Raw genomic sequence first — 57,671 nt, forward strand, 5'->3', positions numbered from 1 at the left:
GTTTTGCCATTGAACACCTCTTCTAACGTGGTAATCTTACCACCTAAAATGGTGTCCGGTTTTATTAGACCACTACATTGAGCTTGTTCATGCCGCTTTCTTAATGCATATAGAGAATGATGGCTTACCTTCAGATCCCATATCACACAAATCTCAAACCCAAGCGGCAGAAAAAATTGGTAGAAAAACTTTGTCTGAATTAGAAGGGTTGAGTGTAGATGGAGGGAAGTTAACAAAGTTAGTTTTGAGTCTTGGACGGATATTTCAGGTTATGGCAGCAGACGGCTCAGGCCACGCTCCAGAAGTGAATCAGTTCTATATTAAGCAAGACAGCTTTGAAACTGAAAAACAAACTTTGGTAAATAATATATTGAACCAATCCGTAATGCATCTGGCTCTAGTTAGGTCGCCAGGAACAAAATTAATGTCTGAAACCGACACTGCAGAATATGACTATAGATTGCATCCGATTTTTGCTCCCCTTTTCGTATTTAGTTACAGGAAAAAGCGTAAGTTCTCATTAGCTGGCCGGCAGCTCATAGACCTAATTGAAAAACCCAAAGAAACTATCGGTGCAGTACTGGCACAAAGCGACAGGACCGATGATGAAGTTCTCCCCGACCAACTTCAACTTTTCGGATCTTTCTATGAGGGAAACTAAAGAACTCGTTGTCTATACGGAGACCTATGAAAATGCTTCTCAATTTCGACCTAAAGAAAATAGTATTTTCATATTTGGTTCTTCAAGCGAAGATCGAGCAGGTCACATAGATTCGTGGCGAGCAACAGCAGAGAGCGTCACTTTTAAAGAGATCCATTCAGAAAGTAATATTAATTTCTTTCTAAAGGGTGAATTAAACCCATACTCATTGCGTTCTGATGGTGATCTTAGTCGATTCTTTTCAACGCCAGACTCATATGATGTTGTATATCTCGATATTACTGGATTAACTCACTCTGTCTGGGCTGGACTGCTTAAAAAAGCCATTTTGTCGAAGCTACATGTGATAGTAATTTATGTTGAGCCGGATAGCTATTTACGGAGTTCTGCCCCCGTTGAAGGCCAAATATATGACCTAAGCTCTCGTATTCAGGGGATTTCTCCGTTACCAGGATTCGCAGTTCTATCGTCTCGAGGAAACGCTGACTTTACATTTGTACCGTTACTGGGATTTGAAGGGACTCGTTTGAGATTTATGATTGAGCAAGTACAACCTGGTCATGAAAGAATAACTCCAGTTATAGGTTCTCCAGGATTCAAACCATGGTATGTTTTTGAAACCTACCTTGGCAATAAATCCGCTTTGACTGAAACAGATGCATGGCAATCGGCTAGGTACGCTCCAGCTAACTGTCCGTTTAGCTGCTTTTATCTTTTGGAAGAAATATCAGAAAGCTCAGAAGCAAACGCTTTGAAAATCGCCCTGATCGGCACTAAACCACATGCACTAGGGGCAGTACTGTTTTCTATGTCATCGCAAAAACCTACGGAACTAGTGCACGATCATCCAATTCGGAAAACCGGCCGAACAGATGGTATGGCAAGGCTTCTAGCTTACAACGTATCATTTCTGTTTGATGAAAACTCTGGCATCTATAAACGTGCTCAGTTGACAACAAGCCGACGGCGTTAAATTAAATGATAGATGTACATTACACGCCAGCTAGCTTAGCTGAGGCAATGTTAGAAGCTCTACCAATCGATTTTCAACCTGCAACGATAGCTGACTTTTCTGCAGGAGAAGGGGCTCTACTTATTCAGGCGCAGAGAAAATGGAGAAATGCTGTCATATATGCAAATGACATTTGTCAGAATGGTGCCTGCAAACTGTTAAAATCAAATCCTAACTGGGTTGTATCATGCACAGACTTTCTTTCTAAAACGTCACATACAGATACTGAGTTTTCTGTTCATAAAAACGGTATTGATCTAATTCTGCTCAATCCACCATTTAGCGAGAGACGTAGAGGACGATTCGAAAGTGATTGGTTTTCAAAAGAAAAGTGGTCAGCTGGTCTGGCGACAACATTTGTTTTCTTATCACTCAAATATCTATCAAAAAATGGTTGTATGATCGCCATCGTTCCTGACGGCAGTTTGACAAGCATGAGGGACAAAAAAGGGTGGGAATTAATTTCAAGTAAGCATGTAGTCGAGGTGTTAAAGGAAAACCCAGTGAACTCATTCAAAGGGGCCGCAGCTAAAACTTCAATTATTATGATAAAAAAGAGGACTTCTAATGATTCAGTAAATGAAGTCACTAAATTCAATACTTCTAAATCTGAACGTAAAATTACGGTTCTACGCGGCAATGTTCAAATGCATAAGGTTGTAACCATTGATGCTGGGTTTAAACTAATTCACACATCAAATCTTTCTCTAGGTGAAGTTTTAGATGAAAATGCCCCAATGGTATCCAAAGGGTTAAGAGTGATTGGACCAGCAATTTTGTTTCCGAGAGTTGGTCAAGCTTCTCGGCAAAAAATATCCATACTGAGAGAGGGTTGTGAAGTTGTCCTTTCAGACTGCGTACTCGCTGTTGTATGCAAAAGCTCTGATTCTGCAAATTATTTAAAGGACAAAATTTTGGATAAATGGAGTGAATTTTTCAAATTGTATAGAGGGACAGGAGCCCCCTACATAACCATTGAGCGAGCATCACTTTTTCTTAACTCCCTTACATGATATTGGATACTCTCACTGCCCAAGCTGCTACTCGATTCTGGCCGAGTCGTCCCTACTGCCAAGGTAGGGACGACTCGGAGAGTCGCTACGCAAGGCCATTGCTCATGATGCCTTGCAACAGAACCTGCTGTTAAAAAAGCTGGGGCCATATCAGGGATACAAATTTTTTGTTGAAATACCTGATCGATGTGTTATCTTTTTGCTCGTAAACCGCTCGCTAAGAGCAAAAGTAAAAAGGGCGCATTATCTGCTGCCCGCAATACGCTTCTGAGGCGCTACATTCGTAGCAACGGGTCTAAAAGACCAAACTCCAATGTAATCAAAACCACCGTAGTCTGGTATTGCCTTCAACAGAAGCCAACCAGCTCAGCTTGTGTTGCTTTAGATCAGTCAGCCCTTGTGTCGATTCGACAACATACCCGGTTGCGACCGTGTATGTGGCTTTAAAACTCACCTTATTTGGCAGATGCCCCCTGATCTTTGGTTTTGATTTTTCTCTTGCTGAAAAGCACTTTCAAATCCACCAAATAGAGGAAAAAGCATGAGCCAATTAGGTTATCGTTTAAATCAGATGGTCAATATTCATCATAAAGAAAGCAGTTACAGCACCCGAAATAGCCGCGGTAACATTTTGGATTTGGCAGCCAAACAACTTTTGGAAGGCGGCTTTAAATTGCGAGATCCAAGCGGCTTAAAAACCAAGCACATTGATTACCTGGTGTCGAAATGGCAACAAGACGGTATTGCCGACAAAACAATGAAAAACAGGCTGGCGGCAATTCGCTGGCTAGCAGATAAGATAGGCAAACGTAATATTGTTGCCCGGGATAATGACGATTATGGCATTGCCACGATCCGCAACAACCCTGTAGGCAAGTCTAAGCAGCTAGATAATGACAAGCATAGCAAAATAAAATGTGAATTTATAAAGCTGTCACTGCGTTTGCAGCAGGAGTTTGGTTTGCGTCGGGAAGAAGCTATAAAATTCAATGTTTCCTACGCTTGGCAAAATAATCATATCCGGCTTAAAGGTTCGTGGACCAAAGGTGGTAAGTACCGTGAGGTTCACATAACGACTCAGTCACAACTGGATCTGCTAAAAAATATCAGTGTCATAACCAAAGCCGCTCTTATACCGGCAACATCCAATTATGCCCAACAGCTCGGGCTATATGAGCGCGAAACCGTCCGGGTTGGTCTAAACAAGAACCATGGCTTACGCCATCATTACGCTCGGCAACGTTATCTGGAGCTGACTGGCTGGCAATGTCCGGCAAATGATGGTCCTAAACGTAAAACTTTGAGTGCTGAACAGCATGCAATTGATACTGCTGCCAGATTGCAGATTAGCAAAGACCTGGGACATGAGCGACTATCCATCACCTATGCTTACTTGGGCAGTTGACCAATTACCAAGTAGTTTTATCAGCCTGAGAATTTGGCATGCCAAATTTCCAGGCTATTTATCCACAACGGAATTTTAAATTATGTCTGAAGCATCGTTTGATAAGCATTTTCACATCGAAGACTTAGCAGTAGCCAAAAGGTTTGTGGAGGATTTGAACAATCCGCAAAAAGTCCGCTATACGAAACGCAATTTGGACGTCGAAGACAAGAAGGGGGTTAAGCTTTTACAGCTTAAATTAGAAACCTTACCCGCTAAAAAAGCTTAGAGCGTTCCTGATAAAGGAATTTGGCATGCCAAATTAATACTCTCCGACATCAGTGGCCTTGCCATCAACAAGAACCCATTTATAGTAAAAGTCTCTAAAATTACGCGGAATTTTGATAAAACCTTGTCCAATCTCGATAAGAGGCGTCTCGACAATACCAAGAGCTTTTAATGCACCTATTAGCTCCCAATTTTTAGATCTTGCTGTATCCTTCTCAAAAAATGGTGGAAAATACTTATAAACCTTGAGTTCAACATCTATTAATCCAGAACTGTTATCGAGCACCCCCAGAACAATCTCCTCAACCCCATCTGAGTCGATATCGGCCTGAGCAATAAAGTACCTATTGGACGACAAGGGTGCTTTGTACTCTTCAGCAGTCTCATAACCCAGACTAAAACAATGCTCAAGCCGGGTACTGCTTCCATTGTGAAAATAGACCTGAAAGGCAATATCACTTTGTTCAAAATAGCCACATGCAACTTTTGGGTAATTAGCAAAAGATTGCTTTACAAGATTTAACTTTACGCCTTTGCCGTTGCACAGGTCATCAAAAGCAAATTCAACCGCATTAAGTTTTGATGACCCTGTTAGGAAACTAAATTTTCTTTTATTCAGTTTTAAGTGCTCAAACCATGGCAAAAATTCACTTCTGACCAGAGGAACGATGCCAGTCATAGCGGCAATAAAGACGATAAGTGGTTCCAGATTAATATCGGGAAAAATGAGCCATGTCAGAGCTGCAAGAATAACAACGATTGAAAGCCAAAAAGGGAGGGTTAAACGTTTCAATTAATGTCCTTCAAAATTTGGCATGCCAAATTTTTAGCAACTTGCCTTCCAGTCCATAATAACACTCGCCAGTTCTTCCTCAAGACAATAAAAATAGGCTGTTGGAACGCCCAGCACCTGGCTCAATGCAATAACGGTTTTGAAGTCAGGCGCATGCACCCCGCGCTCATACTGGTTCATTCGCGCAGACGCGACAAAGCGATCCATCCCGGCAAGAATGCCGAGCTGCTTTTGCGACAGGCCACGCATTATGCGGGCTTGTTTCAGGCGCGTTGGGAAGGGCGAACCGTCAGTATTATTCACAGTGTGAGATATTGGCTATTGAAAACTAAGATTTTCTTAGCTTTAATAGCAGCTAGATACTAAGGAATACTTAGCGCTCTGAGATTCAGGCTGCCGAATATTAAAGAAGTGAGAATATGAAGATATCAGTAGTAGCTCTAACCTGTGCTGTAGCCCTTGCTTGTAGCGGCTGCGTTACCGTAACAAACGGCAACGGCGACAAGTACGAGCTGTCGACAAACGGTCTGAACAAGCTTAATTCTAACGAGAGCAAAGCTGTTGCCAGCGCTAACACTCAAGCGTCAGCAATCTGCAATGGCACAGCTCGGCTTGAGCAACTAAAGCAAAACTCTGAGTTTCACGATGCTGCTTATGTCGGTTATCACCTCGAGGGCAGCAAGCCAGTTATCTCTTTGGAGCAGTTTATTCAGAGTAAAACTGAGAAATTTAAAGAGTTCGAACGGGCTAGACGGCAGCAGGCGTTCAAAGCCTATTACAGCGAAAAACAGCACCGGGGCACTTACTACGTGGCTGGGCTGGCAGAGCTGGGCGAGTATGATTTCACTACGAAGTCCTTCCCTATCACCTTTTACAATCAGTTTGAAATAACGCTGGATGGCCAAGGCGCGCATATATACTCAGTTCAAACCGACCGCTTCGACACTGTGGCTGTGCCAGCTGAGCACGCAGAGGCTTTCCTAAAGCACATCACCAAAGCACGCCCAGGCCGGATGGAGATCGAACCTGAGTTGGCCTTAGCCCTTAGCGCCACAGGAAATAAGAACACCAGCAGCAAAAGGCGTATCCGCTACTACGCATCGTTTAACGATGTGACAACCAATGGCAACCAGCTGGTACTCAAGCCAGATACGGTGCTACTTGAAAACACTGCTGGCGATTGCAGCTCGGTCATAACGCCGACCAAAGGCTAATTTATTCATTAAAAATTTGGCATGCCAAATTCCCATAGAAGGTACGCATTGTGTTAGGTAAAGTATTAAAAGTGACAGGCTTGGTAGCTCTTGGAACATTAGATGTTCTTTTATCTGGGTCAGAGGACAGCGACAGTGATCAGCTGGACATGCTGGATGACGGTATGGGTAATGTTATTGCTGATGGCGAACATATGAGCCGGTCAGAAGCCGAAGACGCTCAGGCTCTGGGCCAGATGTACGATACCTTTTACTGAATTTCCTGTAATAGGAATTTGGCATGCCAAATTTTATAACTTACTAAGAGCTGGCTAAATACATTAAGGTTGTTTATGAGTGCTGAACAACATATCAGATAATGTCATATTAAATAATGGGTTATCGTCAACAATTTCTTTCTGAAGTCGCCCCCACAGAGGCTTTAACTGTTTTCGGATTGCCTGCGACTGCATTATTTTTGCAGCACGATAACCATAAGTAACAAAATTGCGATTGCTGAGATGGGAGTAACGTTCATAAAGCTTGTGTTTAAATAATCTGGTAACTTCCTTCCCTGCAATAATCTCCCTGTAGTTAGCCTTACGTTGGGTTTTTTTAGCCAGGCGAACGCCTGATTTCATTCGGCCCGAAAATTTTGCCAAAGCTGCTGAGCGAATTAATTTATGCTGCCCATCAAAAATAAAACCAAGGTACTGTAATGGCTTATTTGATTGCATCACGGAACCAAATGGCCAAAAATCACGGATCTCAGTTTTTTTAGGGTTAATATCTAGTTTTACTTTGGCAATCTCAGCCATTACAGCCTTTTCAACCAAATCTTTATAAGCCGTCGGGACGATAAATAACATGTCGTCGCAGTATCTGTAGTAACAGCCATCGTACTGTTCAGCGATATTCTTAGCTGCAACATCAAACGTCAGCATATAAATATTCGATAAAAGAGCGCTAATAGGAGAACCTTGTGGTACCCCCTTTGAATCCGCATTTACCTGAATCAACTTATCCGCACGAATAACGCGACGGAACACTTCTGGCTCACATATCTTAAAGCGACCATTTTTGGGATTATTCTTCGCTATTTTTAATCGCTCATATACCGTATCACGGCATACTTTCGAAAATCGGGTAATTGAGCGGAATACATTGAAATGATCATTTGGGAGCTTGTCGGCCCCTAAAAGGTAACACCAATGCTCTTTTAATATTTGATGATCTAAGTTGTCGAAAAAACCGGTGATATCAAGTGCTATGGCGCTGCATGATCGACGCTTTTTAATTTCCTCAAAAGCGTCATTAGCAAAATTGATATTACTTTTACCCAAGGCCCGAAATGCAATTACGTTCTTATCTAGACCTCTTTCCTTTAGAGCGACCTCATATTTAGCAGACAATAGTCTGGAATAATATGAATAGATATGGGAATCAAGATGGCCAGCATAAGCTATGGGGCGTTGTTTTACTTTCTTTTCAACTTCACCTTGGTCATTCTTAACAACCTTGAAGCTTTCGATGGTGTAATGTACCAAAGGAAAAAAAGCATGTGTGGCAACACTATTGGTATTTGTAACAATTGCAGTCGCTTTTTTTAAACCGATTGGTGCATCAAAGTGGATATACCCCCGCATTCGATACCAATCATGTTTTTTTACCATCAGCTAATCCTTGCTGCTCAGTGCAAAACCTGGAAAGGTAAGGGATTGTGGCCTTCCAATTCCCGATCCAGGCTTAACAAACGTATTTTATTACGCATTCACAGCGCTAGGCGCTGGGCCACGAATGTCAGTTATGATGTATAATATCATAGTGTCAGGAGTGTTCGACGTGAGTCTATTAACCGCCTGCTGTAGCTTCAAGAAGCGCCTGTTCCAGTTCATGGTTCAGGTAGCCCTTGACAGCTTGTGATACACCTCAGTCCCTAAAAAACTGAGCGAATTGATATTATTACCTTATTTAGTAACATTCAAGATCAACTAACCTCTAAATAACACTCTGATAGAAAATACACGTTTTATCTTCTGCTATTTCCCCAGTAATCACTACCCAATGGTTCTCATTAGACAACGGAAAAGTAGTTCTTGATACTACATAGGGGTTCTGCGGGATAATGCAGACAACGCCACTATTAAGTTGCCAATTGCGCTATTTTAAATGCAATTTATTTGTAAATATTGAGTTATAAAATAACTTTGTGTATGCTGCCAAAAGTTATGAGATACAAGGAAGTTAAAAATGAGCTGGATACATACTGGTAAGACGCAGGCGTTTAATTACACTGGCCTGGATAAAAATATGGCACAGGAACATGGCATTCGGCTACCAGCTCAATACTTTGTCAATAAATGGCAGCTCACTCATCAGGCATTGTTAATGCTGGCCAGCCTTAATGACTATGACCAGCAGCAAGTAATGAAAGAGATTGAGTATGTTACCCGTTACCCAAGCACTACCTACTCTACCAAGCACAGCTTAAATCCGTTCCGGCGCATCTACCGCACCCGGTATCCGTTTCGTTGTTACCACTACCTGATTGAATACCGCACAGCAGCCAATGGCCAGGTGGTGATTGATGACATACTGTTTGACCAATCGCTGCAAGGTGCTAAAGCCGGCAATGCGGCGGCAGAGCGGACCATGCTTTATCAGGTTAAGCGTAAAAACCTAAGCAACTACACCGGCCCGGCATCGCAAGGCGACATTAACAGTTTGCAAGATGCCTGGGATGAAGGAAAACCTGTGCATCAGGTAATTACTGAGCATGCTGCTGTGAATGGCATGCAGAACGATCAGCGAAAAGCAGCCTGGTTGATGGGAGCACATGCTCATGCTGCCTATCAGAGCGACGGTATTAGCGCGTATACCCTGTTTCATAATCCAAGCGATGGCTGGAAGCTGGATCTGGCTGAGTGCGTATTCGATAAAGCCAGTCGTTCCAAGTCACATAACGCCCAGCATTTAGCCGCGGTACTTGCGCAGGTACAACAGCAGGGCAAGAGCGTAAAATGGGTAGTACACAGCCAGGGGGCAATAGTGTTTAATGCCGCCTTGCTGCATTACCGTCGGCATTACGGCGGCCAATTACACCAGCAACAGTTAACTATTCATGGCAGTGGCGCAAACGTTAGTAAATTAACGCAAATTGCCAACGGGCTGGGTATTAAGATCGTGGCAGTAAGAAACAACCCGTTTGATGTAGTGCCAAACATAGCCGGTGGCAACGATTTGTCAGCCAGCAGCTTGTGCCGTAGCATTAAATTCTGTGGTCTGGTATTTGGTAAAGACTCCGAACCCGGCGTAAGCCCACATACGTTGCCATACTTGGGCATAGAGACATATAAACAACAGCTGTTAATGTTTGGTCAGCATAAAAAGGCTGATCAAGTACAAAAGTACATTAATAAACATGCAGGAAAGGTAAGCTAATGCAGCCTCTAAAAAACTGGTGGCAGGGGTTCGCTGGTGGACCCGATTTCAACCGGCTGCAAAAGCTTAGCTTTTTGCTGGAAGAGTTTTCTCTTCAGCTCACACTGCCTTACTCCAATATTGGCTCTGCCGAGCCACCAAAGCAGGTTAATTACCCGTTTCGCTCTGTAGGCTGGTTTGAGCAACACCAGCAACAGAAAGATCAGCACAAATTTGTCCCGATTCATACTGAGGGTTGGTGCTACTTAGCGCCTCTGCTACGTTTTGATGGCGGCGAGTACGGCTGGTTATGGTTAAACGTCTGGCTAAAGAAAGTGCCAGAGGGTATTGATGCACTCGACCGCCAAGCGTTAGCCCAGCATGTTATTAACGAGCATGATCAGCACTACAACTCTGCTGCAGTTGGCGCAGAAGGTGAATATGGCCTTGGCCGCAATACCGAAATTGAGTCAGAGTTGAAAGAATATGCGGAGCTTCGCGCATCCAGAGGTTCGCCATTCACTGAAGAGCGCTACCGCGACGAGCTACAAGGCCGGATCAACAATTATGGCTACCCATCGCTACAACCAGCAAAACTAATTACCCTGCAAGGCTTTGAATGGGTGTTTTATCAGGAAAAGTACGATAGGCACCCAACCCGAACAGACTTTTACTGCCTACCCCTTAGCAGCAAGTTTTACCTGGTAATAGGCTTTAAGCACCGGGTTGACAACGCCGGCGAGAAATCCTGGCAGAAAGATGCTGAGAATGCCCAGCAAAAAATTATTCAAACAATCAATATTTCAATGACGCGAGATGTTGCATTACCAAAGTTACAACTACAGCAATGACGAGTATATCAAGTTCAGTTGTTACGGGTGAGTAAAAACCTTTTAGTGCTTTCATACTCGTAGTTTGCCCTACTATAACCGTCATTTTTATAACGCTTTTGCCGGATAGCATTGCGCAGTTTCTGGATGTCAGCAAGGCCAAGCGTAGCCGCCATGATGCCGTCAACATCGACACATACACGATCTACCGCATCCAGGTATTCCTGATCGCGTAGCTCCAGCATAGCTTTTTCCAACGTCAGTGCAGCTTGCAGGAGTTTGACCCGGTTTTTGCCCTTGGTGGTGGTATCACTACTGTTAGCACGGCGTGAGACAGTAAACACCAGCAGGTACTCAATGACATACTCCAGATCCTGAACGTCTATTTTCGTTGATGCTATTCGTGCCACAACCCACCTTTTAAAAAACGTTATTTAGATAACGGTTTTAATTTAGTGTTCTAACATAAAGAGCAAAATCGGTAGCACTGAGAAAATAAAAAACGCCAGTATTCTCAAACTAATTGATGATTTTTCTAGTGTGTGTAAAAAGCCACTAGTCTGCTCTCGTGAAGACATTAGGAACGCCATATACCAAAGCGAAAAATTTAAAAGAATGATTTGAACCGCAAAAAATATTACGCCCAGCCCTGTCAACCACATCTTCCACTGCTCCATATTTAAAGAAAAAAATGACGTGATGACCTGACCAAATAGAAGCCCGAAAGAAAGCCCACCAATTGCGTATGTGTTGATCAAAACCTGACTCGCGCTCTTAGCAATGAATTCTGAGCGTGGAAACAAAAATGACAAACCCACCAACGTTAAAGCAAGCGCACCTATAACATTCCATAAGTGAGGCCCAATCCCTTCAGATATAGCCTTTTCTAAATAGGCAGACGGCAACTTCTCTTTGAAAATGTGAGTGCACAACACCAAAATCATGGCTGGTACAGCCCACCATAAAAATGTTGCAGCCCCATTCTTAACAATATCTGGAGACCACATTTGCCCTCTGAACACAACAGCTTGACTGTTAACAAAACTTCTAATTTTTTGCATGGATAGCGGACCCTTTAAATATTGAAATAACGATTTGAAATTGAAAATATTGGCTCATTCCCAATCATATAGCGATATCACCCTATTGCAGAAGTATTTGCACTTTCCCAACGGGTAAATATCTACGCCCCGCTTTAAGCGACCATGCTTTGCAGCGAAAGCTCAGAAGTGCCGGTGTTTCAACTGCTTGGGGAAAGGCGAACTGTCATTAGCTTCATTCTTTGCCAATAAAGCTTGAAAGCTAAGATATTCTTAGTTTAAATGAAACTTTAATACTAAGAATTTCTTATCTTAAAATTTGGCATGCCAAATTCTTTTTTAAGGAACTTAGCTTACCGATTGGTAATCCTGGAGAGTACATGAACACTGACGATCTTTATCAGATATCAGAGTTAAAACCATTTATACCGGCTATTATCGAGTTACAAAACCGCATTGCTGGCATCGAAAAATACCGCGAACCGCTTGGCTTTGAGCTGGCGGAATCTTATGAGACTGAAGAGCAACTGTTTCACGATTTGTTCAGGCAAAAAGCCTTTGCTTTCCAGGTTAGCAACGAACGAGAAGAGTGTTGGGACATTCTGATTGAAACCTTCAGTCAGTTTGCTGCGCGGAGCGTAGACCTGACCTTTGCTGCCAAAGGCAATAGCCCAGAGCGCTTACAAGCAATCAGCCGGTGGCTGATCCTGCTCTGTGACTGGAACCAGACAGGCATTGTAAACACCACTAAGCACTGACCATTTGCCTGATTTGATAACGAAATGATTTGGCATGCCAAATTTTTTTGGCTCATGAAGAACTTTTGTACCTATAAATTGTAAAACCCCCAAAAATTGACCCTACCTTTTCCCTGAAATAATACTGCTCTTCAGTTACGTTGATGCCATTGGAAGCCATCGGACAGCAAAAGCATGTATGAATTGTTAAGTGACGGGTTGTATATCAACCAACGAGACGGTGAATCGATATTTCTCTGTGGGCCGATCAGGGTACTGGGTATTACACGCGATTCTGATAATCGCAAAAACTATGGCTTATTGATTGAGTGGAAAAACCTAGATAATAAAATCATTCGTCAGGTTTTTCCCCGCAAGCAGATTATTAATGAAAATGGCAGACAGCTGAAAGAAGTGCTGGTAGATACCGGGTTAGTAGTGTCAAACAGAACCCGTACTTGGGAGAATATTATTACTTTCCTGAACCAATCTCTCCCGAAAGCTCGTCTGGTCAGTTCACCGCAAACAGGTTGGCTTAATCATAGTTTCATCACTCCAGATTGGTGTATTAGCAAAGAACATGAACCCGTTATTTATTCCGGCAGCCGCACGGAGCTGATGTCATCGAAAGGCTCACTTGAGAGCTGGCAAACTTCTGTTGCTCCACTGTGTTTGAACAATTCAATGCTAATTTTTAGCATTTGTTCCGGCTTAGCGGCTCCACTGCTTTACTGGCTGAACTGGCCAAGCTGTGGCGTTCACCTATTTGGTAAATCCAAAATAGCAAAGACTACGGTACTTAACCTGGCGGCCAGTCTGTATTCCAATCAAGACTACGTTTACAGCTGGAGATCTACAGCTAACGGCTTAGAGATAATTGCGTCAACTCACAATGATATGTTGCTTTGCCTTGATGAGCTGCACCAAGTGAATGCTGAAGATGTCGATCAGTCAATCTATATGCTTGCAAATGGTATGTCGAAAATCCGCAGCAACCAAGACGGTTCACTTGGCGAAAAGCGTAAGTGGCGGCTGCTGTATCTCAGCACAGGTGAAGTTGGCTTAGAGGAAAAACTATCAACTATTCAGAAAAACCTTAAAGCGGGCCAGGAGATTCGCTTTCTGGAAGTGCCGGCAACCAGAAAATTCGGCATCTATGACGATCTCCATGGCTACAGCTCTATCCATGAGTTCTCCCAAGCCATTTGGAATGGTATCAACCTTAATCACGGCTCCATATTCAAAGCCTGGATCGAATATCTCAGCATGACAGAAAATCTGCGATTGGTTCTGAGCAACCAGATAGCCGAGATGCTAAATCAGTGGCGACAAGCCGGAGACGGTAATCAGGTAACAGAAGCAGCAAAAAGATTTGCCTTACATGCAGTAGCTGGCGAGCTGGCTATTTCTGCAGAGTTGCTTCCGTGGCCAACGGGCACCGCAGAGAAAGCTGCAAAAATTGCTTTTGAATCGTGGCTGGATACCCGGGGTAGCAATGTAGATTCAGAAGACGAAAAATTAAAAAAGCACCTGCCAAAAGCTTTAAAACATTGGCGCAGAAAACTGCTGCCTGAAGGCAAACCATTGCAAGATCACTATGGCTATGTCGTAAAAGAGAAGAACAAGCAGGCTTGGTACCTGACACAAGAAGCATATGCAAAAGAGCTTGATCTCAACTTCAAAAACCAGTTTTCGCAATCTGTGCAGTACATGGTTAATCAAGGCTGGATGGAGACCAACGAAGGCCGGAAAACCTTCAAGCGAGTAATTCCCGGTGGTCCAAAAGGTGGCCGATATTACAAAGTACTGCCCGATAAAATAGTTAATGACTTAGCGCTGGACGAAATACTTTCCCAACCAATATTCCCAACATATCAACATGATTAATAAAAAGTTTCCCATATTCCCAATTTCCCAGGAGATTTAAAGGAACCCGAAAATGACAGAAAAAAATTACGATTTTGAATTAAGAGATAATACCCAACTAAACAATCCAAACGCCGCTGTGGAGGTAATGATGTACGGTAATTTAAATAACAAAGCAGTACTGAATGTGGCTGAATGCTCAGCTTTCACCGGGCTGAGCGTCAGCTATATCTACAAGCTGACACATACCGGCAAAATTCCGCACTCTAAGCCTAACGGTAAGCTTGTATTCTTTGACCGGAGAAAAATTGAAGAATGGCTACTTAGCAATCCTGTTGAAACTGAAGCCGACAGAACTCATTTCGTCGCACAGAAAGTCAATTCGTTAAAGCTAAGATCATGATGGCATTCTGGGCAGATTTATTAGGTTACTACGAATAAATCTGCCCGGTCAGCAATTTAGTATCTAATTGCGATATGGTTGCCGATAACCTTGTTTAAACAATCTTCTAGAGCAGTTCTTCTTTTTTTAATTAAGAAATTGCCAAAATATGGAACATATTTTAACCACTTCGGGTAGGAAACAACTTCCTCCCAACTTTCTTCAGCAATTTGATAGCCATGAACTTTCAACAATTTCGGATCATTATTAATCGGAACAAATGCTCGCCAAGGTGGCTGATTAAGTAGTTCATCTGTTGGGTAGGGGGTAGGAAAATGCACATCCCTTTCACTTACCGGACCAAGCCACTCCAAAGAAAGAATACAACCCGATCCTTCATATGTATTTGAGAAACCGTATTTTTCTCCCTTAATGTAACAATTAAGACCAGCATCAGCAGCAAGCGGATCGGGATAAGTTGGCTTGAAAACTCCTCCTTGAACTATACTGAAAAGACTGTGAATAGAACAAACATGTTGGATTACTATCATAATCACCCCCTTATTTACTGTACATAAAAACAGTATACATAAAAGGAGTAAACGTCAATTTTTTATTATGATTTTTTCTAATGTGAACCTGGCCCACTAATTAACTATCAAAAAATTCATAAATTATTGTTTTTATTTTATTTTTTACTTTCTGTATCGGAAAGTAATTACTTCATCGCATCCAGCTGCTGGGCGGTGTTGTCCGTTACTATTAACACCGCTATCAATAATGCGCCCAGCGTGACAAAACCCGCTGCCAAATACAAACCAATATCATACTGGCCGGAGGCTTCGGCCAGATAGCCAGTAAGGGCCGGTGCTATTACCTGGGCACTGCCGTAAGCCAAAGTCATCTTACCCATTAATTTCGCCGGTTTACTCGGATACAAACGCCCTGCCATCGTCAGCACTAAGCTAACTACGCCGACAAAAGTGGCGCCAAACAAGGCTGCGCTTAACAGCACTGCAGTTAACGAGCTAAACCACAGCGGCAGTAAAATAGCAGCGCTTTGTGCCAGTAACGCCAGCATAATGGCTTTCAGATAGCCGGTTTTGCGCGCAATTAAATCCCACAACAATACCGCCGGCGCAGCCGCTAAACCTAAAATGACAAAACTCAGATTACCGCTGCCACTTAAACCAGGCATACGCTCGACAATAGTAACGATAAAGGTAGCGCTGATAACATAACCGTAACCGGCGCAAAAATAGCTGGCCAGCATTAGCCGGATAAAACGTTTTGCCGGTGGCTTGTCAGCCACACCAGCCGGCCTGGTTAACGTTGTTTGCAGCGGCTTTGGTAACCAGCGCCAGGCCGGAATGGCCAGCAACGCGCCGAACAAGGCTAAATATTGCCATTGGGTGCGCCAATCCAGCTGCAGGCTTAACATCAGCTCTACCAATACCGCAGCAAGTGCAATACCAAAACCCAGGCCGGCAAAGTGGATCCCCAGTTCAGCCCGCTGTTTATGGCTTAGCAGCCAGTGCATAATCAGGCCGGAAGCAATCAGCATAGAGCAGGCACTGCTTAAGCCTGCTATAAAGCGCCAGAACGACCATAACCAGATGTTTTCAGTTAACGCCATACCAAGGGTGCTTAGCACCGCCAAAACCAAGCCAAGCCGGTATAGCGTATCTTTTAGTTTAAGGTTAACCAGGCTGGCCGCCAGTAAAGCACCCGCCATATAGCCCAGATAATTAACCGCCGCCAGATAGCCACCACTGGCATCATCCAGTACGTTTTGCTGCTGCATTAATGGCAATAGCGGGGTATAGGCAAAGCGGGCTACGCCCAGGCAGAGTAACTGGCTGAAAAAACCTGCCAGCAACACATAGAAACGTTGCGGTATAATTTTGGCTGTAGTTGTCAGAGGAATAACCCCCGCAAAGCGAAAACCTTAGCTTAGCGCAAGTAAAAAGGCCACGGTATGCGGCCTTAGTCTGATGTACCTTTTTTAACGATTAACGGGCATAGGTTGCCGTTAACGTGGCTTTGCCCAGTGCCATAGCATTAAGCATAAAACCCACCACCGCAGCGCTGGCGCCATCGGCGGCCGGCAGAGTTTCTTCCGGTAAGGCCCACACCGTAAACTGATAACGGTGCATACCATGGCCCTCTGGCGGGCAGGCACCACCAAAATCTTTACTGCCATAGTCATTGGTAAAACTACGACAACCCGGTGGCAGGCTGCCTTTACCTGCACCACGAGCTAAACCTTTGGCGTCTTGTGGAATATCAGTTACCAGCCAATGCCAGAAACCCGAGCAAGTGGGTGCATCCGGATCAAATACGGTAACAGCAAAGCTTTTGGTACCTTCAGGCACATTAGCCCAATTCAGCTCTGGCGATACATTTTTGCCATTGCAGCCAAAGCCATCAAACTCGTGATCTGTGGCCATAAAGTGGCCTTCTTTAATATCCGGGCTGCTGAGGGTAAAAGTTTGTTGTGTCATCTTGCCTCCAAAAGTGAGTGAATACTTACTTATACTGAGATAGCCATTGGTAAAAGGCTTGCTTAGGAAAGGCACCCGCTTGTTGAGCGATAACCTTACCCTGTTTAAATACCATTAAGGTGGGAATAGAGCGGATATTAAACTGCGCCGCTAACTGCTGTTGTTGCTCCGTATTAATTTTACCAAAGCGAAAGCCTGGTTCCAGCTCACGTGCTGCCTGGCTGAAAACCGGCGCAAAACTCTGACAGGGGCCGCACCAGCTGGCCCAGAAATCTACCACTAACGGCAGCTCACTTTTGTGGGCATGGGCAGTAAAATTAGCGGCAGTTAATTCTATTGGCTCACCGCTAAACAGTGGCTGCTTACATTTACCACAACGCGCTTCAAGCGCTGGTTTACCGCCAGGTAAGCGGTTTAAACCGTTACAATACGGGCAGGCAACTATCATGTCGATACTCCGCTGATTATTCTGCACTACAGGCTTACAACACCCACTTTGGCTCGCCACAGCAACTCGCGTTTGCTAGCGCAAACACTCAGACACTCTGTGTCGCCCAAATCGGGGTTCTAAGCCTTTCGTTTCGTTAAAACTACATGGGGCGGGCTTTTCGCAGTTTAAAGCTGCAACCATAAAAAAACCCTGCCGGGGCAGGGTTTGCTAGTAAACTAACACTTAATCGCGTGGTTTACGCGGCGCGCGTGGCGCAGCACCAGGGCGCGGGCCCGGGCCATTAGACGGACGACGCTCACCAACAGGTGCCGCACCGCTGTCTACCGTGATGTTTAGCTTTTGTTTACGCACATACACTTTTTTCAGGTGCTGGAAAATTTCATTCGGGATTGCTGCCGGCAACTCTACCGTGCTGAAATGATCAAACAGCTTAATATTACCGATAAACTGGCTGTCGATATTAGCTTCGTTAGCAATGGCACCAACGATATCACCGGCACGCACACCGTGCTCTTTACCTACTTCAATGCGGTAAGTCTGGTAATCACCTTTCATTTCACGACGTTGGCGCGGACCGCGATCCGGGCGGTCGCCACTACGTTCAGGGCGATCTGAGCGCTCACGTCGTGGCCGGTCATCACGCTCACCCCGGGCATGCGGTTCACGGATTTCCGGGAACTGGCTGGCAACATTTAGCGGCTGATCTTTTTGCGCTAAATACAACAGTGCCGCTGCCAGATCGTTTTCAGTGGTGTCTATCTTTTCTCTCCAGTCGTTAATTAAGTCCTGGAAGAAGCTTAAGTTCTGCGTTTCAATGGTTTGCGCCAACTGCTCGCGGAATGATTCAATACGGCGCTGCTCAATCACCTGGCCTGATGGCAGTGACATTTTTTCTATCGGTTGCTTAGTCGCATGTTCAATGGTACGCAATAAACGGCGCTCGCGCGGCGATACAAATAAAATCGCTTTACCTTCACGACCGGCACGGCCGGTACGGCCAATACGGTGCACATAAGCTTCGCTGTCGTACGGAATATCATAGTTTACCACCAGGCTGATACGCTCAACGTCCAGACCACGGGCAGCAACATCAGTAGCGACAATAATATCCAGCTGATTGGCTTTCATTTTACGGATAGTCAGCTCGCGGTGCGCCTGATTCATATCACCGTTTAAGCAGGCCACAGCATAACCGCGGGCACCCAGTTTTTCGGCAATTTCTTCAGTGGCGCTTTTAGTGCGCACAAACACGATAGAAGCATCATATTCTTCGCCTTCCAGCACACGGGTCAATGCATCCAGTTTCTGGTTGCCATCCAGCATGACGTAGCTTTGTTTAATGCGTTCAACAGTACTGGTTTTAGAAGCAATTTTAATTTCTTCAGCATCTTTTAAATGCTTTTGTGCAATGGCACGGATAGGCGCCGGCATAGTAGCCGAAAACATGGCTACCTGACGGCCTGGCGGTGTGGCATCCATAATGGTTTGCACGTCGTCAATAAAACCCATGCGCAGCATTTCGTCGGCTTCATCCAGCACGATGGCGCGCAGCTTATCCAGCTTTAAGGTGCCACGGTCTAAGTGATCCAGAATACGGCCTGGTGTGCCCACAATAACCTGCGAGCCACGCTTCAGTGATTTCAGCTGGTTGGTATAACTCTGGCCACCGTATAACGGCAGTACATGAAACGCCGGCATATAGCGGGCATAGGCCTGAAACGCTTCGGCTACCTGAATCGCCAGTTCACGCGTTGGCGCCAGAACCAGAATTTGCGGATCGTTTTGCGCAGGATCAAGCCGTGCTAATAAAGGCAGCGCGAAGGCACCGGTTTTGCCGGTACCGGTTTGCGCCTGGCCTAATACATCCTCGCCAGCCAATAGTTTGGGAATAGCAGCAGCCTGAATAGGCGACGGCGTTTCATAGCCTAGTTCAGTAACAGCACGAACAATAGCTTCAGGCAGCATTAGCTGGGAAAATGACACAGTGTCAGACATACGTTGTTTAAACCTCAATAACACGCAGGCGTAATGGTAGTGCTATTGTTGCTTTTACTTAGCCTGCAGAGCAGTAAAAGCACGTAAATCAGACCAAAGCATAGCTTTAACTGATTTTATTCCAGTAGTATAGCCAAACATTCTTATGACAAGAGGCATATCATGATAGACATCCTCGTTGGCAGCCAAATGGGCGCAGCGGAATATGTGGCAGAACAAGTTGCTGAAACACTGGTACAAGCGGGCTATGAAGCAACGCTTCATCTGAAACCCGAACTGGATCACCTTAACCCCTGTGGGGTTTGGTTAGTGATCACATCCACCTATGGCGCAGGAGATCTGCCTGATAATATTCAACCCTTTGCGGATCAATTAGCACAAGATCGGCGTGATCTTACCACACTTTCTTATGCCGTGATCACTTTAGGTGACTCTGCCTACGATACTTTTTGTCTGGCTGGTGAAAAAATAGCGCATTTATTAGATATGCAACAGGCAAAACGCTTGCTAACACCTCTGCAGATTGATGCTCAGAATGCTGAACTGCCAGAGGATCATGCCCTGCGCTGGCTGCCTGAGTTTATTAAACAGCTAAAATAAAAAAAGCGGGTGACAAGCACCCGCAAACACAAGTATATCTCAGGAAGAACAGGATAACGTTAGTCTCTCCCAGGTTGGCCTCAGCAATAAAACCAACTTGGCATTACCATACCGTCAATTTGGCAAACAGTCTTGATATCAGCATGATAAAGCAATGATAAAAGCATTTTAAGCGTTAGGATCCAGTTACACCCAAGTTATCAACAAAGTTACAGTTTAAAAAAACTATATGTGCATAAGTTAAGGTAAAACCGGTTATTAAGCTGTATTTATGCTAGATATAAAAAAAATATTTTTCTGACATGTGGATAAACCGGCATTTTGATCACCGGTCCAACCGCAACAGATCCTAGCTTGATCACAGGATCTGATCCTTGGTAAGCATCTGATCATTCGTAAAAAGATCCGCTTATGCACTGAAAACCGGCTCCTTAGTAGTAAACATAATAAAAAGATCTCTAAAAAGATCTTATTTAATTTAGAAGATCCTAAGCCTGATGCAGCATTCCACTTAACCCCGGATCGCGCTACAATAGTCACCTTTAAACACTTTGACAGATCAACCGGATACTGAGGCAACTATGCTGTACCAAGAGACATTCGACGTTATCGTTGTAGGCGGTGGCCATGCAGGCACCGAAGCCGCTCTGGCAGCTGCACGCATGGGCCGTAAAACATTATTGTTAACCCACAATGTTGAAACACTTGGCCAAATGTCTTGTAACCCGGCCATTGGTGGTATTGGCAAAGGCCATCTGGTTAAAGAGATTGATGCTCTGGGTGGTGCTATGGCAATAGCTGCTGACAAAGGCGGTATTCAGTTTCGTACCTTAAACAGCTCTAAAGGCCCTGCGGTCAGAGCCACCAGAGCACAAGCCGACAGGCAGCTATATCGCGCTGCTATTCGTACGATGCTGGAAAATCAGCCTAATTTAAGTATTTTCCAACAAGCCTGTGATGATCTGATGGTTGAAAACGATCAGGTTACCGGTGTTATCACTCAGATGGGACTGAAATTTAACGCTAAATCTGTCGTACTTACTGTGGGTACCTTTTTAGGTGGCCAGATCCATGTTGGTTTACAAAGCCATTCCGGTGGCCGTGCCGGTGATCCGCCATCCATTGCATTGGCAAAACGCTTGCGTGAATTACCATTTCGGGTAGATCGGTTAAAAACCGGTACCCCACCGCGTATTGACGCCCGTACTATCGATTTTTCACTGATGCAGGCACAGCCCGGCGACAACCCTACTCCGTTATTTTCATTTATGGGCAAACAGGCTGATCATCCACAGCAAATACCCTGTTATATCACTTACACCAACGAAAACACTCACGATGTGATCCGCAATAATCTGGACAGATCGCCGATGTACACCGGTGTAATTGAAGGTATAGGCCCACGCTACTGCCCATCAATTGAAGATAAAATTATGCGCTTTGCCGATAAAGACAAACATCAGATCTTTATTGAGCCAGAGGGTTTAACCACGCATGAAGTTTACCCGAATGGTATCTCAACCAGCCTGCCGTTTGATGTGCAGCTGAGCATAGTACGCTCAATTAAAGGCATGGAAAATGCCCATATTACCCGGCCCGGTTATGCCATTGAGTATGACTTTTTTGATCCGCGCGATCTGAAAAACAGCCTGGAAACTAAATTTATTAAAGGCTTATTTTTTGCCGGCCAGATTAACGGTACCACCGGTTACGAAGAAGCCGGCGCCCAAGGCTTGCTGGCAGGGCTAAACGCAGCCCTGTTCAGCCAGGACAAAGACAGCTGGTCACCGGGCCGCGAACAAGCTTACCTTGGTGTTTTGGTGGACGACTTAACCACTATGGGCACTAAAGAGCCATACCGCATGTTTACCAGCCGTGCTGAATACCGGCTAATGCTGCGTGAAGATAACGCTGATTCACGTTTAACCGAAAAAGGCCGTGAACTCGGCCTGGTTGATGATGCGCGTTGGGCCGCGTTTAACCGGAAAATGGAACAAATTGCACTGGAACGCCAGCGCTTAAAACAAAGCTGGATCCACCCGCAACATGCCGCGCTGACAGCTGTTAATGCCTTGGTTAAAACACCACTTAGCAAAGAAGCGAGCCTGGAAGAATTAGTCCGCCGGCCGGAGATTAACTACACCGATCTGATGCAAATAGCCGATCTGGGCCCCGGTTTGGCCGATGCCGCTGCTGCTGAGCAGGTGGAAATTCAGATCAAATATGAAGGCTATATTCACCGCCAACAGGATGAAATTGCCAAACAACAGCGTAATGAGCAAACATTGTTGCCACAACAATTTGATTATAAACAAGTTAAAGGTTTATCAAACGAGGTAATCGTTAAACTAAACCAGACTCAGCCGCAAACCGTTGGCCAGGCTTCGCGTATTTCCGGTATTACTCCGGCGGCCATCTCTTTGCTGCTGGTTTACTTAAAAAAACAAGGGTTACTGCGAAAATCAGCCTGAGCCAGCTTAAGGATCACGATGTTAGAAAAACTTAAGGCTCTGGTGGCACAAACCAGCCTGACGCTGTCTGAACAGCAACTGCAACAATGTATCGCCTACGTGCAGCTGCTGGATAAGTGGAACAGTGCTTATAACCTGACTTCTGTGCGTAACCCTGAAGAAATGCTGATAAAGCATGTAATGGACAGTTTAGTGGTGGCACCGTTTTTAACCGGTCAGCGCTTTATTGATGTCGGTACCGGCCCGGGGTTACCTGGTGTGTTGCTGGCAATTTATTACCCGGATAAGCACTTCACCCTGCTCGACAGCCTGGGCAAACGTATCCGGTTTTTAAATCAGGTTAAGTTACAACTGAAACTGGCTAATATTCAGCCGTTGCAAAGCCGGGTTGAAGATTATCAGCCAGAACAAGGCTATGACGGCGTAATAAGCCGGGCTTTTGCCTCAATCAATGATATGCTCAGCTGGTGCCGGCATTTGCCCGCCAAAAACGGCTGCTTTTTCGCCATGAAAGGTGCCGCAGTACAAGAAGAAATTGCAGCTTTGCCTGATTTTGTTAAAGTAACTTCCGTTCAGCCTCTTGTAGTACCGCAGTTGCAAGCACAGCGGCATTTGGTGATACTGAACCCCTGCTAACTGATAACGAGGACATCTTGTGGCGAAAGTGATCGCAATAGCTAACCAGAAAGGTGGTGTTGGTAAAACCACTACGGCAGTGAATCTGGCTGCTTCACTGGCTGCGACCAAACGCAAGGTGCTACTTATTGATCTTGATCCACAGGGTAATGCCACTATGGGCAGTGGCGTAGACAAGTATAGTTTGCCGGCTACTGCTTACGATTTACTGGTTGATGAAAAACCTTTAGTTGAAGTACTGGTAAAAGAAACAGCCGGTGGTTATCACCTGGTTGCAGCTAATTCTGACCTTACTGCGGCAGAAGTTCGGTTAATGAATGTGTTTGCCCGAGAAGTGCGTCTGCGCAATGCACTGAAAGATTACCGCAACAGTTACGACTTTATTTTTATAGACTGCCCACCGTCACTTAATATGCTTACTGTTAATGCCATGGCTGCTGCTGACACCGTGCTGGTTCCTATGCAGTGTGAATACTTTGCGCTGGAGGGATTAACGGCACTGGTTGATACTATTAATCAGCTCGCTGCAGCAGTTAATCCTGAGTTAAAGATCGAAGGTATATTAAGAACCATGTACGATCCGCGTAATCGCCTGGCGAACGACGTTTCGGAACAGTTAAAGCAACATTTTGGCGACAAGGTTTACCGTGCTGTGATCCCGCGCAATGTCAGACTGGCTGAAGCGCCCAGTTTTGGTGCGCCGGTAATGTATTATGATAAAAGCTCAACCGGAGCTAAGGCGTATCTGGCACTGGCAGGCGAAATGCTGCGCCGGGCTGATAAAAAAACGGTTAACAGCACTACCTCTGTCTGATCTGAATAATTTTAGGGAAGCTATTTAGCATGTCGGTAAAGAAACGCGGCCTGGGCCGGGGTCTGGATGCCTTACTTACGTCCAACAGAACCAGTAACAGTGATACCGCCACTACATCAGCCACTGAGCTGCAACAGCTGCCGGTGGAGTTTCTGCAGCCGGGCAAATATCAGCCGCGTAAAGATATGTCGCAGGAAGCGCTGGAAGATTTAGCCAGTTCTATCCGCGCCCAGGGTATTATTCAGCCAATAGTAGTGCGGCCACTGGCAAAAGATAAATACGAAATTATCGCCGGTGAACGGCGCTGGCGTGCCAGCCAGCTGGCACAACTATCTGAAGTACCTTGCATCGTCAAAGATGTACCGGACGAAGCCGCCGTTGCCATAGCCCTGATTGAAAACATTCAGCGCGAAGATTTAAATGCGATGGAAGAAGCGGTAGCGCTGGATCGCTTACTGACCGAATTTGCCCTTACACACCAGCAGGTGGCCGATGCAGTGGGTAAATCGCGTGCTTCTGTCACCAATTTACTGCGGCTAAATCAGTTAAATGAAGACGTTAAACTGTTGCTGGAGCATGGTGATATTGAGATGGGCCATGCCAGGGCACTTTTGGCATTAAAAGATAATGAGCAGTCCGATGCGGCACGTTTAGTGGCGGCAAAACAGCTTACCGTGCGCGAAACTGAGAATTTAGTCCGGCGTATTCTGGAGCCCAAACCGGCGGCGGCAGAAAAACCGCGTGATCCGGATGTACTGGCACTGGAACAACGGTTAAGCGAGCGCTTTGCGGCGCCGGTGCAAATAAGTTACAACAACAAAGGCAAAGGTAAGCTGGAAATAGCCTACAGCAGCCTGGATGAGTTAGATGGTATTATAAATAAGTTGAATCTGGCTGAGCATTAATGCACCAAAATGTACCAATTTTCTGTACCAGCCCTGTACTATCGCGGGGCAGCTGCCGCTTTTTGTTGCAAATTAAAGGCAGATAAGTATACTTTCGCAAGTTTTTTCGACCCCCTTCACGGGCGATTTCAGGGGGACAAACAGTGACTGATCAAAATGCGGCGTTGGCGCGCAAATCAGCTTATAAGCTGGTACTGTGCCAGCTTGCAGTAGCCGGGGTTATAGCACTGGCTTTTTTTTTAGCTGCCGATGCAGCAGCAGCCAAATCCGCCTTTAAGGGTGGTTTGGTAGCAGTAATACCGAATTGTGTATTTGTGTTTTTTGCGTTTCGTTACAGCGCACTACATAACGCAAATGCAGTACTGGCAGCCTTTATGCGGGGGCAGTCATTAAAATTAATTTTAACCGCTGTGCTTTTAGCCGTCGTATTTACGCAGCAACAACTGGTTCCAGGTATTTTTTTAACCGGTTTTCTGCTTACGCTGTTAGCACAATGGACAGCACCGGTTTTTTTTAAACATTAACAATGGGATGAAACATGGCTGCAGGTGAAGAGTTAACCCTCTCTGGCCATATTCAGCACCACCTTACTAACGCCAAAATGTGTACCGTTGATGGTAGCGTTGCATTTAATAAAGCGTGTAGTGAGGCCGGGTTCTGGACATGGCATGTCGATACATTAGCGTGGTCTATTGGCCTTGGTTTGTTGTTTCTGTGGATTTTCCGCAGTGCAGCAACAAAAGCCACTACCGGCGTTCCGGGTAAGTTTCAGTGCTTTATTGAAATGGTAGTGGAGCTGGTTGCCACTAACGTTAAAGACACTTATCACGGTAAAAGTAAGCTTATAGCACCACTGGCACTGACTATCTTTGTCTGGGTGTTTCTGATGAACCTGATGGACTTAATTCCGGTAGATTTCCTGCCCGCTTTTGCCGGTTTTGTCGGTGAGCAAGCCCTGGGTATGGACAGCCACGATGTGTACATGAAAATTGTACCTACGACCGATATCAACTTAACGGCTGCACTGGCCATCGGGGTATTTATCCTGATGATCGGTTATTCAATTCGTATTAAAGGCGTATTGGGCTTTATTAAAGAATTAACACTGCACCCGTTTAGCAGCAAAAACCTACCACTGCAAATTGCGCTGATCCCGTTCAACCTATTACTGGAAACCATCGCCTTAGTTGCCAAGCCGTTTTCACTGGCACTGCGGTTATTCGGTAACCTGTACGCTGGCGAGATGATCTTTATCCTGATTGGTGCTATCGGCCTGATGCAGTTACCACTGCACTTTGTCTGGGCGGTATTCCATATTCTGGTAATAGTGCTGCAGGCCTTTGTATTTATGATGCTGACCATTGTTTACTTAAGCATGGCCAGTTCAGATAACCACTGATTTTTTTAAACTTTAACTTTAACTATTGAAATATCGGAGAAAAAAATGGAACTAGTATTAGGTCTTAAATTAATCGCAGTTGCTATGTTAATCGGTTTCGGTGCTATCGGTACTGCACTGGGTTTCGGTAACATGGGTGGTAAGTTCTTAGAAGCTTGTGCGCGTCAACCAGAACTGGCTCCTTCACTGCAAGTTAAAATGTTCATCCTGGCAGGTCTGATCGACGCCGTTGCGATGATTGGCGTTGGTATCGCCATGTACATGTTGTTCGCAATGTAATTGACGCTTTGTGTTATTCCGAACAACTGTTAACTAAGGAGGAGCGGTCGTGAATTTAAACGCCACTCTGCTAGGCGAATTAATCGCATTTGCGGTGTTCGTGCTGTTCTGTATGAAATTTGTATGGCCGCCGCTGATCAATGCGATCGAAGCGCGCCAGAAAAAAATTGCTGACGGTTTAGCAGCTTCTGATCGTGCGGAAAAAGACCTGGCATTAGCGCAGGACAAAGCCAAAGATCAGCTTAAAGATGCTAAAGCACAAGCTGCAGACATTATTGAGCAAGCGAAAAAACGCGAAGCCAAAATGCTGGATGAAGCCGTGCAAAAAGCCAATGCCGAACGTGAAAACATTCTGGCCATTGGCAGAGCAGAATTAGAAGCTGAGCGTAACCGTTTACGCGAAGAGCTGCGCAAGCAAGTTGCTGCATTAGCAGTAGCCGGCGCAGAGAAAATTCTGCAACGTTCTATTGATGAAGCTGCTCACAGCGACATTCTGGAAAAACTGGTTCAAGAACTGTAATGAGGATGAGCTATGTCTGATTTGACTAATATTGCTCGTCCTTACGCCAAAGCGGCCTTTGATTTTGCTGTAGAGCAAAAAGCACTGGACGCCTGGCTACAGATGTTGGCCTTTGCTGCAGAAGTAGCAAAGAATGACCAGGTTGGTGCTTATTTAGGTGCCAACGGTGCTGCTGACAAGCAGGCCGGTCTGTTTATTCAGGTATGTGGTGAGCAACTCAATGAGCACGGCCAAAACTTTATTAAAGTGATGGCAGAAAATCATCGCTTGTTGGCGTTGCCTGAAGTGTTAGCTGCCTTTATTGCGCTTAAAGCTGAGTTTGAAAAAGAAATCGACGTTACTGTGGTTTCTGCAACCAAGCTTTCCAAAGCACAACAAGACAAGTTAGCCGCAGCATTATCGCAACGTTTGGCACGCAAAGTTAAATTGAACTGTAGCGAAGATCCTGCAGTGGTTGGCGGCATGCTGATCAAAGCAGGTGACATGGTTATTGATGGCTCGGTCCGCGGTAAGCTGGACCGTTTAGCAACTGCGCTGCAGTCTTAATTGGGGAACAGAGAATGCAACTGAATTCCACTGAAATATCAGAACTGATCAAAAGTCGTATTGCTCAGTTCGAAGTGGTCAGTGAAGCTCGTAACGAAGGTACTATCGTTCAGGTAACTGATGGTATTATCCGTATCAATGGTCTTGCAGATTGTATGCAGGGCGAGATGATTGAGCTTCCTGGCAACCGCTATGCTATCGCGCTGAACTTAGAGCGCAACTCAGTTGGTGCCGTAGTTATGGGTCCGTATGCGGACTTAACCGAAGGCACTAAAGTAAAAAGTACCGGCCGTATTTTAGAAGTACCGGTTGGCCCACAGCTGCTAGGCCGTGTGGTTAACACCTTAGGTGCACCTATCGACGGTAAAGGCCCGATTGATGCTGCTGGTTTTGAACCGGTAGAAAAAATTGCCCCAGGCGTTATCGATCGTCAATCAGTAGATCAGCCAATGCAAACTGGCTATAAGTCTGTTGATGCGATGATCCCTATCGGCCGTGGTCAGCGTGAATTGTTAATCGGTGACCGTCAGACCGGTAAAACCGCACTGGCAATCGATGCGATCATTAACCAGAAAGGCACTGGCGTTAAGTGTATCTATGTTGCAGTAGGCCAAAAAGCCTCTACCATCGCTAACGTAGTACGTAAGCTGGAAGAGCACGGCGCGCTGGCCCACACCATCGTGGTGGTGGCGTCTGCCTCTGAAGCCGCTGCCCTGCAGTTCCTGGCACCTTACGCTGGCTGTACTATGGGTGAATACTTCCGTGACCGCGGTGAAGATGCACTGATCGTATACGATGACCTGTCTAAGCAAGCTGTGGCTTACCGTCAGATCTCGTTACTGTTACGTCGTCCGCCAGGCCGTGAAGCTTACCCGGGTGACGTATTCTATTTACACTCACGTCTGCTGGAGCGCGCATCACGCGTTAATGCCGACTACGTTGAGCGTTACACCAACGGCGAAGTAAAAGGCAAAACCGGTTCATTAACCGCGCTGCCAATTATTGAAACTCAGGCCGGTGACGTTTCTGCGTTCGTTCCAACTAACGTAATTTCGATTACCGATGGTCAGATCTTCCTGGAAACTGACTTATTCAACGCCGGTATCCGCCCTGCGGTGAACGCCGGTATTTCGGTATCACGGGTAGGTGGTGCAGCGCAAACTAAGATCATCAAGAAATTAGGTGGTGGTATTCGTCTGGCATTAGCCCAGTACTCAGAGCTGGCCGCGTTCGCGCAGTTCGCTTCTGACCTTGACGATGCGACCCGCGCTCAGCTAGAGCACGGCCAAAAGGTAACTGAGCTGATGAAACAGCTGCAGTACAGCCCGATGAGCGTTGCCGAAATGGGTGTGTCTATTTTCGCTATCGAAAAAGGCTTTATGAAAGATGTCGACGTGGCCAAAATCCTGGATTTTGAAGCCGGCTTAATCGCTTTCATGAAAGCTGAACACGCTGAGCTGATGGCTGATATCGATAAAACCGGTAACTACAACGACCAAATCGAGTCTACGTTCAAAGCTGCCATTGAGAAATTCAAGGCAACGCAGACCTGGTAAGCAATGCGGGTGGCTTGCCACCCCATTCGTTGAATGAAACGGAGATACAGTCATGGCCGGTGGTAAAGAGATAAAAAGTAAGATCGGGAGTATTAATAATACTCGCAAGATCACCAGTGCTATGGAAAAAGTTGCGGTCAGCAAAATGCGCAAAGCGCAAGACCGTGTAGCTGCAACACGCCCATACGCTGAAGGTATGCGCAAAGTGATCGGTAACGTTGCCAATGGCAGCCTGGAATACCGCCATCCGTATTTAGCGGATCGTGAGGTAAAACGGGTTGGCTATATTGTCATTTCTACTGATCGTGGTCTTTGCGGTGGCCTGAATACCAACGAGTTTAAGAAAGTTGCCCTTGAGCTGAAAAGCTGGAAAGACAAAGGTGTAGATGCGCAGTTTGCTGTTATCGGCAATAAAGCAACGGCCTTTTTCAAGCGTTTCGGTGGTAAGGTAGTAGCACAACAGGCGGGTTCAGGTGACGTACCACGTTTGGCTGATGTGATTGGTTCGGTAAAAGTGATGCTGCAGGCATTTAACGAAGGCCGGATTGACCGCTTATTTCTGGTGTACAACAAGTTTGTTAACACCATGAAACAAGAGCCAGTGATCGATCAACTCTTACCTTTGCCAAAAGCAGATATTGAGCAAAAAGCACATAACTGGGATTACCTGTATGAGCCGGACCCACAACCTATCATCGATATGTTGATGGACCGTTTCATCGAATCGCAGGTTTATCAGGGCGTGGTAGAGAACTCTGCCAGCGAACACGCGGCGCGGATGGTAGCCATGAAGGCTGCAACCGACAACGCCGGTAACCTGATGGACGACCTGAAGCTGGTGTACAACAAAGCACGTCAGGCGGCGATTACCCAGGAGCTTAGCGAAATCGTCGCAGGTGCGGCAGCTGTAGGCTAAGGTAAACAGTTTTGAGAAATTTGAGGAAACATCATGAGTCAAGGTAAGGTCGTCCAAATCATTGGCGCCGTTGTGGATATCGATTTTCCACAAGATGCGGTACCTGGTATCTATGACGCGTTAAACGTGACTGACGGTGATCTGGCTGGTTTAGTGCTGGAAGTACAGCAGCAGCTGGGTGGCGGTACAGTTCGTACTATCGCGTTAGGTACTACAGACGGTTTACGTCGCGGCGCTGCCGTGTCTAACACCGGTAAAGCAATTCACGTTCCGGTGGGTAAAGCCACACTGGGTCGTATTATGAACGTATTGGGTGAGCCAATTGACGAAGCAGGCCCAATCGGTGAAGAAGAGCGTATGCCTATTCACCGCGCTGCGCCAAGCTACGAAGATCAGGCTGCATCTAACGCCCTGCTGGAAACCGGTATCAAGGTTATCGACCTGGTATGCCCGTTCGCCAAAGGTGGTAAAGTTGGTCTGTTCGGTGGTGCCGGTGTAGGTAAAACCGTAAACATGATGGAACTGATCCGTAACATCGCGATCGAGCACAGCGGCTACTCAGTATTCGCCGGTGTAGGTGAGCGTACCCGTGAAGGTAACGACTTCTATCACGAGATGAAAGACTCTAACGTACTGGATAAAGTATCGTTAGTGTATGGTCAGATGAACGAGCCACCAGGCAACCGTTTACGCGTAGCGTTAACCGGCTTAACCATGGCGGAAAAATTCCGTGATGAAGGCCGTGACGTACTGTTCTTCGTTGATAACATCTACCGTTACACGCTGGCCGGTACCGAAGTGTCTGCACTTTTAGGCCGTATGCCATCAGCGGTAGGTTACCAGCCAACGCTGGCAGAAGAGATGGGTGCGTTACAAGAGCGTATCACCTCTACTAAGACCGGTTCTATCACGTCAATCCAGGCCGTATACGTACCTGCGGATGACTTAACTGACCCGTCACCAGCCACTACGTTCTCTCACTTAGATGCGACCGTAGTACTGAGCCGTAACATCGCGTCACTGGGTATTTACCCGGCGATCGACCCACTGGATTCAACTTCACGTCAGTTAGATCCACTGGTAATCGGTAAAGAGCACTATGAAGTAGCGCGTGGCGTACAATCTGTACTGCAGCGTTACAAAGAGCTGAAAGATATTATCGCGATCCTGGGTATGGACGAACTGTCTGATGAAGACCGTACTACTGTATACCGCGCGCGTAAAATTCAGCGCTTCCTGTCTCAGCCATTCTTCGTAGCAGAAGTATTCACCGGCTCACCAGGTAAGTACGTACCGCTGAAAGAAACTATCCGTGGCTTTAAAGGCATTCTGGACGGCGAGTTCGACCATATGCCAGAGCAGGCGTTCTACATGGTTGGTTCAATCGACGAAGCGATCGAAAAAGCGAAGAAACTGTAAGTTCAGGCTTTAGGAGAGCGGAGATGGCGATGACAGTGCAACTGGATGTAGTAAGTGCCGAAGAAAAAATTTTCTCCGGCCTTGTCGAATCCGTGCAGGTCACAGGCAGTGAGGGCGAGTTGGGTATTTTACCTTTCCACGCCCCGTTACTGACCACCCTGAAACCTGGCATGGTCCGTATCGTGAAACAATTTGGCGAAGAACACGTGATATACGTAGCCGGCGGTGTACTTGAAGTACAACCCGATACCATCACCGTACTGGCCGATGTCGCGGTACGCGGCGAAGACTTAGACGAGCAAGCCGCTTTAGACGCACAAAAACGTGCTGAAGAAGCGATGCAACACGCTGGCGCAGACTTCAACTATGCTGAAGCTGCCGCGCAACTGGCCGAAGCCATTGCTCAGCTACGTATTATTCAGAAAATGCGTAAAAAATAAGTTCGGGTTCCGAAATATAAAAAGCCACCTCAGGGTGGCTTTTTTGTTGTCAGCCTTAAACCACCTCCTATGGAGGTGGTGATCGTTCAGTCGGGGCTATGCCCGTAGAGTCCCCATGTTAGATACTTCGCTCGTTTGTAACCAGCAAATGAGGAAGTAAATAACATGAGTAGATATGAATCCGCATCACACGTCTTCTATCGGTGCCAGTATCACATCGTTTGGACGCCGAAGTACAGATACAAGATCTTAACGGGTAACCTTGGCAAGGAGCTTTACCGTGCAATCTATGTGTATTGTTCAATGAAAAGATGCACGGTAGTAGAGCTTAATGTGCAGATAGATCACGTGCATTTAGTGGTGAGCGCCGCCGAATGTAAGCGTATCGGAATTGATGGGGGTTCTGAAAGGTAGAACGGCAATCAGGCTGTTCAATAAGTTTCCGTATCTTCGCAAGAAGAAGTTGTGGGGCAATCACTTTTGGCAGCGGGGCTACTTCGTGGATTCGGTAGGGGCGAATGAAGAAATCATCCGTCGCTATGTCAGGCATCAGGATAAAGTGGCGAGAGAAGATGAGGAACGTCAATTAAGGCTGGATGTCGAAAATAATTAAGCCCCCTTACAGGGGGCCAACGCAAAGCCACCTCCTATGGAGGTGGATTTTTACTGCTGAGTTTTATGTTTGCAGCCAGATAGGGAACAATGTTGATTAATATTCCGTTATCTTTATTATGTGAATATAAGTAAATTAAAAATTAACACTTTAATTGTTAATTTAATCCTGGTGGCAACAAATGAAGATTGTTGATCTCGGTGAGTTCAGGGTTGATATACAGGAGCGCCGGCTATATTGCCAGCACGAAGAATTGGCGGCCGAGCCAAAAGTAATAGAAGTATTGTGCTACTTTATTCAACATGCTGATCGTTTTGTCAGTTTACAGGAGTTACATCAGCAGGTTTGGCAGGGGCGTGTTGTTACCGATACGGCGGTAAGACGCACAGTAAGTAAATTAAGGGCTTTATTAGGCGACAATGATGCCGAGCAGCCCAAATATATCCGTTCGCAAATGAAGCGGGGTTATCAACTGGTGTGTCCTGCATTTGAATCGCAGACACTGCCGGCCGAAAAAGTAAAACCGCAGCATGGAGTAACGCCAAGTTTGGAAGCTCGTGTTTCTGTTAAGCGGCCTGGATACCGGAGCATCATTGCGTCAGGCATATTGTTGACAGCATTATTAAGTTTCGGCTGGCTATACTTCCAGCCAGCACAGGGCCTGCAAGCAGATTTACAGCAAGTAATTTTAGATATTCCCGGGCAAAAGGCCAGCCTTGCTGTGTCGGCGGATGGCCGTTATCAGGCCTTTGTTGGCAGGGTTAACAACAGTGATAACTGGCAGTTATTTTTATATGATACAGCTACTGCTCAACTGACAAAGATTTCAACTCCAGTACCACATGTGCGTTTTGTCGATTTTGTTGCCGACGATACCTTGCTGGCGTATGTTGGTTTTCGTGCAGATCACGCCGAGTTCTATTTGCAGCCGTTGTCTAATCTTGCCGCTGCGCCGGAAAAGATCACTATGCCGGATTTACCAATTTTAGCTGGCCCCTTGGCATTGCCGGACAACCGGTTATTGATTGCCGGTGGCGAAACCTACAATGGCAATATTCACTACTACCAGTATGATTTAACGCAGAAAACAACCCGTCAGTTTAGTTACAGTAGCGCTGTCGGTGTGCAGGATGCATATGCCAGGCTATCACCCGACAAGAGTCAAATAGCCTTAATTCGTGTAAATATTGCCGAGCGTAAGCTGTATCTACAGCTCTACAGGCTGGCAGACAAAGAGCTGGTGTATGAGCGTTTACTCAGTAATGAACTGACAGATACCCGTATAGCCTGGATAAATAATACTGAGCTGCTGATAAAGCGTAATGATAGCTTTGAGCAACTGCATCTTGCTGATTATAAGCTGAGTGCACTGAATAATACCGTCCATAGCGTCAAAGAGCTGGTATTGGATGGCAAGGGGCGATACTTTGCCATTCTCCGCAAAGCGGCAGAACAACAAATATATAAAACCCGCTGGCCATTTCGTGAGGGATTTAATCAGCACTTACAGCTCGGCCCCCAGGTATTAGCTTTACATTTTAGCCAGGATCACCAGTATTATTGGCTAATAGAGCAGCAAGATAAGCAATATCTTTTATCCCGTTATTATCCGGATACTGCGCAGCGTCAATTAGTTATGCAGTCAGAGGCCAGTTTCACGCTGTTGGATCAGGCACCTGCTTCTGCTTTGTTGCTGTTAAAGCGTAATAACCGGCTCGAACTGCTAGATGTTAATAGTGGTATGTCAGCAAATGTATCTATGCGTACACAACAGGTAGATCAGGGGGTATTTGCTGCTGATGGTTCCGCGGTGTATTTTCCTGTATTCAGTGCCGGACAATGGCAAGTCATGCAATACGACCTGGCGTCAGCATCACAGCATTTACTACTACAGGATTACCGCTACCTGGAGCCCTATAAAGAGGGATATCTGGGGGCTGATTCTGGCGGCCGCTTGTGGCTGTTAGATAAACAGTTTGAGCAGCAACAGTTACTGTATCAGGGGATTCACTTTGATCTTGATTATAAGTTTATGTTGCGTAAAGAGCAGCTAAGTATAGTGCATCGTACGCTGATGTCAGATTGGCAACTGGTAAGTATTGATCTGCAGCAGCATACCAACTGGCAACGCAGCCTGCCTTTTAATGAATTCAGTTTAAATTTTTCATTGGATGCATCTGGTAATGAACTACTGTTTTTTAAACCAAGAGTTGATACAAATCAGCTGGTTAGCGGTGGTTATAACTTTGGTTATAAATCTATTTTGTAAAAGTTACACTTAAATCCCGCCGCGGTTATCGCGTTAAAACACTTTGGCGCCCAAGCTTGGCTCGAGTATCCACTCAGTCAAATCTATAAGGACGCCATCATGTTAAAGAAAATCTCTGTTGCAGCTACAGCTTTAATTACCGTGTTCTCTTTATTGGTTTCTGCGCCGCTGCTGGCCGATGACAATGCTGGTAAAGATAAAATTGATATTAAACCTTACTGCTGGTTTATCTGCCCGCCAGATAATGCTTCTGAGTAATTAATTCCAGCGGGGAACATGATATGAGCCAGATTGAACCTATGGTCAGAGAATTACAAGCGATGACAACTCTGACTGAGCTGCCCGGTTTCTTTTTACAGATCCAGCAGCAATATCAATATCCGTTCTGTGGTTTGGTGCTTTGGCGTGCGCAGCGAAAAGCTGAATTAATATGTGCCGGTACTAAGGAAGATTTCAATTTTCTGACCAGCCATAACCAGTTACAAGTATTCTGCCAGCAGCGCTGCACGCCAGCATTAGCCAGTGATAGTGGATTAATTGAGGCTTTGCCGTTTGCTGATGAAGCTTTATTAATCCCTATTCGTGGGGTTGGCACCGATGCCGGTGTGCTGATCATCGGTATGCAGTCTGCACAAGTTGAGCTGGCTGAGCATATTGCGTGGTATTGGACCATCATCGCGAACTATGTCTATGAAGCCATTTATCGTTTGGCCGAACAGGCTGCAGATAATGATAACTTTGGTTTAACCAGCAGGGAAAAATCCTGCCTGAGTTGGGCAGCTAAAGGAAAGACATCCTGGGAGATCAGCCAAATCCTGTCTATTTCTGAGCGTACAGTAAATTTCCATTTGGGCAATTGTATTGCTAAAACCAACAGTAATAACCGTCAGCAGGCTATCTGTCGTTGTATCAGTGCTGGCCATATTTATATCTGACTGGGATTAAGGAGAGCAAAATGCTGCAAATTATGCTGTCACAACCCTGTGTATTGCCAACTGAGCTGGTAAGCCTGGAACGATTATGCCAGCTTGTTGAGAACCTGAGTATTGCTGTACGGCCTGAAATTCAGGCTGGTAATGAGTCCTGTTTTGCCGAACAGCCGAATACGTGAGGATAAGATGCAATTTATATATCAGTCTGAAGCTGCTGAATGCGGACTAGCCTGTATGGCGATGATAGCTGGCTATCACGGCCATCAGCTTGACCTTGGTACCTTGCGTAATCGTTATGCGGTGTCATTAAAAGGCGCCAATCTGCAACATCTTATCCAACTGGGTGATCAACTCGAGCTGGCCGGGCGGGCTTTAAGGGTTGATCTGGATGAGCTTGCTCAATTGCAACTGCCGTGTATTTTACATTGGAATATGAATCATTTTGTGGTGCTGAAAAAAGTCAATAAGCGCTATATCGTTATTTTGGATCCTGCGGTGGGTGAGCGCAAAGTCGCTATGCAGGAAGTGTCAGATTGTTTTAGCGGCATTGCTCTGGAGCTGACTCCTACACAAGGTTTTCGTAAACGCGATGAGCGTGTTCAGCTTGGGCTTACAGCATTCTGGAGCCGGATTGAAGGTTTACTACCATCACTGCTGAAAATTTTTGTCCTTTCTCTACTGTTACAGCTGTTTGTACTGGCATCGCCTTATTATATCCAACTGGTGGTTGACGATGTGTTGATTAGCGCAGATCAGTCGCTGATGCTGGTACTGGCACTGGGCTTTGGTTTACTGATGTTAGTTAAAGTATTAACTCAGGCATTAAGAAGTTGGGTGATTTTGTACCTGGGCTCGACAATGAATTTGCAGATGGCTACTAATTTGTTCCGGCATCTGGTGCACTTACCGCTAAGTTATTTTGAGAAACGCCATATTGGCGACATCGTATCGCGTTTTAGTTCGCTGAATCAGGTCAGAGAGCTGATGACCAATAGCCTGGTTGAAGGGCTGATTGACGGCATTATGGCCAGCTGTGTGCTGGTAATGATGTATGTTTATAGCCCTAAATTGGCTACTGTAGTGCTTGGCACCGTATTGCTGTATGGCTTGCTGCGTTGGGGGCTATACCGGCCAATGCGTAACCGCACCGAAGCCAGCATCATGGCGGTGGCGAAAGAGCAATCCAACTTTATGGAAACTGTACGAGGTATGCAGAGCATTAAGCTGTTTGGTCAGCAAAGCCAGCGGCTGAATATCTGGCAGAACAGATACTCAGACGCAGTTAACCAGAACTTTCTGCTAGGCAGATGGCAGATTTCCTACCAGACAATTAATCAGTTGTTATTTGGTATTGAGAACACTGTTGTTATCTTTCTTGCTGCGTATGCTGTGATGGACGGCCTATTAAGTGTGGGTATGTTATTTGCATTTCTCACCTATAAAACACAGTTTACGGAGAGAATGGCTGCACTTATCGACAAACTGGTATTGCTCTACATGGCACGCCTTCATCTTGAGCGGTTATCAGATATTGCACTGACAGAGAAAGAGCAAGATGACGCAGTTGGCCTTTATCGTGAGATCTCTGGCGAAATCACGGTACAACAACTGGCATACCGCTATTCAGCCACTGATCCTTTGTTATTTGATGCTGTTAGTTTTAGTATTCTTGCTGGTGAAAGTGTAGCTATTATAGGTCCTTCTGGTTCAGGTAAAACGACACTGGCTAAATTGATGCTTGGGCTCTTACCTGCCGATAGTGGCAAGATCTTGGTGGATAACACTGATATACAGCATTTAGGGCTCAGGCATTTTCGGCGTCAGGTGGCTGCCGTGATGCAGCATGACCAGTTGATGTCTGGCACCCTGGCAGAGAATATAGCTTTTTTTGATCCGGAAATGGATCTGGACAGAGTTGTGCAATGTGCCACCCTGGCAGGTATCCATCATGACATTGTAACTATGCCGATGGGCTACAACGCTTTAATTGGAGATATGGGAAGTTCATTGTCGGGCGGTCAGCGCCAACGCCTACACCTGGCCAGAGCTTTGTATAAAAAACCCAGAATTCTGTTTTTGGATGAAGCAACCAGCAGTTTGGATATTCAGTTGGAGAGCCATGTGAATGAATCAGTTAAGACACTGAATATTACCCGGATTATCATCGCACACCGGCCAGAGACAATAGAAAGCGCAGATCGGGTGTTGCTGTTGTGTGACGGTAAGATCCTTGAGGTAACCGAGCAGTATCGTCAGGACAGATTGAAAAAGATCGCCTGAATAATTTTATATTTTCTTTTACTACGGGCTATATGCCCGTTTTTTTATTTAAAAAATTTATAAAAACTGTGAAATCTGACAGGTGTTTTATTTTTAGTAAAGAACTACTATTTATTTGTTGGTGGGCAATAGAGCTAAATACTAACAAATGATAAATTGAATAATCTGCTGTTGTCTTGATTTGGAATGACTAAGAATTATTCTTATGATTAATTAATATTTGAGGAAATTAAGATGAAAAAACAAGCATTGAACAAAGACAAAGTACTTAACCTGCAACAACTGGCTCAGGTTTCTGGTGGCCGGGCACAGGATCATGCTGCTCCTATGGATTGGAGCACAATGAGCCGTGGCTGTAACACCATCGGCAAGGATGAGTGGAGCACTATGAGCGACGGTTGTGTGCGCGATGGTGTAATTGCACAATAATACCGGCCATATAAAATTTATTGAAAAACGGACTTTTAGTCCGTTTTCTTATTTAATACAACCCTGTAATAAATGACAGTTTAATAAATATATTTTATTTTTATAATGCTTTTTAAATTGTTTTTGTTTGAGGTGTTTATGCGTGACTTAAATGCACATCCAGATTTCTATATTCCATTTGAATGGAGAAAACCTAACTCGGAATATTTTGATTTTGTCAGCAATATTATTCCCCTGACATGGCGTTTAAAGCAGGATTACTTTTGGACCTATGCTATATCACCTGTAACCATGGCAGAAAAACCAGTACAGGGGTGGAAAATTCATATTTCCAGTCGTTGGGGTAATGAATACAGCACACTGGAAAAAGTGGTGCCGCTATGTATTGCGCATCAGGTGGAATTTAAATTTGCCAGTGATGGCAGAATCCTGAAAACTCTGCTGGGAAAAAATTGTACCCGCTCGGCTTCCGGTAAGTTTATTACCATTTACCCTGCCAATAAGGCCAGTTTTAACAACCTGATAGAAGCGTTGTATCAGGTACTTAAAGATGAAGAAGGTCCTTATATCTTGTCAGACCGGCCGTATAAAGATGCCAGTGTGCTGTTTTATCGTTACGGTGGTTTTAAAGGGTTTGAGCAAAAAGATAATTTTAATCGTACTACGGCCTGCATTATAGATAATGCATTTTGCTATATCGAAGATAAACGTGATGCCTGCTTTGTCTTGCCTGATTTTGTATCAGATGACTTCATTTCGACAACTGAGGTTTTAACCGACAGTTGCGAGGCCGATAACGAGCCTGCTGTGGCACAAAACATATTTAATGGCCGCTATGACATGAAATCAGTGATTAAGTTTTCTAACGCTGGTGGGGTGTATTTTGCTGAAGATATTCACAGTGGCGAAGAAGTGATTATTAAAGAAGCTCGTCCCTATGTTGGTGTTGACTCCGGGGTTGATTGCATTGTCAGACTGGAGAAAGAATACCGGATACTTACCAAACTTAACGGTCTGGATATAGCACCTAAAGCGTATGCTTATTTTCGTGAATGGCAGCATGTATATCTGGCGCAGGAGATTGTCGCAGGCCAAACATTGCGCAGCTATCAGGTGCAGCAAAGCAAGATTGTGCATGCACAGGCTACGGATACTGAATTACAGGACTGGGTTCGCAATACCATAACCATTGCAATTAACTGTATAAAAGCATTGCAACTGTTGCATTCAAAACAGGTAATTTTTGGTGATTTATCCCTGAATAATATTATGGTTGACCCAGAAACACTGACTATAAAGCTGATTGATTTTGAAGGGGCCTGCGAGCCGGGTATTGATAAAGACGTTAACTTCTATACACCTGGCTTTGCCAAAGCTGAGCGTTTGGCACGTGATTGTGTTGATTACTGTGATGATTACCATGCTCTGGGTTATGTATTGGTAGCAATGGTTATGCCCAGCAGTACTATGTTAAACCTGAAAGCAGATTATGCTGATGTATTCTTCCGCGAACTGCAGCTGGACTTTGGTCTGCCAGCGGCTTACTTGCAATGCATAAATTACTTATTACACGATCCTGCACCTGAGCTGGCACATTGTGTTGCTACGTTGCAGGCAGTAGATGTTAGCCAGGTACATGCCCTAGCTCTGAATACGAATATTAACCAATGTCAGTTGCAGCAAGACGCCGGGCAACTTATTGACGGTGTGCTGCGATACAATGCACACCATCTGCAGTTAGACCGCTATGAGCGGGTACTGCCGTTTGGACCGGAGTTTCAGCAGGCAATTGCGGTAGACCATGGCGTGGCTGGTGTGGCTTATGCCTGGAACAGATTGGCTGGGAACATACCTGCTGAAATGCTGAGCTGGTTGGAACACAAGGCTGTATCTTGCGGTGATGCCTTGCCCGGTTTGTTAAATGGAACCTCTGGTTATGCCTGGGTGCTGCAGGAACTGGGTTCTGATACATTGGCTGGCCGTGTGTTACAGCAAACTGAAATGAACCGTCAGCTTTATAGCAATATGTCGCTGGGCTATGGTGCTGCAGGTTATGGTTATGCGCTGTTACACCGGTGGCAGAAAACCGGGCAGGCTGATGATTTAGCCAGAGCAAAGAAAATTGCAGCAGTGCTGTTGTTGCAAGCTGTAGAGCGGGAAGGCGCCCTGTACTGGGAGGATGAAGAGCAACCGGCAGGTGTGGGTGTTGGCTTGTGGGAAGGCGGTAGCGGTATAGCGCTGTTTTTACTGTATCTGTATTGTGCTACCCAGGATACACAATATCTTAATGCCGGCCAGAAAGCTTTGCAGGCTGATTTGACGTTTGGCAAAGACACCAATGGTTCTTATGGCTTTCCGAAACGCAGCAATACTTCCATCTTGTATCCCTATCTTGGATACGGTACAGCCGGTGTTGCCAGCGTTGTATTGCGTTATTACGCAGTGACTGGCGATAGTCAGTATCTGGATTTTATTCATGCTGTTAAATCTTCAGTGGCGTCAAAGTATACCATTAACTCCGGTTTGTTCAGTGGCGTGTCAGGATTGGGTAATTATTTACTGGATGTTTATGACTTCCTTCACGATCAAAGTTATTACCATCTGGCATGCCAGGCTGCAGCTGCCTTAAAAACGTTCGTTGTGCAGCGGGAAGAAGGTATTTGTTTTCCTGCGAATAACCGTACCAAAGTTAATACCGATTATGCCGATGGCTCGGCTGGTACGGCGTTATTTCTGCAGCGTCTGGCTGAGGGTGGGGAAAACTTCAACTTTATGTCTGATCAACTGATTTGGGATTATCTGGCTCAACACAGCCAGGCAAACACCAAGCCTTATGCCAAAGCGAGTCGGGTGGCTGTAGGGCAGGCTGTCAGATCTGACAGCTTTGCGTAACAGTCAATTTTATTACACTTACCGAGCTGGCTGGAGTGGGGAAGATCATGGGTTCCGATAATTTATTCAGGGCTGAGGCCCTGAAACACCAGGGCGTAAAACTTGATGGCAGTGTAATAATAGCCCAACCGCTGAAAGTGTCAGTACTGCTTAGTATTTTGGTGGTTGTGGTGATGGTATTAGTATTATTTCTTAGCCAGGCATCGTTTAACCGCAAGGAAACAGTAGTTGGGTATTTAAAACCTGATCTGGGGCTGGCCCGGGTGGCACCGCAACGCTCCGGTACTCTCGTTGAATTATTTGTTGCTGATGGTGACAGTGTCAGGGCAGGCCAAAAACTGGCACTGATTTCATCAGAAGAGTATTTGGCACACGGGAGTAACTTAAGTGGCCAGCTTTTGTTGTCACTTGAGCAACAACAACAAACTTTGCAGCTTAGGCTGGATGAATACCAGCTATTGTATAACCAGCAACACCAAGCTTTGCAGGATCGTATTGATAATCTGTTGTCGCAACTAACTGAAATCCGTGCACAGCAACAGCTGATGCAACAGCGGGAGCGGTTAAATAAACAGCGGTTAGTTGATATTGAAACTTTGCACCGCGAAGGACATATTTCTGCTACAGAGCTTAATAATCAGCGTGAACTGTTACTGAGTATGCAGCAGCAGCGCGCGGAGTTATTAGTTAACTATCAACAGCAGCAGGGGCAGCTAATTCAGCTTAAGTCACAGCTGGGCGCACTACCGCGCGAGCATGAACAACAAAAAGCGCAGCTGGCTAGCGAACTGGCGCGGTTATCTCAACAGCATTCAGAACTGTCAGCCCGCAGTGAAATATTAATCACAGCGCCGGTTGCCGGGCGGATCACCAATTTAGTGGCGCAGGCGGGTAGTATGGCGCAGGCGGGCAAATCAATACTGACTATTTTACCGGAAAACAGCAACCTGTATGCCGTGTTGCTGGTACCAACCCGTGCTTTTGGTTTTATTCAACCCGGACAGGAAGCCCGTTTACGTTATGATGCTTTTCCCTACCAGCGTTTTGGCTTATATCGCGGTGAAGTAATCCAGCAGTCAAAAGCTATTTTATTACCCACAGAAGTAGACATGCCGGTATCGCTTACCGAGCCGGTATACCAGGTTAATGTACAACTGGATCAGCAACAAATAGCAGCTTATGGCGAACAGGTGCCGTTGCAGGCCGGTATGTTACTCAGCGCAGACATTGTGCTGGAACAGCGCAGCCTGCTCAGTTGGCTGTTTGAACCTCTGTTCAGTTTACGTGGCAGGTTATAGGGAGCAACGTATGCGTCGGTTATTGATAATCTGGCTGTTTTTGTCTGCTGTAGCTGTGGCTGCACTATACCCTTCTACCATTTATATCAGCGTGGCAGAGTCACAGCATGCGGGCATACAGGGCGAAAAACCATTGCTGCATTTCTGGGCGGATAAAAAGCATGCTAACTGGTTTCATGTTGGCAGTTTGTACCTGCTGCAACATGATACCTATCAGATCAGTGGCAGATTGTTTTCCATTACCCATGCAACAGCGCGGCCAGATGAAATCAAACTGGGGTTTTATCTTGAAACAGCAGAATTGCCAATGGTGACTGAACAACAGATATTCAGCATAAGTGAAAAACACCCAGCACAATAGCAGCCCCGGATACGGCTCAACTACCTCAGTTTATAGCTGACGGATTATATATAAACAGTAAGCTAGCTGAGCTATACCCGGATATTCAGCAAAACTTCACCCTGCCCCTGTAATCTGCGGCATTATCTATTAGAATAACCGCACTATCGAAGATAAGCATGATTACAGGGATTCTTTTATGGCATTAAATGTAGTGATTCTGGCGGCCGGTAAAGGCACAAGGATGAAATCTGATTTACCCAAGGTACTGCATAAAGTGGCCGAACGGCCAATGGTACAGCATGTTATTGATACTGCCCGTGCTTTAGGCGCTGATAAACCGCAGCTGGTTTATGGCTATGGTGCCGAGGCGCTACAAGCCGTCATGGGCGGGCAGCCGCTGCACTGGGTATTACAGGCTGAGCAACTGGGTACCGGCCATGCAGTAGCGCAGGCTATACCGAATATCGCCGATGATGATACTGTGCTGGTGTTATACGGTGATGTACCTCTTACCCGTTTAGAAACCCTGCAACAACTGTTAGCGGCTAAACCGGCTAATGGCCTGGCCATTTTAACCGTGAATTTAGCCAACCCCACCGGCTATGGCCGTATAGTGCGCGCTGGTGAAAATAATGGCGGTAAGGTAACCGGCATTGTTGAGCAAAAAGATGCTAATGCTGAGCAACTGAAAATCAACGAAGTAAACAGCGGCATTATGGCGCTGCCCGGTAAACAGTTAAAAAGCTGGTTGGGTCGGTTGTCTAACAGCAATGCCCAGGGTGAATATTATTTAACTGATGTTATCGCTATGGCACACAGTGAGGGCGTGGAAATTGCCACGGCGCAGCCGCAAAACCCGATGGAAGTAGAAGGTGCCAATAACCGGGTGCAATTGGCAGCGTTAGAGCGCGCCTATCAGCAGCGTAAAGCGGAAGAATTAATGCTGGCCGGTGCTAACCTGCGCGACCCTGCGCGGATAGATGTACGCGGTAGCGTTGAGGTAGGCAATGATGTGATGATCGACATCAATGTCATCTTTGAAGGCAAGGTCGTGTTGGGCAAAGGCGTTACAGTTGGCGCGAACTGTATTTTAAAAGACTGCGTTATCGGTGATAACACTGAGATTAAACCCAATTCAATGATTGAAAAAGCCAGCGTAGGCGCTGATTGCTCGGTAGGCCCTTTTGCCCGCCTGCGGCCGGACAGCGTGATGCTGGACGATAGCCATGTTGGTAACTTTGTTGAGATGAAAAAAACCACTCTGGGTAAAGGCTCTAAAGCCAACCATTTAACCTACCTGGGTGATGCGGTGATTGGTGCCAAGGTAAATGTTGGCGCCGGTACCATTACCTGCAACTATGATGGTGCGAATAAGTTTGTTACTACCATTAAAGATGGTGCCTTTATTGGTTCCAATAGTGCGCTGGTTGCGCCAGTAACCGTGGGCGTGAATGCCACAGTGGGTGCCGGTTCAGTACTCACCCGCGATGCTGCCGATGGTGAGCTGGTGGTAGCACGTGCCAAACAGCGGCATATTAGCGATTGGCAGCGGCCGGTAAAAATTAAAAAGTAAGTTAATAAAACAGCCCGCAATTGCGGGCTGTTTAGTTTTGCTGCTGCAACCGGCAGCACTGCTCTAATCGCTAATCTGCTTTATCGACCAGAAGCGCTATAGCGCCATCGCCGGTGACATTACAGGCCGTGCCAAAGCTATCTTGTGCCATATAAAGTGCGATCATCAGTGCAATAGCGCCTTCACCAAAGCCCAGCATGCTACCCAGTAAGCCAACGGCCGACATTACCGCGCCGCCGGGTACGCCCGGCGCTGCTAACATCACCACACCCAGTGTCAGGATAAACGGGATCATGGTAAACAGAGAGGGGATTTCCAGATTGCTTTTCATCATAATCACGGCAACAGCGCAGCTAACGATGGTAATGGTTGAGCCGGATAAATGCACTGTGGCGCACAGCGGCACGGTAAAGTTGGCAACATCGTCTTTTACGCCGTTGTTTTTGGTGGCTTGTAGCGATACCGGAATCGTTGCCGCGCTCGACATGGTACCCAATGCAGTAAAATACGCTGGCAGCATATTTTTAATTAAGCCAAGCGGTGATTTACCGGCTTTTATACCTGCCATTACAAACAGTGAGCAAATCCAGACCCAATGCAGCACTATAGCCAGCACCAGCACTATACCGAAGGTTTTCAGTGTAACAAACACGGTACCTGCGGCTGCCATTTGGGCAAATACACCAGCGATATACAGCGGTAAAAACGGAATAATAATTTTGGTCAGCAGTAGCTGAATAATATCGCGGCCCTGATCAGATAACTGCTTTAGTGAGGTAGCCTGAGTACTGGCAATGCCCAGGCCAAAAATAAACGCCAGTGCTAATGCGCTCATTACACTCATTACCGGTGGAATATTCATTTCGATATAAGGCGTTAAATTTACCCCTTCAGTGCTGGCTAAGTCAGCTGCTGCTGGCGCCAGCATCGGAATAACCAGTGTAGCCACCAGAAATGCCAGGGTACCTGCAGCAATAGTAGACAGGTAAGCAATACCTAAAGTGCGGCCAAGTAATTTACCGGAATTTTGTGGTAATGCGGCAATACCGCTGGTAATAAAAAACAGGATCAGTAGTGGCACAGTAAAAAATAATAATTGGCCAAATAAGGCTTTAAAGGTGATTAAAATTTGCGTAAGCCAATGCGGTGCATAAAGCCCCATCATTATACCCAGCAAAATACCGGCAATTAATTTTAGTATCAGTAACATACATTATTCTCGTTCTTATAAATGCTTGGCAGTAGCCTACAGGCAACCGTGTACAGAGAGTGTCGCCGCAGAGCATACCATAAGTTGTTTATACAAACTGCGCTTTGCTGGTCGGCTGTGTTTCACGTGGAGCAACTTATATTCAGGCAAAAGTCAGTCACTAAGTACTATTTTATTGTCGTGTTAAACTAAGCTCAATTCAGACCGGATATTAATAAGGAAAGGGAAATATGCGCAAGATAGTGCTGTTAATCATAATGATGGTAGTGGCGGCATGCAGCCAGTTACAGCAAATGTCGGCATACAACGTTACTGAAACAGATTTAGAGCAACTGCTGCGTGAGCAAATACCCAAATTAACCCGCCAGGCCAATGTGGCAGGCATTCCGCTAAAGATGCAGGTAGAAAACATGCAGGTGGAAATAGGCCCGGATAACTCTGAAGTGGTGCGGGTGAATACTGCTGCCACAGCCGCGCTGTCACTGTTTGGCTTAAGTTATCCGGCCAATATGCAACTGCAGGTAGAAGGTGTGCCTTATTATGACGGCACAGAGAAAGCAGTATATCTGCGTTCAGTTAAGCTACTGGGCTCACAGATTGAAGCTGCCGGTTATCGCGGCAATCTGGCTCCGGTCACCAATGAGTTACTGCAACTGGTTAACAGCTATCTGGCTGCAAACCCGGTTTACAAGCTGGATACCTCTAACCCTACCGTTAAAATACTTACTGCTGTGCCGGTAAATATGGCCGTTCAAAGTGGCCGCATCAGTTTTACACCGGGTAAAAACTAATACAGATCACGCCGGTAGCGGCCTTGTTGTGTAAGCTGCGCTAATCCGGCCTCGCCAACAACCTGTTGTAGTACCTCGTGCACGGCTTCACCCATGCCGTGCAGGCTGCCGCAAACATAAATAACAGCGCCCTGCGCCAGCCATTGCTGTAACTGTTGCTGCTGCTCTGCCAGCATATGTTGCACGTAGCGCTTTTCAGTCTGGTCTTGCGAAAATGCCAGGCTACAATGGCTGATAAAGCCCTGTTGTTGCCATTGCTGAATATCACGGGCAAAGAAAAAATCACTTTGTTGTTTACGCTCGCCAAACAGTAACCAGTTTTGCCGCTGGCCCAGAGCAACACGTTGTGCCAGTAATGCCCGAATACCGGCAATACCGGTGCCATTAGCTATAAAAATAACTGGCGTATCACTGCTGTTGGCCGGTAAATGAAACTGTCTATGGCTACGCAGGCGGATTTGCACCGGTTGCTGCTCCATCGCCCAGGCAGTTAGCCAGCCAGAGCCTATACCCAAAGCTCCGTCATTATATTGTACCTGGCGCACCAGTAATGTTATCGGGCCCTCGCCTGGTATTGAAGCAACAGAATAACTACGCAGAGGCAGCTTGGGTTGGGTTGCCAGCCACTGCGGTAACGTTTCGCCGTTGGCCGGTGGTTGAACTTTATCCAGCTGCAGCTCGGCCAATGCCCAGCATAGCGGAATATGCCGTCCCTGATAATGCACGGCCTGGCAGCCATTAATCTGGTGGCGTGTTAGCCACAGCGCTACGCTGCATTTGCTGTTTTCCGGTTGAATGTCAACAATATCTCCAGCCTGCCACTGGGTACCTGCCGGAGGTTGTAGTTTAACAATATAGCAAGGTAAGCCGGTGCTGGCCGGGTTGGCAATATAGCGGCTGCTAAGGCTGGCCTGTAGCCAGGTAGTGCCGGTATCTATTACTGGTGTTTGTTGTGCGGTTAAGGTTGCTGTAAAACCGCTAAGCAACTGCTGCCACTGCGTTAATGCCGTACTTTGCCGCTCAGAGCTATCCAGCTCCAGCAGCGGTTGCAACGCTTTAGCTTCCCGGCTGTGCAGCCATTGCTGCAACCAGTGGCCAAAGGCACAAAATTGCTGATAGCTGCGATCGCCCAGCGCTAGTACCGCAAACTGCAATTGACTTAGCGAGCTTTGCCACTGCTGCGCCAACTGATAAAACTGGCTGGCATTGTCTGGCGCTTCGCCTTCACCATAGGTGCTTACTACAAAAAGTGCTTTTTGATACTGGTTAAGCTGCTGCTGGGTAAGTTGGTTCAGCTCTGCCAGTGCAACGCTAAAGCCGGCTTGCTGTAACTGTTTGGCACTGCTTTGTGCCAGTTGCTGCGCCATACCAGACTGGCTGGCATAACCCACCAGCCAGTGTTGCCCGTCGGTAGCTGGGGCTGCGGGGTACTTTTTCACTGCCCAGTAAAGCCTTAGCAGTAAACCCATAATGCTTAGCTGGGTGCTTAGCCATAACCACTGTGCCTGGGGCTGAGCAAAGGGTGCCAGCGGCAGGTAAAACCACCACAGCAGCGTAAGAATTAACGCCAGCAGCAAGTGCTGTTCCAGCCAGGCAGACACTGGTAATTTTTTAACTGCAGCAGAGTATGGCTTAAGCCGGAAACTGGCAATAAGGGCTGCCAGGTTAAACAGGTAAAGTAATGCCAGGCTGCCCGGCTGCATAGTACCGGCAGAATAAAGGTGATACAGCGGCAACAGCAGCAATACTGCTAAATTCAACCACTCCAGCTTAGTTTGCCAGCGCTGTAACATAAACCCTCAAAAGAAAAACAGGGGTGGCAAAACCCACCCCTTAACGTGCAAGACAAGTAAAACAACGACCAGAGAAGCCCATCCGGGGCCCGGAACTACCTTCATCCCTGAACGCTGCAAACTATAATACGATTAATTCTCAAATGCAAATAGTTCTCATTAGATAATTGAATGCAAATAATTACAGCAACGTTTTGCTTGCAAAAGCAGCAATAGTCAGTAAAATATCTTTCGTTTTGAAACTTAAGCGAAAGAAATGAATAAACGTAACACCCAACAACGGCGGCATCTTATCGTTAGCCAACTGCAGCAACAGGGCGAATTGTCGGTAGAGCAACTGGCCGGGCAGTTTAATACCTCTGAAGTCACCATTCGTAAAGACCTAACTGTACTGGAGCAAGCCGGTTTGCTGTTGCGCCGTTATGGCGGCGCCGTGCCGGTGCCGCAGGATTTTGTCAGCGATTCCAGCTTAGAGAAAATTTCAAATCGAAAGCAGGCAATTGCCAAAGCGGCCGCCAGCCTGATTAAAGATCACTACCGCATTATTATCGACAGCGGCCGCACTACAGCGGCATTACTGCCTGAACTGGCGGCAAAACGTGGCTTAGTAGTGATGACAAACTCATTGGCCATTGCCAATACATTGCGTGAACTGGAAAACGAGCCCACGCTGTTAATGACCGGTGGCACCTGGGATCCGCAATCTGAAGCTTTTCAGGGCCAACTGGCAGAACAAATGCTGCGCAACTATGATTTTGACCAGCTGTTTATTGGCGCCGACGGTATCGATTTAGCCCGTGGCACCACCACCTACAATGAGCTATACAGCTTAAGCCGGGTAATGGCAGAAGTTGCCCGCGAAGTTATTGTAATGCTGGAGTCAGATAAGCTGGGGCGCAAAATTCATAACCTTGAATTGCCCTGGGCGATGGTAAAAGTGCTGATCACAGATGAAGGCTTATCGTTAGCCGACGCCAAACAAATTGAACAACAGGGTGTTAAGGTAATACGGGTTCAGGCCTGATTCACCGCCACACCTTAACGTAACATTATAATATTTAAGATTTCCGGAGAATAATTATGTGTGGAATAGTCGGTGCTGTAGCGCAACGTGATGTAGTGGATATCCTGGTAGAAGGCCTGCGCCGTCTGGAATACCGTGGTTATGATTCGGCCGGTGTGGCCGTGGTAACCAGCAATGGTGAACTTACCCGCCTGCGCCGTTTAGGCAAAGTAAAAGAGCTGGCCGATGCCGTAGCTGAAAAGCCGGTGATTGGCGGCACCGGTATCGCCCATACCCGCTGGGCAACGCATGGCGAGCCAAGCGAGCGTAACGCCCACCCGCATGTTTCCAGCAAAATTACCGTAGTGCACAACGGCATTATTGAAAACCACGCACCACTTCGTGAAGCCTTACAAGCCAAAGGTTATGTGTTTACCTCTGACACCGACACCGAAGTTATTGCTCATTTAGTTGAAGAAGAATTGAAAAGCGCCGGTAGCCTGTTAGCGGCAGTACAAAAATCGGTTAAGCAACTGCATGGTGCTTATGGCACCGTACTGCTGGACAAAACCGACGCCAGCCGCGTTGTGGTTGCCCGCTCAGGTAGCCCGCTGGTAATTGGTTTAGGTATTGGCGAAAATTTTATTGCCTCTGATCAACTGGCACTGCTGCCGGTAACCCGCCGTTTTATCTTTCTGGAAGAAGGCGACGTAGCCGAAATTACCCGTCACAGCGTGCGTATTTTTGACAGCAACGGCAACGCGATTGAGCGCGAAGTGCATGAATCAAATGTAAGTTACGATGCTGGCGACAAAGGTCAGTACCGCCACTTTATGCTAAAAGAAATTTACGAGCAGCCAAACGCCATCAACAATACGCTGGAAGGCCGTTTAAGCAGTGATTCCGTACTGGACGAAACCTTTGGCAACGGTGCGGCCGAGCTGTTTAAACAAGTAAAACACGTACAAATTGTCGCCTGTGGTACCAGCTATCACTCCGGTATGGTAGCGCGCTACTGGTTAGAGTCGTTAGGCGGTATTTCCTGTAACGTGGAAATTGCCTCAGAATTCCGTTACCGCAAATCGTTCGTGCAGCCAAACAGCCTGCTGGTCAGTATTTCCCAGTCTGGCGAAACGGCAGACACCCTGGCCGCTCTGCGTCTGGCTAAAGAAGCCGGTTATGTTGGTAGCTTAACCATTTGTAACGTGGCTGGTTCATCATTGGTGCGCGAGTCGGATCTGGCCTTTATGACCCGCGCCGGCGCCGAAATTGGCGTCGCCTCAACCAAAGCCTTTACCACGCAGTTGGTAGGTTTGGCGATGTTAACCCTGGCAATTGGTAAATATAACGGTTTAACCGCCACGCAGCAGCGCGAGCTGACCGCAGCGCTGAAAAGCTTGCCGGCAAAACTGGAGCAAGCCCTTACGCTGGCGCCACAAATTGAAGCCCTGGCCGAAGAGTTTGCCGATAAGCACCACGCGCTGTTTTTAGGCCGTGGCGATCAATACCCTATCGCAATGGAAGGCGCGTTAAAGCTAAAAGAAATTTCGTACATTCACGCTGAAGCTTACGCCGCCGGTGAGTTAAAACACGGCCCGCTGGCGCTTATTGACGCTCAAATGCCAATTATCGTGGTAGCGCCAAACAACGACCTGCTGGAAAAGCTGCAATCGAATGTTGAAGAAGTACGCGCCCGCGGCGGTATTCTGTACGTATTCGCCGACGCCGATGCCAGGTTCCAGTCAGACGCCACCATGCGCGTAATCAACGTGCCACATGTCGCCGACATCCTGGCACCTATCGTCTACACCCTGCCACTGCAGTTACTCAGCTACTACGTCGCCATTATCAAAGGCACCGACGTAGATCAGCCACGCAATTTGGCGAAATCTGTTACAGTGGAATAAACTGCGGTAAAAAATATTAAGGCCTGTGGTATTGCAATAAAGATTCATACTAAGCAATAAAGTATCATCCTTAGTATTATAGATTCATACTGAAAATTGATTAGAAGGCCGGCATTTTGCTGGCTTTTTTCTTGTCATTTGGCAACGATGTATTTAATAGTATTTGGTGTGTAAGGGATTTGGTACGTGCAGGTAGAATGCTTAGTTATAGAAGGTGTTTTACTTATCATGGGCAGCCCCACCTCCTAACGGCTTAGTGATCGGACCGATTGGTGCCAGAATTAGCCTTCATGCATTTTTCGTTGAACGAACTTTACCGAGTTGGTTTGCCGCTTGATTGCTGTTTCATCCCGATAAATAGTTAGCTCATGTAACACTTTGTAGATATTAAATAAAAACAAGGCCAAGCACCAGGACGCAGCAAAGCTTCAGCTCTGCTGACCATGTTGATTTCTTTTGAGCAGTTTTAGCTTTAATATCAGTTTAATAAACATCGGTTGTTGGTCTAAATATGAAAAATTACGAACTTAATGAATATGAAGCCGCTTTAGTTTTTGATATGTCCCCCACTTTACTTCGGTGGATGACGGTTAATGGGGTTGTTGATAAGACAAAATTGAGCTTCGAAGAGCGTAATGAAATTTACTACTACGATAAAGAGGAATTACATCGTCTAAACTTAAAAATGGCAGGTAAATGGCCAAAAAGCTCAAAAGGAAAAAGACCAAATATTCCCGAAGGTATTAAACGAGAAATTAAACATGAAGCAAGAAATGCCTGCCCTGCCTGCAATAAAAGTTACGGTGAAATTGCGCATATCGATAGTGTTGCGGCTACTCACTGCAATCACCCTAAAAATCTGATATTTCTTTGCCCAGATCATCACACAGAGTATGACAATGCCCTTATTCCTAAAAGTATCGACCGTGATGAGGTTATTACCCTTAAAAATAGTCTTAAAATTTTTCAAAGACAGTTATGGAAAATACAGGGCAACACTATTAATACCTATTTGTCAGGGTTGAACTCAGCTAAATCCCTTTTAGCTGTTCATAATGTTGTCAAGAAAGTAGTCCCAGAGTCTGAATATAGAGATACACTAGAAAAAATTGCTAAGTCTACTGAAAAAGCATCAGGAAAGATTATAAATCGCATCAACTTTGGAAGTGCTAGCTTTTTAAATAGAGAAGTTACTAAATATATTGACCAGAATAAGGAAAATCTTTGCCCTTTATGTCACGGGTTAGGATCTACTGACTTTTACGATCCTTGCCCTGTATGTTTGGGTGATGGTGAAGTTAAACCCGGAACTAGACATCAAATTGATTTATCGCCATTTGAATTAGTTGAGTGCAGGCTGTGTGATGGTGTAGGGGTTTATGAAAACATGGATTGTCCGGCATGTAATAGTGAAGGAAAAGTATCTCAATTCTTCGATGATTGCCATGACTGGTCGATGCATGATTTAGTAGATTGTAAACTTTGTAATGGTGAAGGATTACATGAAAGTCATGATTGCCCTGCTTGTGATGGTGAAGGAAAGGTAACGAAGCATTTTGCTGACAACCATGACTGGTCGATGCATGATTTAGTGGATTGTAAACTCTGTAATGGTGAAGGATTGCATGAAAGTTATGATTGCCCTGCTTGTGATGGTGAAGGAAAGGTAACGAAGCATTTTGCTGACAACCATGACTGGTCGATGCATGATTTAGTGGATTGTAAACTCTGTAATGGTGAAGGATTGCATGAAAGTTATGATTGCCCTGCTTGTGATGGTGAAGGAAAGGTAACGAAGCATTTTGCTGACAACCATGACTGGTCGATGCATGATTTAGTGGATTGTAAACTCTGTAATGGTGAAGGATTACATGAAAATTATGATTGCCCTGCTTGCGATGGTGAACGAAAGGTAACAAAGCATTTTGCTGACAACCATGATTGGTCTGCGTATGAGCACGTAATGTGTCAGTTATGTAAAGGCGAGGGTCGATATCATGCAGAGAAATGCGAACCTTGCCATGGTGAAGGAAAGGTTACCAGAGAGTTCAACTATGAGCATGATTGGCATCAGTATCAGTAGTTATCATATCGAAACTACGATAATTGTAGTTCAAACTAAGCAACAGTAATAAAGTTGCATACCGAACCTGCCCTAGCTATGCTTTTGTTTTGCATCGTCAGAGCAGTTTTGGGATGGCTAAAAAGAAAATGGGATTCACCGAAACTCAGTTTGCGCGGTGGATCAAAACAGGACGTGGCAGTGGCGAGCACGCCAGTTACCAGCCATGGCTAAAAGTATCTGATTTTCCCTCCCTTGGCCGTGTTCATCGTGTTTTTGGCCATAAGTCTCAGCGCACCCATCATTTGCTGTCTGATCTAGAGCTGTCGGTTTTCTTGCTGCTGGAGTGGCATCGTGAGGTAACGCAGATCCGCGAGCAATTTCCGCTGGAGCGTGAGGTGACCCGCCGCCTGGCCAGTGAAGCGATGATGGAGCATCCCAGCTTTGCAGGTATCGATCAGTATGTCTCCTCAGATTTCCTGGTTGACTCCAGCAATGAACAAGAGCCGCGTTTTGCGCTGCAGGCAAAGTATAAAGATGCCCTGAATGATGCCCGGACAGTCGAAAAGCTGGAATTGGAGCGACGCTATTGGCAAGAGAAAGGGTTGCCCTGGTATCTGGTCACTGAAGCCGATATTCCGGCAACCGTGTCGAAGAATATCTCATGGCTTTATCCGTCTCAACGCAATGAACAGGATGATTCTGAACTGACAATGCAGCAAATTGAGTTGTATGCCCACCACTTTTCCAAAAAGCCAAACCAGACGGTGCATGCTATTTGCAAGGAGCTGGATGCTGCATACAACTTGCCGCTTGGTGAGTCACTGTATGAAGTCCGTACCTTGTTGGCCAAGCGCTACTTCACTTTCGACTTATTCGTACCGGTGAGCAAGCTAAAAGCAAAGGATGTGCAGATCGGGGATATCCCTTTTATCCGGGAGGCCTATCTTGTTTCGAATCAATGAGGTTCTGCGGTTTGATAGTCAATGCTACCGGGTATTGCAGCTGTTGGGTGATTATCTGGTGTGGATAAATATTGATGAGCCCGCAGCATTTCCAGAACTTGCTTTGGTTTCTGAACTGCAGGATGCCATTGAGCAAGAGCTGCTTGAGCGTACTGATGACCCTCATAAGGCTTTGGCGTATGAGTCACCAGAGGAAGGCAGTACTGCAAGAACGAAGCGTGATAGTAATTATGCGTTAATCAAGCCATTGATTGACCTCCCCGATTTTTATAGACCAAAACGCCGGGGCCCTGTGGTAGAGGATATCATCCGTACGAGCGCTACTACCAAGCAAACTGTGTATCGCTTAGCCAGGCGTTATTGGCAGCGTGGACAGATCCCCAATGCCTTGTTGCCAGATTACAAAAACTCTGGAGGTAAGGGTAAGCGGCGACTTGCCGCTGATAAAAAACTTGGCCGACCTCGTAAGCATCAGCGAGGTGAGGGCGCTAAGATAGATGAGTTTACTGAGCGGTTGTTTCGTATGGCCATCGATAAATACCTGCTCAAAGACAAAGGACATTCCTTTCCCTATGCTCATCGCCGCTTTGAGAGTCTTTACCTCAATCATTTCCCGGAAACCCCACAAGAAGAGCTGCCCAGCAACTGGCAAATGTTGCACTTTTACAAGCGAGAGTACCGGCAGGTGGAAGCACTGAAAAAGCGGGTGCCAGTAGCTATCTATAACAAAGATATCCGGCCTCTGCACAGTACAGCGAATACCCAAGTACTAGGGCCAGGCTCGCGCTATGAAATTGATGCCACCATTGCTGACATCTATCTGGTTTCCGACAGTGAGCGGGGCAATATTGTTGGTCGCCCGGTGGTGTATATGGTGATTGATGTTTTCAGTCGGATGATAACGGGCTTTTACATAGGCTTTGAAAATGCGTCCTACGCCTCTGCCATCCAAGCTTTGTATATGGCTGTGACGGATAAGGTGGCCTATTGTAGTGAACTTGGTTTTGAGATTGAGTCGGAGGATTGGCCAAGTGTTGGTTTACCCGATGCGATCTTGGCAGATCGTGGCGAACTCCTTGGCCATCAAATCGAAAGTTTGGAGAGTAATTTTGCGCTCCGTATTGAAAACACGCCACCGTACCGTGGCGATGCAAAAGGGATAGTTGAGCGTAACTTCAAAACTATCCAAGCGTCATTTGGTCCTTTTGTTCCGGGGTATGTGACGGGCAACAAAGTGAGAAAGCATGGCGGTAACGATTATAGGCTTGATGCCAAGCTATCGGTAAAGGATTTTGCTCAGATAATCTTGTCCGCTGTACTTTACCAAAATCAGTATGCGGTGCTGGAAAAGTATGACCGTGATGCCGATATGCCGGCAGACTTACCGCTTACGCCAATTCATCTCTGGAACTGGGGGCTGCAACATCGCACCGGGCGTTTACATCAGGCGGACCCTTCAGCATTGCGTATTGCATTACTACCGCGGGAAAAAGCGACGTTATCAGAGCATGGTGCCTGTTTATTTGGCCTTTATTACTCTTCGTCCGAGATGCTACAGCTGGGCTGGACGCATCGAGGCCGACAGGTCAAGCGTCCTGTTAGTCTTGAAGCGGCCTATGATCCTCTGGTTGCCGATCAAATTTACCTGTTCTTTGACAAAGGCAGTAACCATCACTGGGTATGTAAACTGACCGATAAGTCCAGAGAATTTCGGGGGGCATCTTTTTGGGATGTGTGGCAGGTGCGGGATGAGCAAAAGAAAACAACCGCAGCAGCTAAAGTTCGTTCAAAAACATATAAACGCCAGCATGAGGAGTTTGTGCTGGAAAAAATACGTGAGGCTGAAAAAGCAGCACCTGATACCAGCAATGTAACCAAAGCCGAGCGGATCCGAGCCATCAACGAGAACAAGCGAACCGAAAAAGCCCGGGAGCGGGCCGAAAAAGCACAACGCCCAGCATTGGATAAGCAGCACCCGTCTGCCCAAGTTATTCCGTTTGGCGGCAATGAACCAACCCTTGATTACCCAGATTACATTGACGAATTGTTTGGAGACGACGATTAATGCCATTACCTGATCATTACGTCGAGGCTGTTTATAAAGACCCTGGATTGGAACGTTATCGCGGGAATCCCCTTATTGAAGCTCTGCCGCCCATCATGGACTTACAAGCTTTAAAAGCAAAGTTAACGGGGAAGGTTAAATTCAACCCGAAGGATTGTTTTGAAAAAGGTCATATTCGGGCGCATCAGATTTGCGCCCTACTGGATGACTTCTTTCAGCCTCTGGCAATGCACAAGCAACTGGAAGAAAAGATATCCATTATGATCCGCGCAGGTTATGTTGGACGAAACCTCGCTGATGGCTCGCTTAACAAGCTGATGCAAGAAAGCTATGAGCGTATCATGGCAGGGGAAAGTAGCGCATCACGCTTCGTTCAGTCGAATTCAACCGCCAAGAGCTTGTCATTGATTGGATGCTCAGGCAGTGGCAAAAGTACTACTATCAATCGCATTCTGGCCACCTACCCGCCCGTCATTTATCACTCGAAGTACAATTTTATCCAGTTACCCTATCTGAGAATGGAATGCCCTTCGGATGGCTCATTAAAGAGTTTGTGTCTGAATTTTTTTCGCGAAGTCGACCGACTACTGCCAACAGGGTACGAAGAGAAATACGCCCGCAAACGCCATGGTACAGAGGTATTGCTATCACTGATGGGGCAAGTGGCGACTCAGCGAGCGATCGGTGTTTTGGTCATCGATGAGATCCAGCGTTTGACGTTGAAGCGTTCAATCAGCAAGGAAGCGATGCTGGAGTTTTTTGTTGCTCTGGTTAATGTGGTTGGGGTGCCGGTGGTCTTGGTAGGTACGCCCAAAGCCCGGCCAATCTTTGAGCTGGAGTTGCAGTCAGCCAGGCGAAGCGCTGGTTTCGGTTCTTTGTTCTGGGAGCCGATGCAGTGTGGGCCTGTTAGCACAGATCAACGTACTGGCAAAGTGCGAAAGACCGAGTGGGTCGCATTCACCGATAAGCTGTGGCAATACCAATGGTTAACACAGCGGGACGAGGTGCTGAGTGATGAGATACGGGACTGTTGGTTCGACTTATCGCAAGGTGTGCTGGATATTGTCGTCAAGCTCTTTGTACTGGCCCAAATGCGTGCCATATCCACCGGTCTGGAAAGGATTACTGTGAAGCTGCTGCGTACCATTTACGAGCAGGAGCTAAAACCTGTCCACC

General features: G+C 46.2%; 55 protein-coding genes and 1 pseudogene (1 of these 56 running past the window's edge). 44 read left to right on the forward strand and 12 right to left on the reverse strand.

All coding sequences use genetic code 11. The features are described from left to right. Positions 1-76: 76 nt before the first annotated feature. The 5 genes from J3B89_RS17685 (at position 77) to J3B89_RS17705 (ending at position 4,359) form a co-directional block, all read left to right on the forward strand. Entirely contained in the window at positions 77-661 is a 585-nt protein-coding gene (locus J3B89_RS17685; RefSeq protein WP_433915375.1) for an ORC-CDC6 family AAA ATPase, read from the forward strand. Next, positions 648-1,634: a hypothetical protein gene (locus J3B89_RS17690; RefSeq protein ID WP_215399083.1), complete on the forward strand. Its 987-nt coding sequence runs from the start codon at positions 648-650 to the stop codon at positions 1,632-1,634. Before J3B89_RS17685 ends, J3B89_RS17690 begins: the two co-directional genes overlap by 14 nt. Before the next feature lie 5 nt (positions 1,635-1,639). Next, positions 1,640-2,686: an N-6 DNA methylase gene (locus J3B89_RS17695; protein ID WP_215399082.1), complete on the forward strand. Its 1,047-nt coding sequence runs from the start codon at positions 1,640-1,642 to the stop codon at positions 2,684-2,686. 541 nt (positions 2,687-3,227) lie between these two features. Next, positions 3,228-4,091 (forward strand): phage integrase N-terminal domain-containing protein, encoded by an 864-nt coding sequence (locus tag J3B89_RS17700; protein WP_215399081.1) that lies wholly within the window; start codon positions 3,228-3,230, stop codon positions 4,089-4,091. A gap of 82 nt (positions 4,092-4,173) precedes the next feature. Beyond that, positions 4,174-4,359 carry a hypothetical protein gene (locus J3B89_RS17705; protein ID WP_215399080.1) on the forward strand — a complete coding sequence of 62 codons (186 nt, stop codon included), beginning with the start codon at positions 4,174-4,176 and terminating at the stop codon, positions 4,357-4,359. Between the two features lie 33 nt (positions 4,360-4,392). On the opposite strand, the gene J3B89_RS17710 is transcribed toward J3B89_RS17705, so the two are convergent. After that, on the reverse strand, positions 4,393-5,151 hold the full coding sequence (locus J3B89_RS17710; RefSeq protein WP_215399079.1) for a hypothetical protein: 759 nt from the start codon (positions 5,149-5,151) through the stop codon (positions 4,393-4,395). 33 nt (positions 5,152-5,184) lie between these two features. Continuing rightward, positions 5,185-5,454 carry a helix-turn-helix domain-containing protein gene (locus tag J3B89_RS17715; protein ID WP_349814236.1) on the reverse strand — a complete coding sequence of 90 codons (270 nt, stop codon included), beginning with the start codon at positions 5,452-5,454 and terminating at the stop codon, positions 5,185-5,187. Positions 5,455-5,570: 116 nt separating this feature from the next. Here J3B89_RS17715 and J3B89_RS17720 point away from each other — a divergent pair, with 116 nt between their 5' ends. Continuing rightward, positions 5,571-6,365, forward strand: a complete 795-nt coding sequence (locus tag J3B89_RS17720; RefSeq protein ID WP_215399077.1) for a hypothetical protein — start codon at positions 5,571-5,573, stop codon at positions 6,363-6,365. Positions 6,366-6,415: 50 nt separating this feature from the next. Further along, a complete protein-coding gene (locus tag J3B89_RS17725) occupies positions 6,416-6,622 on the forward strand; it encodes a hypothetical protein (protein WP_215399076.1) in 207 nt (68 codons plus the stop codon). 63 nt (positions 6,623-6,685) lie between these two features. Here the strand turns inward: J3B89_RS17725 and drt2 are convergent, their stop codons facing one another. Then, positions 6,686-8,017 carry an antiviral reverse transcriptase Drt2 gene (gene drt2, locus J3B89_RS17730; protein ID WP_215399075.1) on the reverse strand — a complete coding sequence of 444 codons (1,332 nt, stop codon included), beginning with the start codon at positions 8,015-8,017 and terminating at the stop codon, positions 6,686-6,688. A 577-nt stretch (positions 8,018-8,594) separates the two neighbouring features. On the opposite strand from drt2, the gene J3B89_RS17735 reads away from it, so the two are divergent. Together J3B89_RS17735 and J3B89_RS17740 are read left to right on the forward strand one after the other, a co-directional pair. Then, positions 8,595-9,785 carry a hypothetical protein gene (locus tag J3B89_RS17735; RefSeq protein WP_215399074.1) on the forward strand — a complete coding sequence of 397 codons (1,191 nt, stop codon included), beginning with the start codon at positions 8,595-8,597 and terminating at the stop codon, positions 9,783-9,785. Then, entirely contained in the window at positions 9,785-10,615 is an 831-nt protein-coding gene (locus tag J3B89_RS17740) for a hypothetical protein (RefSeq protein WP_215399073.1), read from the forward strand. The genes J3B89_RS17735 and J3B89_RS17740 overlap by 1 nt, the downstream gene beginning before the upstream one ends. A gap of 14 nt (positions 10,616-10,629) precedes the next feature. Here J3B89_RS17740 and J3B89_RS17745 read toward each other — a convergent pair whose 3' ends face one another. Next, complete coding sequence (locus J3B89_RS17745; RefSeq protein WP_215399072.1) at positions 10,630-11,004, reverse strand: hypothetical protein; 375 nt, start codon at positions 11,002-11,004, stop codon at positions 10,630-10,632. Between the two features lie 42 nt (positions 11,005-11,046). After that, positions 11,047-11,655: a hypothetical protein gene (locus tag J3B89_RS17750; RefSeq protein WP_215399071.1), complete on the reverse strand. Its 609-nt coding sequence runs from the start codon at positions 11,653-11,655 to the stop codon at positions 11,047-11,049. A 359-nt stretch (positions 11,656-12,014) separates the two neighbouring features. Between J3B89_RS17750 and J3B89_RS17755 the strand changes: the two genes are divergently transcribed. From J3B89_RS17755 to J3B89_RS17765, 3 genes are all read left to right on the forward strand, one after another. Further along, positions 12,015-12,392 (forward strand): hypothetical protein, encoded by a 378-nt coding sequence (locus tag J3B89_RS17755; protein WP_215399070.1) that lies wholly within the window; start codon positions 12,015-12,017, stop codon positions 12,390-12,392. Between the two features lie 174 nt (positions 12,393-12,566). Further along, a complete protein-coding gene (locus J3B89_RS17760) occupies positions 12,567-14,258 on the forward strand; it encodes a DUF927 domain-containing protein (protein ID WP_215399069.1) in 1,692 nt (563 codons plus the stop codon). Positions 14,259-14,310: 52 nt separating this feature from the next. Then, the gene (locus J3B89_RS17765) at positions 14,311-14,640 is read left to right on the forward strand and encodes a helix-turn-helix transcriptional regulator (RefSeq protein ID WP_215399068.1); all 330 of its coding nucleotides are present in this window, start codon (positions 14,311-14,313) and stop codon (positions 14,638-14,640) included. Between the two features lie 56 nt (positions 14,641-14,696). Here J3B89_RS17765 and J3B89_RS17770 read toward each other — a convergent pair whose 3' ends face one another. From J3B89_RS17770 to J3B89_RS17790, 5 genes are all read right to left on the reverse strand, one after another. Beyond that, on the reverse strand, positions 14,697-15,170 hold the full coding sequence (locus J3B89_RS17770; protein ID WP_215399067.1) for a hypothetical protein: 474 nt from the start codon (positions 15,168-15,170) through the stop codon (positions 14,697-14,699). Positions 15,171-15,337: 167 nt separating this feature from the next. Next, a complete protein-coding gene (locus J3B89_RS17775; RefSeq protein WP_349814235.1) occupies positions 15,338-16,501 on the reverse strand; it encodes a YbfB/YjiJ family MFS transporter in 1,164 nt (387 codons plus the stop codon). A gap of 130 nt (positions 16,502-16,631) precedes the next feature. Continuing rightward, positions 16,632-17,123 carry a YbhB/YbcL family Raf kinase inhibitor-like protein gene (locus J3B89_RS17780; RefSeq protein ID WP_215399066.1) on the reverse strand — a complete coding sequence of 164 codons (492 nt, stop codon included), beginning with the start codon at positions 17,121-17,123 and terminating at the stop codon, positions 16,632-16,634. A 25-nt stretch (positions 17,124-17,148) separates the two neighbouring features. After that, positions 17,149-17,571 (reverse strand): thioredoxin TrxC, encoded by a 423-nt coding sequence (gene trxC / locus J3B89_RS17785; RefSeq protein ID WP_215399065.1) that lies wholly within the window; start codon positions 17,569-17,571, stop codon positions 17,149-17,151. Between the two features lie 225 nt (positions 17,572-17,796). Further along, entirely contained in the window at positions 17,797-19,569 is a 1,773-nt protein-coding gene (locus J3B89_RS17790) for a DEAD/DEAH box helicase (protein ID WP_215399064.1), read from the reverse strand. A gap of 162 nt (positions 19,570-19,731) precedes the next feature. On the opposite strand from J3B89_RS17790, the gene mioC reads away from it, so the two are divergent. The 25 genes and pseudogenes from mioC to glmU all read left to right on the forward strand — a co-directional run bounded on the left by mioC (position 19,732) and on the right by glmU (position 44,699). Beyond that, complete coding sequence (gene mioC / locus J3B89_RS17795) at positions 19,732-20,169, forward strand: FMN-binding protein MioC (RefSeq protein ID WP_215399063.1); 438 nt, start codon at positions 19,732-19,734, stop codon at positions 20,167-20,169. A 581-nt stretch (positions 20,170-20,750) separates the two neighbouring features. After that, positions 20,751-22,640 (forward strand): tRNA uridine-5-carboxymethylaminomethyl(34) synthesis enzyme MnmG, encoded by a 1,890-nt coding sequence (mnmG, locus tag J3B89_RS17800; protein WP_215399062.1) that lies wholly within the window; start codon positions 20,751-20,753, stop codon positions 22,638-22,640. A gap of 18 nt (positions 22,641-22,658) precedes the next feature. After that, complete coding sequence (gene rsmG / locus J3B89_RS17805; RefSeq protein ID WP_215399061.1) at positions 22,659-23,276, forward strand: 16S rRNA (guanine(527)-N(7))-methyltransferase RsmG; 618 nt, start codon at positions 22,659-22,661, stop codon at positions 23,274-23,276. Positions 23,277-23,295: 19 nt separating this feature from the next. After that, complete coding sequence (locus tag J3B89_RS17810) at positions 23,296-24,090, forward strand: ParA family protein (protein ID WP_215399060.1); 795 nt, start codon at positions 23,296-23,298, stop codon at positions 24,088-24,090. A gap of 29 nt (positions 24,091-24,119) precedes the next feature. After that, positions 24,120-24,995, forward strand: coding sequence for a ParB/RepB/Spo0J family partition protein (locus J3B89_RS17815; protein ID WP_215399059.1), 876 nt, complete (start codon positions 24,120-24,122; stop codon positions 24,993-24,995). Positions 24,996-25,138: 143 nt separating this feature from the next. Continuing rightward, positions 25,139-25,519: an ATP synthase subunit I gene (locus J3B89_RS17820; protein WP_215399058.1), complete on the forward strand. Its 381-nt coding sequence runs from the start codon at positions 25,139-25,141 to the stop codon at positions 25,517-25,519. A 14-nt stretch (positions 25,520-25,533) separates the two neighbouring features. Further along, complete coding sequence (gene atpB, locus J3B89_RS17825; protein WP_215399057.1) at positions 25,534-26,394, forward strand: F0F1 ATP synthase subunit A; 861 nt, start codon at positions 25,534-25,536, stop codon at positions 26,392-26,394. Between the two features lie 45 nt (positions 26,395-26,439). Continuing rightward, on the forward strand, positions 26,440-26,673 hold the full coding sequence (gene atpE / locus J3B89_RS17830) for a F0F1 ATP synthase subunit C (RefSeq protein WP_132586566.1): 234 nt from the start codon (positions 26,440-26,442) through the stop codon (positions 26,671-26,673). A 49-nt stretch (positions 26,674-26,722) separates the two neighbouring features. Continuing rightward, positions 26,723-27,193 carry a F0F1 ATP synthase subunit B gene (atpF, locus tag J3B89_RS17835; protein WP_215399056.1) on the forward strand — a complete coding sequence of 157 codons (471 nt, stop codon included), beginning with the start codon at positions 26,723-26,725 and terminating at the stop codon, positions 27,191-27,193. A gap of 12 nt (positions 27,194-27,205) precedes the next feature. Then, a complete protein-coding gene (gene atpH, locus J3B89_RS17840; protein WP_215399055.1) occupies positions 27,206-27,739 on the forward strand; it encodes a F0F1 ATP synthase subunit delta in 534 nt (177 codons plus the stop codon). 14 nt (positions 27,740-27,753) lie between these two features. After that, positions 27,754-29,295, forward strand: coding sequence for a F0F1 ATP synthase subunit alpha (gene atpA, locus J3B89_RS17845; protein ID WP_215399054.1), 1,542 nt, complete (start codon positions 27,754-27,756; stop codon positions 29,293-29,295). A 52-nt stretch (positions 29,296-29,347) separates the two neighbouring features. Beyond that, positions 29,348-30,211 (forward strand): F0F1 ATP synthase subunit gamma, encoded by an 864-nt coding sequence (gene atpG, locus J3B89_RS17850; RefSeq protein WP_215399053.1) that lies wholly within the window; start codon positions 29,348-29,350, stop codon positions 30,209-30,211. A 33-nt stretch (positions 30,212-30,244) separates the two neighbouring features. Further along, entirely contained in the window at positions 30,245-31,630 is a 1,386-nt protein-coding gene (gene atpD, locus J3B89_RS17855; protein ID WP_173502589.1) for a F0F1 ATP synthase subunit beta, read from the forward strand. Positions 31,631-31,653: 23 nt separating this feature from the next. Beyond that, entirely contained in the window at positions 31,654-32,070 is a 417-nt protein-coding gene (locus J3B89_RS17860; protein WP_027670541.1) for a F0F1 ATP synthase subunit epsilon, read from the forward strand. Positions 32,071-32,235: 165 nt separating this feature from the next. Next, positions 32,236-32,683 (forward strand): annotated as a pseudogene (gene tnpA, locus J3B89_RS17865) (IS200/IS605 family transposase). 181 nt (positions 32,684-32,864) lie between these two features. Continuing rightward, complete coding sequence (locus J3B89_RS17870) at positions 32,865-34,952, forward strand: winged helix-turn-helix domain-containing protein (RefSeq protein WP_215399052.1); 2,088 nt, start codon at positions 32,865-32,867, stop codon at positions 34,950-34,952. A 99-nt stretch (positions 34,953-35,051) separates the two neighbouring features. Further along, the gene (locus J3B89_RS17875) at positions 35,052-35,210 is read left to right on the forward strand and encodes a hypothetical protein (protein ID WP_215399051.1); all 159 of its coding nucleotides are present in this window, start codon (positions 35,052-35,054) and stop codon (positions 35,208-35,210) included. Positions 35,211-35,233: 23 nt separating this feature from the next. After that, positions 35,234-35,887 (forward strand): helix-turn-helix transcriptional regulator, encoded by a 654-nt coding sequence (locus J3B89_RS21420; protein ID WP_215399050.1) that lies wholly within the window; start codon positions 35,234-35,236, stop codon positions 35,885-35,887. A 20-nt stretch (positions 35,888-35,907) separates the two neighbouring features. Continuing rightward, positions 35,908-36,063: a hypothetical protein gene (locus J3B89_RS17885; protein WP_215399049.1), complete on the forward strand. Its 156-nt coding sequence runs from the start codon at positions 35,908-35,910 to the stop codon at positions 36,061-36,063. A 7-nt stretch (positions 36,064-36,070) separates the two neighbouring features. Beyond that, positions 36,071-38,164, forward strand: a complete 2,094-nt coding sequence (locus J3B89_RS17890) for a peptidase domain-containing ABC transporter (RefSeq protein WP_215399048.1) — start codon at positions 36,071-36,073, stop codon at positions 38,162-38,164. A 234-nt stretch (positions 38,165-38,398) separates the two neighbouring features. Next, positions 38,399-38,593 (forward strand): hypothetical protein, encoded by a 195-nt coding sequence (locus tag J3B89_RS17895; RefSeq protein WP_215399047.1) that lies wholly within the window; start codon positions 38,399-38,401, stop codon positions 38,591-38,593. A 138-nt stretch (positions 38,594-38,731) separates the two neighbouring features. Further along, entirely contained in the window at positions 38,732-41,485 is a 2,754-nt protein-coding gene (gene lanKC, locus J3B89_RS17900; protein ID WP_215399046.1) for a class III lanthionine synthetase LanKC, read from the forward strand. Positions 41,486-41,532: 47 nt separating this feature from the next. Beyond that, on the forward strand, positions 41,533-42,783 hold the full coding sequence (locus J3B89_RS17905; RefSeq protein ID WP_215399045.1) for an HlyD family secretion protein: 1,251 nt from the start codon (positions 41,533-41,535) through the stop codon (positions 42,781-42,783). A gap of 10 nt (positions 42,784-42,793) precedes the next feature. Beyond that, a complete protein-coding gene (locus J3B89_RS17910) occupies positions 42,794-43,144 on the forward strand; it encodes a hypothetical protein (RefSeq protein WP_215399044.1) in 351 nt (116 codons plus the stop codon). A gap of 178 nt (positions 43,145-43,322) precedes the next feature. After that, the gene (glmU, locus tag J3B89_RS17915; RefSeq protein ID WP_215399043.1) at positions 43,323-44,699 is read left to right on the forward strand and encodes a bifunctional UDP-N-acetylglucosamine diphosphorylase/glucosamine-1-phosphate N-acetyltransferase GlmU; all 1,377 of its coding nucleotides are present in this window, start codon (positions 43,323-43,325) and stop codon (positions 44,697-44,699) included. 70 nt (positions 44,700-44,769) lie between these two features. Here glmU and J3B89_RS17920 read toward each other — a convergent pair whose 3' ends face one another. Then, on the reverse strand, positions 44,770-45,909 hold the full coding sequence (locus tag J3B89_RS17920) for a dicarboxylate/amino acid:cation symporter (protein ID WP_215399042.1): 1,140 nt from the start codon (positions 45,907-45,909) through the stop codon (positions 44,770-44,772). Between the two features lie 230 nt (positions 45,910-46,139). Here J3B89_RS17920 and J3B89_RS17925 point away from each other — a divergent pair, with 230 nt between their 5' ends. Continuing rightward, entirely contained in the window at positions 46,140-46,700 is a 561-nt protein-coding gene (locus tag J3B89_RS17925; protein WP_215399041.1) for a YceB family lipoprotein, read from the forward strand. Here the strand turns inward: J3B89_RS17925 and J3B89_RS17930 are convergent. Further along, a complete protein-coding gene (locus J3B89_RS17930) occupies positions 46,697-48,493 on the reverse strand; it encodes a flavodoxin domain-containing protein (RefSeq protein ID WP_215399040.1) in 1,797 nt (598 codons plus the stop codon). The genes J3B89_RS17925 and J3B89_RS17930 overlap by 4 nt on opposite strands. 256 nt (positions 48,494-48,749) lie before the next feature. On the opposite strand from J3B89_RS17930, the gene J3B89_RS17935 reads away from it, so the two are divergent. The 6 genes from J3B89_RS17935 to J3B89_RS17960 form a co-directional block, all read left to right on the forward strand. Next, positions 48,750-49,517 carry a DeoR/GlpR family DNA-binding transcription regulator gene (locus tag J3B89_RS17935; RefSeq protein ID WP_215399039.1) on the forward strand — a complete coding sequence of 256 codons (768 nt, stop codon included), beginning with the start codon at positions 48,750-48,752 and terminating at the stop codon, positions 49,515-49,517. Between the two features lie 56 nt (positions 49,518-49,573). Further along, positions 49,574-51,403 carry a glutamine--fructose-6-phosphate transaminase (isomerizing) gene (gene glmS, locus J3B89_RS17940; RefSeq protein WP_215399038.1) on the forward strand — a complete coding sequence of 610 codons (1,830 nt, stop codon included), beginning with the start codon at positions 49,574-49,576 and terminating at the stop codon, positions 51,401-51,403. A 511-nt stretch (positions 51,404-51,914) separates the two neighbouring features. Next, a complete protein-coding gene (locus J3B89_RS17945; RefSeq protein ID WP_215399037.1) occupies positions 51,915-53,486 on the forward strand; it encodes an HNH endonuclease signature motif containing protein in 1,572 nt (523 codons plus the stop codon). A 113-nt stretch (positions 53,487-53,599) separates the two neighbouring features. After that, on the forward strand, positions 53,600-54,430 hold the full coding sequence (locus J3B89_RS17950; protein ID WP_215399036.1) for a TnsA endonuclease C-terminal domain-containing protein: 831 nt from the start codon (positions 53,600-53,602) through the stop codon (positions 54,428-54,430). Next, complete coding sequence (locus J3B89_RS17955; RefSeq protein ID WP_215399035.1) at positions 54,414-56,495, forward strand: TnsB C-terminal domain-containing protein; 2,082 nt, start codon at positions 54,414-54,416, stop codon at positions 56,493-56,495. Before J3B89_RS17950 ends, J3B89_RS17955 begins: the two co-directional genes overlap by 17 nt. After that, positions 56,495-57,671: the 5' portion of an AAA family ATPase gene (locus tag J3B89_RS17960; protein ID WP_215399034.1), read on the forward strand. Its footprint extends 488 nt past the window's final position; the window shows 1,177 of its 1,665 coding nt (coding positions 1-1,177); it begins with the start codon at positions 56,495-56,497; the stop codon falls past the right edge of the window. Before J3B89_RS17955 ends, J3B89_RS17960 begins: the two co-directional genes overlap by 1 nt.

The organism is Rheinheimera oceanensis (assembly GCF_018831085.1).
Classification (GTDB): domain Bacteria; phylum Pseudomonadota; class Gammaproteobacteria; order Enterobacterales; family Alteromonadaceae; genus Alishewanella; species Alishewanella oceanensis.

What these genes read in the sequence shown, in the direction of transcription:
- J3B89_RS17750 (WP_215399071.1), bottom strand. Translation starts at nt 11,655, where the DNA reads ATGCAAAAAATTAGAAGTTTTGTTAACAGTCAAGCTGTTGTGTTCAGA.
- J3B89_RS17890 (WP_215399048.1), top strand. Translation starts at nt 36,071, where the DNA reads ATGCAATTTATATATCAGTCTGAAGCTGCTGAATGCGGACTAGCCTGT.
- mnmG (WP_215399062.1), top strand. Translation starts at nt 20,751, where the DNA reads ATGCTGTACCAAGAGACATTCGACGTTATCGTTGTAGGCGGTGGCCAT.
- J3B89_RS17920 (WP_215399042.1), bottom strand. Translation starts at nt 45,909, where the DNA reads ATGTTACTGATACTAAAATTAATTGCCGGTATTTTGCTGGGTATAATG.
- J3B89_RS17885 (WP_215399049.1), top strand. Translation starts at nt 35,908, where the DNA reads ATGCTGCAAATTATGCTGTCACAACCCTGTGTATTGCCAACTGAGCTG.
- J3B89_RS17930 (WP_215399040.1), bottom strand. Translation starts at nt 48,493, where the DNA reads ATGTTACAGCGCTGGCAAACTAAGCTGGAGTGGTTGAATTTAGCAGTA.
- J3B89_RS17875 (WP_215399051.1), top strand. Translation starts at nt 35,052, where the DNA reads ATGTTAAAGAAAATCTCTGTTGCAGCTACAGCTTTAATTACCGTGTTC.
- J3B89_RS17705 (WP_215399080.1), top strand. Translation starts at nt 4,174, where the DNA reads ATGTCTGAAGCATCGTTTGATAAGCATTTTCACATCGAAGACTTAGCA.
- J3B89_RS17735 (WP_215399074.1), top strand. Translation starts at nt 8,595, where the DNA reads ATGAGCTGGATACATACTGGTAAGACGCAGGCGTTTAATTACACTGGC.
- lanKC (WP_215399046.1), top strand. Translation starts at nt 38,732, where the DNA reads ATGCGTGACTTAAATGCACATCCAGATTTCTATATTCCATTTGAATGG.
- J3B89_RS17895 (WP_215399047.1), top strand. Translation starts at nt 38,399, where the DNA reads ATGAAAAAACAAGCATTGAACAAAGACAAAGTACTTAACCTGCAACAA.
- glmS (WP_215399038.1), top strand. Translation starts at nt 49,574, where the DNA reads ATGTGTGGAATAGTCGGTGCTGTAGCGCAACGTGATGTAGTGGATATC.
- J3B89_RS17910 (WP_215399044.1), top strand. Translation starts at nt 42,794, where the DNA reads ATGCGTCGGTTATTGATAATCTGGCTGTTTTTGTCTGCTGTAGCTGTG.
- J3B89_RS17945 (WP_215399037.1), top strand. Translation starts at nt 51,915, where the DNA reads ATGAAAAATTACGAACTTAATGAATATGAAGCCGCTTTAGTTTTTGAT.
- J3B89_RS21420 (WP_215399050.1), top strand. Translation starts at nt 35,234, where the DNA reads ATGAGCCAGATTGAACCTATGGTCAGAGAATTACAAGCGATGACAACT.
- J3B89_RS17780 (WP_215399066.1), bottom strand. Translation starts at nt 17,123, where the DNA reads ATGACACAACAAACTTTTACCCTCAGCAGCCCGGATATTAAAGAAGGC.
- J3B89_RS17765 (WP_215399068.1), top strand. Translation starts at nt 14,311, where the DNA reads ATGACAGAAAAAAATTACGATTTTGAATTAAGAGATAATACCCAACTA.
- J3B89_RS17690 (WP_215399083.1), top strand. Translation starts at nt 648, where the DNA reads ATGAGGGAAACTAAAGAACTCGTTGTCTATACGGAGACCTATGAAAAT.
- J3B89_RS17770 (WP_215399067.1), bottom strand. Translation starts at nt 15,170, where the DNA reads ATGATAGTAATCCAACATGTTTGTTCTATTCACAGTCTTTTCAGTATA.
- atpB (WP_215399057.1), top strand. Translation starts at nt 25,534, where the DNA reads ATGGCTGCAGGTGAAGAGTTAACCCTCTCTGGCCATATTCAGCACCAC.
- J3B89_RS17860 (WP_027670541.1), top strand. Translation starts at nt 31,654, where the DNA reads ATGGCGATGACAGTGCAACTGGATGTAGTAAGTGCCGAAGAAAAAATT.
- J3B89_RS17755 (WP_215399070.1), top strand. Translation starts at nt 12,015, where the DNA reads ATGAACACTGACGATCTTTATCAGATATCAGAGTTAAAACCATTTATA.
- trxC (WP_215399065.1), bottom strand. Translation starts at nt 17,571, where the DNA reads ATGATAGTTGCCTGCCCGTATTGTAACGGTTTAAACCGCTTACCTGGC.
- J3B89_RS17950 (WP_215399036.1), top strand. Translation starts at nt 53,600, where the DNA reads ATGGCTAAAAAGAAAATGGGATTCACCGAAACTCAGTTTGCGCGGTGG.
- atpA (WP_215399054.1), top strand. Translation starts at nt 27,754, where the DNA reads ATGCAACTGAATTCCACTGAAATATCAGAACTGATCAAAAGTCGTATT.
- J3B89_RS17695 (WP_215399082.1), top strand. Translation starts at nt 1,640, where the DNA reads ATGATAGATGTACATTACACGCCAGCTAGCTTAGCTGAGGCAATGTTA.
- atpH (WP_215399055.1), top strand. Translation starts at nt 27,206, where the DNA reads ATGTCTGATTTGACTAATATTGCTCGTCCTTACGCCAAAGCGGCCTTT.
- atpG (WP_215399053.1), top strand. Translation starts at nt 29,348, where the DNA reads ATGGCCGGTGGTAAAGAGATAAAAAGTAAGATCGGGAGTATTAATAAT.
- mioC (WP_215399063.1), top strand. Translation starts at nt 19,732, where the DNA reads ATGATAGACATCCTCGTTGGCAGCCAAATGGGCGCAGCGGAATATGTG.
- J3B89_RS17935 (WP_215399039.1), top strand. Translation starts at nt 48,750, where the DNA reads ATGAATAAACGTAACACCCAACAACGGCGGCATCTTATCGTTAGCCAA.
- atpD (WP_173502589.1), top strand. Translation starts at nt 30,245, where the DNA reads ATGAGTCAAGGTAAGGTCGTCCAAATCATTGGCGCCGTTGTGGATATC.
- J3B89_RS17925 (WP_215399041.1), top strand. Translation starts at nt 46,140, where the DNA reads ATGCGCAAGATAGTGCTGTTAATCATAATGATGGTAGTGGCGGCATGC.
- J3B89_RS17870 (WP_215399052.1), top strand. Translation starts at nt 32,865, where the DNA reads ATGAAGATTGTTGATCTCGGTGAGTTCAGGGTTGATATACAGGAGCGC.
- J3B89_RS17790 (WP_215399064.1), bottom strand. Translation starts at nt 19,569, where the DNA reads ATGTCTGACACTGTGTCATTTTCCCAGCTAATGCTGCCTGAAGCTATT.
- glmU (WP_215399043.1), top strand. Translation starts at nt 43,323, where the DNA reads ATGGCATTAAATGTAGTGATTCTGGCGGCCGGTAAAGGCACAAGGATG.
- J3B89_RS17700 (WP_215399081.1), top strand. Translation starts at nt 3,228, where the DNA reads ATGAGCCAATTAGGTTATCGTTTAAATCAGATGGTCAATATTCATCAT.
- drt2 (WP_215399075.1), bottom strand. Translation starts at nt 8,017, where the DNA reads ATGGTAAAAAAACATGATTGGTATCGAATGCGGGGGTATATCCACTTT.
- J3B89_RS17740 (WP_215399073.1), top strand. Translation starts at nt 9,785, where the DNA reads ATGCAGCCTCTAAAAAACTGGTGGCAGGGGTTCGCTGGTGGACCCGAT.
- rsmG (WP_215399061.1), top strand. Translation starts at nt 22,659, where the DNA reads ATGTTAGAAAAACTTAAGGCTCTGGTGGCACAAACCAGCCTGACGCTG.
- atpE (WP_132586566.1), top strand. Translation starts at nt 26,440, where the DNA reads ATGGAACTAGTATTAGGTCTTAAATTAATCGCAGTTGCTATGTTAATC.
- J3B89_RS17720 (WP_215399077.1), top strand. Translation starts at nt 5,571, where the DNA reads ATGAAGATATCAGTAGTAGCTCTAACCTGTGCTGTAGCCCTTGCTTGT.
- J3B89_RS17760 (WP_215399069.1), top strand. Translation starts at nt 12,567, where the DNA reads ATGTATGAATTGTTAAGTGACGGGTTGTATATCAACCAACGAGACGGT.
- J3B89_RS17905 (WP_215399045.1), top strand. Translation starts at nt 41,533, where the DNA reads ATGGGTTCCGATAATTTATTCAGGGCTGAGGCCCTGAAACACCAGGGC.
- J3B89_RS17815 (WP_215399059.1), top strand. Translation starts at nt 24,120, where the DNA reads ATGTCGGTAAAGAAACGCGGCCTGGGCCGGGGTCTGGATGCCTTACTT.